This window comes from Haemophilus sp. oral taxon 851 str. F0397 (assembly GCF_000242295.1).
Classification (GTDB): Bacteria; Pseudomonadota; Gammaproteobacteria; order Enterobacterales; family Pasteurellaceae; genus Haemophilus.
Window position 1 is genome coordinate 1 of the sequence record NZ_JH591078.1, and the last position, 57671, is coordinate 57671.

The 57671-nt window shown below is 38.7% G+C and carries 54 protein-coding genes, 2 tRNA genes and 1 pseudogene (1 of these 57 running past the window's edge); 43 read left to right on the top strand and 14 right to left on the bottom strand.

Annotation, left to right across the window (positions count from 1 at the left end):
- Positions 1–93: 93 nt before the first annotated feature.
- The 10 genes from def (at position 94) to rseB (ending at position 8318) form a co-directional block, all read left to right on the top strand.
- Positions 94–603: a peptide deformylase gene (def, locus tag HMPREF9096_RS04725; protein WP_005633001.1), complete on the top strand. Its 510-nt coding sequence runs from the start codon at positions 94–96 to the stop codon at positions 601–603.
- Positions 604–678: 75 nt separating this feature from the next.
- The gene (gene fmt, locus HMPREF9096_RS04720) at positions 679–1635 is read left to right on the top strand and encodes a methionyl-tRNA formyltransferase (protein ID WP_009500396.1); all 957 of its coding nucleotides are present in this window, start codon (positions 679–681) and stop codon (positions 1633–1635) included.
- Positions 1635–2987 carry a 16S rRNA (cytosine(967)-C(5))-methyltransferase RsmB gene (gene rsmB, locus HMPREF9096_RS04715; protein ID WP_009500397.1) on the top strand — a complete coding sequence of 451 codons (1353 nt, stop codon included), beginning with the start codon at positions 1635–1637 and terminating at the stop codon, positions 2985–2987. The genes fmt and rsmB overlap by 1 nt, the downstream gene beginning before the upstream one ends.
- 8 nt (positions 2988–2995) lie before the next feature.
- A complete protein-coding gene (locus HMPREF9096_RS04710; protein WP_032803406.1) occupies positions 2996–3799 on the top strand; it encodes a glycosyltransferase family A protein in 804 nt (267 codons plus the stop codon).
- A gap of 3 nt (positions 3800–3802) precedes the next feature.
- Positions 3803–5179, top strand: a complete 1377-nt coding sequence (trkA, locus tag HMPREF9096_RS04705) for a Trk system potassium transporter TrkA (RefSeq protein ID WP_009500399.1) — start codon at positions 3803–3805, stop codon at positions 5177–5179.
- Positions 5180–5252: 73 nt separating this feature from the next.
- Positions 5253–5639, top strand: coding sequence for a large-conductance mechanosensitive channel protein MscL (gene mscL / locus HMPREF9096_RS04700; RefSeq protein WP_005630888.1), 387 nt, complete (start codon positions 5253–5255; stop codon positions 5637–5639).
- A 94-nt stretch (positions 5640–5733) separates the two neighbouring features.
- The gene (locus HMPREF9096_RS0108730; protein ID WP_032803407.1) at positions 5734–5991 is read left to right on the top strand and encodes a succinate dehydrogenase assembly factor 2; all 258 of its coding nucleotides are present in this window, start codon (positions 5734–5736) and stop codon (positions 5989–5991) included.
- A gap of 108 nt (positions 5992–6099) precedes the next feature.
- Positions 6100–6678 (top strand): RNA polymerase sigma factor RpoE, encoded by a 579-nt coding sequence (rpoE, locus tag HMPREF9096_RS04695; RefSeq protein WP_005627595.1) that lies wholly within the window; start codon positions 6100–6102, stop codon positions 6676–6678.
- 17 nt (positions 6679–6695) lie between these two features.
- Entirely contained in the window at positions 6696–7283 is a 588-nt protein-coding gene (locus HMPREF9096_RS04690; RefSeq protein ID WP_009500401.1) for a sigma-E factor negative regulatory protein, read from the top strand.
- A gap of 87 nt (positions 7284–7370) precedes the next feature.
- On the top strand, positions 7371–8318 hold the full coding sequence (gene rseB / locus HMPREF9096_RS04685) for a sigma-E factor regulatory protein RseB (protein ID WP_032803392.1): 948 nt from the start codon (positions 7371–7373) through the stop codon (positions 8316–8318).
- A gap of 40 nt (positions 8319–8358) precedes the next feature.
- Here the strand turns inward: rseB and HMPREF9096_RS04680 are convergent, their stop codons facing one another.
- From HMPREF9096_RS04680 to apaH, 3 genes are all read right to left on the bottom strand, one after another.
- Positions 8359–9693 (bottom strand): NAD(P)/FAD-dependent oxidoreductase, encoded by a 1335-nt coding sequence (locus HMPREF9096_RS04680; RefSeq protein WP_009500403.1) that lies wholly within the window; start codon positions 9691–9693, stop codon positions 8359–8361.
- Positions 9694–9794: 101 nt separating this feature from the next.
- On the bottom strand, positions 9795–10418 hold the full coding sequence (locus tag HMPREF9096_RS04675; RefSeq protein ID WP_009500404.1) for a glucose-6-phosphate 1-dehydrogenase family protein: 624 nt from the start codon (positions 10416–10418) through the stop codon (positions 9795–9797).
- Positions 10419–10427: 9 nt separating this feature from the next.
- Positions 10428–11255 carry a bis(5'-nucleosyl)-tetraphosphatase (symmetrical) ApaH gene (apaH, locus tag HMPREF9096_RS04670; RefSeq protein ID WP_009500405.1) on the bottom strand — a complete coding sequence of 276 codons (828 nt, stop codon included), beginning with the start codon at positions 11253–11255 and terminating at the stop codon, positions 10428–10430.
- A gap of 113 nt (positions 11256–11368) precedes the next feature.
- On the opposite strand from apaH, the pseudogene HMPREF9096_RS08920 reads away from it, so the two are divergent.
- A pseudogene (locus HMPREF9096_RS08920) lies at positions 11369–12216 on the top strand (glycosyltransferase family 25 protein).
- Positions 12217–12370: 154 nt separating this feature from the next.
- Here HMPREF9096_RS08920 and HMPREF9096_RS09400 read toward each other — a convergent pair.
- From HMPREF9096_RS09400 to rsmA, 3 genes are read right to left on the bottom strand one after another with little or no spacing between them, the layout of a single operon-like run.
- Positions 12371–12712 (bottom strand): glycosyltransferase, encoded by a 342-nt coding sequence (locus HMPREF9096_RS09400; protein ID WP_367379033.1) that lies wholly within the window; start codon positions 12710–12712, stop codon positions 12371–12373.
- The gene (locus HMPREF9096_RS09405) at positions 12709–13260 is read right to left on the bottom strand and encodes a glycosyltransferase family 8 protein (RefSeq protein WP_253269209.1); all 552 of its coding nucleotides are present in this window, start codon (positions 13258–13260) and stop codon (positions 12709–12711) included. The genes HMPREF9096_RS09400 and HMPREF9096_RS09405 overlap by 4 nt, the downstream gene beginning before the upstream one ends.
- 1 nt (position 13261) lies before the next feature.
- Entirely contained in the window at positions 13262–14128 is an 867-nt protein-coding gene (gene rsmA, locus HMPREF9096_RS04665; protein WP_009500409.1) for a 16S rRNA (adenine(1518)-N(6)/adenine(1519)-N(6))-dimethyltransferase RsmA, read from the bottom strand.
- 205 nt (positions 14129–14333) lie between these two features.
- Here rsmA and infA point away from each other — a divergent pair, with 205 nt between their 5' ends.
- The 5 genes from infA (at position 14334) to rplI (ending at position 16147) form a co-directional block, all read left to right on the top strand.
- Positions 14334–14552, top strand: coding sequence for a translation initiation factor IF-1 (gene infA / locus HMPREF9096_RS04660; protein ID WP_005627617.1), 219 nt, complete (start codon positions 14334–14336; stop codon positions 14550–14552).
- Between the two features lie 198 nt (positions 14553–14750).
- Positions 14751–15128 (top strand): 30S ribosomal protein S6, encoded by a 378-nt coding sequence (gene rpsF, locus HMPREF9096_RS04655; protein ID WP_005627620.1) that lies wholly within the window; start codon positions 14751–14753, stop codon positions 15126–15128.
- On the top strand, positions 15115–15441 hold the full coding sequence (gene priB, locus HMPREF9096_RS04650; protein WP_005639404.1) for a primosomal replication protein N: 327 nt from the start codon (positions 15115–15117) through the stop codon (positions 15439–15441). Before rpsF ends, priB begins: the two co-directional genes overlap by 14 nt.
- 12 nt (positions 15442–15453) lie before the next feature.
- On the top strand, positions 15454–15681 hold the full coding sequence (gene rpsR, locus HMPREF9096_RS04645) for a 30S ribosomal protein S18 (RefSeq protein ID WP_005598105.1): 228 nt from the start codon (positions 15454–15456) through the stop codon (positions 15679–15681).
- Positions 15682–15697: 16 nt separating this feature from the next.
- The gene (rplI, locus tag HMPREF9096_RS04640) at positions 15698–16147 is read left to right on the top strand and encodes a 50S ribosomal protein L9 (RefSeq protein WP_005627626.1); all 450 of its coding nucleotides are present in this window, start codon (positions 15698–15700) and stop codon (positions 16145–16147) included.
- Positions 16148–16248: 101 nt separating this feature from the next.
- Here the strand turns inward: rplI and rpoD are convergent, their stop codons facing one another.
- The 3 genes from rpoD to rpsU all read right to left on the bottom strand — a co-directional run bounded on the left by rpoD (position 16249) and on the right by rpsU (position 20334).
- Positions 16249–18132, bottom strand: a complete 1884-nt coding sequence (gene rpoD, locus HMPREF9096_RS04635) for an RNA polymerase sigma factor RpoD (RefSeq protein ID WP_009500417.1) — start codon at positions 18130–18132, stop codon at positions 16249–16251.
- A 71-nt stretch (positions 18133–18203) separates the two neighbouring features.
- Entirely contained in the window at positions 18204–19985 is a 1782-nt protein-coding gene (gene dnaG / locus HMPREF9096_RS04630; RefSeq protein ID WP_009500418.1) for a DNA primase, read from the bottom strand.
- A gap of 133 nt (positions 19986–20118) precedes the next feature.
- Positions 20119–20334: a 30S ribosomal protein S21 gene (gene rpsU / locus HMPREF9096_RS04625; RefSeq protein ID WP_005627632.1), complete on the bottom strand. Its 216-nt coding sequence runs from the start codon at positions 20332–20334 to the stop codon at positions 20119–20121.
- A 231-nt stretch (positions 20335–20565) separates the two neighbouring features.
- On the opposite strand from rpsU, the gene tsaD reads away from it, so the two are divergent.
- The 3 genes from tsaD to HMPREF9096_RS04610 are packed head-to-tail and all read left to right on the top strand — an operon-like array spanning position 20566 to position 23441.
- Complete coding sequence (gene tsaD, locus HMPREF9096_RS04620) at positions 20566–21594, top strand: tRNA (adenosine(37)-N6)-threonylcarbamoyltransferase complex transferase subunit TsaD (protein WP_009500422.1); 1029 nt, start codon at positions 20566–20568, stop codon at positions 21592–21594.
- An 8-nt stretch (positions 21595–21602) separates the two neighbouring features.
- Positions 21603–22184 (top strand): thymidine kinase, encoded by a 582-nt coding sequence (locus HMPREF9096_RS04615; RefSeq protein ID WP_032803395.1) that lies wholly within the window; start codon positions 21603–21605, stop codon positions 22182–22184.
- Positions 22185–22220: 36 nt separating this feature from the next.
- Positions 22221–23441 (top strand): aromatic amino acid transport family protein, encoded by a 1221-nt coding sequence (locus HMPREF9096_RS04610; RefSeq protein ID WP_009500424.1) that lies wholly within the window; start codon positions 22221–22223, stop codon positions 23439–23441.
- Between the two features lie 142 nt (positions 23442–23583).
- Here HMPREF9096_RS04610 and HMPREF9096_RS04605 read toward each other — a convergent pair whose 3' ends face one another.
- On the bottom strand, positions 23584–23844 hold the full coding sequence (locus tag HMPREF9096_RS04605; protein ID WP_005627640.1) for a YfhL family 4Fe-4S dicluster ferredoxin: 261 nt from the start codon (positions 23842–23844) through the stop codon (positions 23584–23586).
- A 77-nt stretch (positions 23845–23921) separates the two neighbouring features.
- Here HMPREF9096_RS04605 and HMPREF9096_RS04600 point away from each other — a divergent pair, with 77 nt between their 5' ends.
- The 13 genes from HMPREF9096_RS04600 to tehA all read left to right on the top strand — a co-directional run bounded on the left by HMPREF9096_RS04600 (position 23922) and on the right by tehA (position 44172).
- Positions 23922–24704: a ribonuclease HI gene (locus tag HMPREF9096_RS04600; protein ID WP_009500426.1), complete on the top strand. Its 783-nt coding sequence runs from the start codon at positions 23922–23924 to the stop codon at positions 24702–24704.
- Positions 24705–24799: 95 nt separating this feature from the next.
- Positions 24800–25960, top strand: coding sequence for a phosphoglycerate kinase (gene pgk, locus HMPREF9096_RS04595; RefSeq protein ID WP_009500427.1), 1161 nt, complete (start codon positions 24800–24802; stop codon positions 25958–25960).
- 111 nt (positions 25961–26071) lie between these two features.
- On the top strand, positions 26072–27151 hold the full coding sequence (gene fbaA, locus HMPREF9096_RS04590; RefSeq protein ID WP_005627643.1) for a class II fructose-bisphosphate aldolase: 1080 nt from the start codon (positions 26072–26074) through the stop codon (positions 27149–27151).
- A gap of 67 nt (positions 27152–27218) precedes the next feature.
- On the top strand, positions 27219–28259 hold the full coding sequence (locus HMPREF9096_RS04585; RefSeq protein ID WP_009500428.1) for a glycosyltransferase family 9 protein: 1041 nt from the start codon (positions 27219–27221) through the stop codon (positions 28257–28259).
- 212 nt (positions 28260–28471) lie between these two features.
- Positions 28472–30016 carry a YjjI family glycine radical enzyme gene (locus tag HMPREF9096_RS04580; protein WP_009500429.1) on the top strand — a complete coding sequence of 515 codons (1545 nt, stop codon included), beginning with the start codon at positions 28472–28474 and terminating at the stop codon, positions 30014–30016.
- A gap of 8 nt (positions 30017–30024) precedes the next feature.
- The gene (locus HMPREF9096_RS04575) at positions 30025–30813 is read left to right on the top strand and encodes a 4Fe-4S cluster-binding domain-containing protein (RefSeq protein ID WP_009500430.1); all 789 of its coding nucleotides are present in this window, start codon (positions 30025–30027) and stop codon (positions 30811–30813) included.
- 101 nt (positions 30814–30914) lie between these two features.
- Positions 30915–32168 carry a NupC/NupG family nucleoside CNT transporter gene (locus tag HMPREF9096_RS04570; protein WP_005633049.1) on the top strand — a complete coding sequence of 418 codons (1254 nt, stop codon included), beginning with the start codon at positions 30915–30917 and terminating at the stop codon, positions 32166–32168.
- Positions 32169–32237: 69 nt separating this feature from the next.
- Entirely contained in the window at positions 32238–32954 is a 717-nt protein-coding gene (gene deoD, locus HMPREF9096_RS04565) for a purine-nucleoside phosphorylase (protein ID WP_009500431.1), read from the top strand.
- A 172-nt stretch (positions 32955–33126) separates the two neighbouring features.
- Positions 33127–33555 carry a 50S ribosomal protein L11 gene (rplK, locus tag HMPREF9096_RS04560; RefSeq protein WP_005633053.1) on the top strand — a complete coding sequence of 143 codons (429 nt, stop codon included), beginning with the start codon at positions 33127–33129 and terminating at the stop codon, positions 33553–33555.
- Between the two features lie 4 nt (positions 33556–33559).
- A complete protein-coding gene (gene rplA, locus HMPREF9096_RS04555) occupies positions 33560–34249 on the top strand; it encodes a 50S ribosomal protein L1 (protein WP_009500432.1) in 690 nt (229 codons plus the stop codon).
- Between the two features lie 382 nt (positions 34250–34631).
- The gene (gene rpoB, locus HMPREF9096_RS04545; protein WP_009500434.1) at positions 34632–38660 is read left to right on the top strand and encodes a DNA-directed RNA polymerase subunit beta; all 4029 of its coding nucleotides are present in this window, start codon (positions 34632–34634) and stop codon (positions 38658–38660) included.
- A 125-nt stretch (positions 38661–38785) separates the two neighbouring features.
- Positions 38786–43036 carry a DNA-directed RNA polymerase subunit beta' gene (rpoC, locus tag HMPREF9096_RS04540; protein WP_009500435.1) on the top strand — a complete coding sequence of 1417 codons (4251 nt, stop codon included), beginning with the start codon at positions 38786–38788 and terminating at the stop codon, positions 43034–43036.
- A gap of 191 nt (positions 43037–43227) precedes the next feature.
- The gene (tehA, locus tag HMPREF9096_RS04535) at positions 43228–44172 is read left to right on the top strand and encodes a dicarboxylate transporter/tellurite-resistance protein TehA (protein WP_032803396.1); all 945 of its coding nucleotides are present in this window, start codon (positions 43228–43230) and stop codon (positions 44170–44172) included.
- A gap of 52 nt (positions 44173–44224) precedes the next feature.
- Here tehA and tsaA read toward each other — a convergent pair whose 3' ends face one another.
- The gene (gene tsaA, locus HMPREF9096_RS04530; protein WP_009500438.1) at positions 44225–44944 is read right to left on the bottom strand and encodes a tRNA (N6-threonylcarbamoyladenosine(37)-N6)-methyltransferase TrmO; all 720 of its coding nucleotides are present in this window, start codon (positions 44942–44944) and stop codon (positions 44225–44227) included.
- 61 nt (positions 44945–45005) lie between these two features.
- Between tsaA and menA the strand changes: the two genes are divergently transcribed.
- The 3 genes from menA (at position 45006) to HMPREF9096_RS04515 (ending at position 48006) form a co-directional block, all read left to right on the top strand.
- Positions 45006–45917, top strand: coding sequence for a 1,4-dihydroxy-2-naphthoate octaprenyltransferase (gene menA / locus HMPREF9096_RS04525; RefSeq protein WP_005636626.1), 912 nt, complete (start codon positions 45006–45008; stop codon positions 45915–45917).
- Between the two features lie 51 nt (positions 45918–45968).
- The gene (rraA, locus tag HMPREF9096_RS04520) at positions 45969–46466 is read left to right on the top strand and encodes a ribonuclease E activity regulator RraA (RefSeq protein ID WP_009500440.1); all 498 of its coding nucleotides are present in this window, start codon (positions 45969–45971) and stop codon (positions 46464–46466) included.
- Between the two features lie 154 nt (positions 46467–46620).
- Positions 46621–48006, top strand: coding sequence for a DASS family sodium-coupled anion symporter (locus HMPREF9096_RS04515; RefSeq protein ID WP_005643970.1), 1386 nt, complete (start codon positions 46621–46623; stop codon positions 48004–48006).
- A 106-nt stretch (positions 48007–48112) separates the two neighbouring features.
- Here the strand turns inward: HMPREF9096_RS04515 and folD are convergent, their stop codons facing one another.
- Positions 48113–48961: a bifunctional methylenetetrahydrofolate dehydrogenase/methenyltetrahydrofolate cyclohydrolase FolD gene (gene folD / locus HMPREF9096_RS04510; protein WP_032803398.1), complete on the bottom strand. Its 849-nt coding sequence runs from the start codon at positions 48959–48961 to the stop codon at positions 48113–48115.
- Positions 48962–49139: 178 nt separating this feature from the next.
- On the opposite strand from folD, the gene HMPREF9096_RS04505 reads away from it, so the two are divergent.
- The 8 genes from HMPREF9096_RS04505 (at position 49140) to HMPREF9096_RS04470 (ending at position 55599) form a co-directional block, all read left to right on the top strand.
- Positions 49140–49216 (top strand) — tRNA-Pro (locus tag HMPREF9096_RS04505).
- Positions 49217–49264: 48 nt separating this feature from the next.
- A tRNA-Arg gene (locus tag HMPREF9096_RS04500) sits at positions 49265–49341 on the top strand.
- Between the two features lie 110 nt (positions 49342–49451).
- Positions 49452–52223, top strand: a complete 2772-nt coding sequence (gene rapA / locus HMPREF9096_RS04495; RefSeq protein ID WP_009500443.1) for an RNA polymerase-associated protein RapA — start codon at positions 49452–49454, stop codon at positions 52221–52223.
- 2 nt (positions 52224–52225) lie between these two features.
- A complete protein-coding gene (gene rluA / locus HMPREF9096_RS04490) occupies positions 52226–52885 on the top strand; it encodes a bifunctional tRNA pseudouridine(32) synthase/23S rRNA pseudouridine(746) synthase RluA (protein ID WP_009500445.1) in 660 nt (219 codons plus the stop codon).
- A 26-nt stretch (positions 52886–52911) separates the two neighbouring features.
- On the top strand, positions 52912–53490 hold the full coding sequence (locus HMPREF9096_RS04485; protein WP_009500446.1) for a rhomboid family intramembrane serine protease: 579 nt from the start codon (positions 52912–52914) through the stop codon (positions 53488–53490).
- Positions 53491–53519: 29 nt separating this feature from the next.
- Complete coding sequence (locus tag HMPREF9096_RS04480) at positions 53520–54272, top strand: DeoR/GlpR family transcriptional regulator (RefSeq protein ID WP_009500447.1); 753 nt, start codon at positions 53520–53522, stop codon at positions 54270–54272.
- A 127-nt stretch (positions 54273–54399) separates the two neighbouring features.
- Positions 54400–55152: a VacJ family lipoprotein gene (locus HMPREF9096_RS04475; RefSeq protein ID WP_009500450.1), complete on the top strand. Its 753-nt coding sequence runs from the start codon at positions 54400–54402 to the stop codon at positions 55150–55152.
- A gap of 57 nt (positions 55153–55209) precedes the next feature.
- On the top strand, positions 55210–55599 hold the full coding sequence (locus HMPREF9096_RS04470; protein WP_032803400.1) for a RidA family protein: 390 nt from the start codon (positions 55210–55212) through the stop codon (positions 55597–55599).
- 68 nt (positions 55600–55667) lie between these two features.
- Here HMPREF9096_RS04470 and HMPREF9096_RS04465 read toward each other — a convergent pair whose 3' ends face one another.
- Complete coding sequence (locus HMPREF9096_RS04465) at positions 55668–56834, bottom strand: DUF262 domain-containing protein (RefSeq protein WP_009500453.1); 1167 nt, start codon at positions 56832–56834, stop codon at positions 55668–55670.
- A 44-nt stretch (positions 56835–56878) separates the two neighbouring features.
- A protein-coding gene (locus HMPREF9096_RS04460) for an adenine-specific methyltransferase EcoRI family protein (protein WP_009500455.1) crosses the window boundary here: on the bottom strand, positions 56879–57671 show its 3' portion. Its footprint extends 404 nt past the window's final position; 793 of the gene's 1197 nt are visible here — the last part of the coding sequence; the start codon falls outside the window, past its right edge — the gene reads right to left on this strand; it ends in the stop codon at positions 56879–56881.

Genomic DNA, 57671 nt, shown 5'->3' on the forward strand with positions numbered 1-57671 from the left:
ATTTTTCAACTCATATGAACTCACTTCCTATAAATGTTTTATAAGCTGTGCTACAATCCCGCTAGAATTCTATCCTTAAAAACAAGAGAAATTATGACCGCACTTAATGTATTAATTTATCCTGATGATCACTTAAAGGTTGTCTGTGAGCCTGTTACTGAAGTTAATGATGCAATTCGTAAAATTGTTGATGATATGTTTGATACGATGTATCAAGAGGAAGGTATTGGTTTAGCTGCACCTCAAGTAGATATTTTGCAACGTATTATTACTATTGATGTTGAAGGTGATAAACAAAATCAGCTTGTCTTGATTAATCCTGAAATTTTGGCTTCTGAAGGCGAAACAGGAATTGAAGAGGGGTGCTTATCGATTCCAGGGTTCCGTGCGTTGGTTCCTCGTAAAGAAAAAGTGAAAGTGAGAGCGTTAGATCGTGACGGTAAAGAATTTACTTTAGATGCGGATGGTTTGCTTGCGATCTGTATTCAACACGAGATCGATCACCTTAACGGAATTTTATTTGTTGATTATCTTTCTCCACTTAAACGCCAACGTATTAAAGAAAAATTGGTGAAATATAAAAAACAAATTGCGAAACAATAAGCTTCTGATTCTTAATTAAAGTGCGGTTGATTTTAACCGCACTTTTTCCTATCAATTACCATAACGTAGAACATTATGAAATCACTTAATATTATTTTTGCTGGTACGCCAGATTTTGCTGCACAGCATTTACAAGCCATTCTAAATTCTCAACATAACGTGATCGCTGTTTATACTCAACCTGATAAACCAGCTGGTCGCGGTAAAAAACTGCAAGCAAGCCTAGTAAAGCAACTTGCTGAGCAAAATAACATTTCCGTTTATCAACCTAAATCCTTACGCAAAGAAGAGGCGCAGTCTGAATTAAAAGCGTTAAATGCAGATGTAATGGTTGTTGTGGCTTATGGATTAATTTTACCTAAAGCTGTATTAGATGCTCCTCGTTTAGGTTGTTTGAATGTGCATGGTTCTATTCTTCCTCGTTGGCGAGGCGCTGCACCCATTCAGCGCTCAATTTGGGCTGGTGATGCACAAACGGGTGTAACCATTATGCAAATGGATGAAGGTTTAGATACAGGTGATATGTTACATAAAGTCTATTGTGATATTTTACCGACTGAAACTTCAACAAGTCTTTATAACAAACTGGCGGAGCTTGCTCCATCAGCATTAATTGATGTTTTAGACAATCTTGAAAACGGTAAATTTATAGCGGAAAAACAAGATGACAGCCAAAGCAATTATGCAGAAAAACTTTCTAAAGAAGAGGCTCAATTGGATTGGTCGCTTCCGGCAATGCAACTTGAGCGTAATATCCGTGCCTTTAATCCTTGGCCGATTGCTTATTTTTCAACAGAAGATAAGGATGGCAATGCACAAACTTTGAAAGTATATCAAGCGGAAGTGTTGCCTCATCAAGATAAACCAGCGGGAACTATTTTAAGAGCGGATAAAAATGGCATTCAAATTGCGACTGTCGATGGTGTATTAAACTTATTGCAATTGCAACCTGCAGGTAAAAAGCCTATGTCTGCACAAGATTTATTAAATGGCCGTGCAGAATGGTTTACTATTGGTAAGGTGCTTGGATAATGAAAAAATTTTCTTCTAAAACTATCAAAGTAAAAAATTCAGTAAAAATGACAGCACTTTCGACCAGGGCTATTGCAGCAAACTTAATTTTGCAAGTATTGGATGAGGGCAAATCCTTGTCGGCGTTAATCCCTGAAGTGCAACCTTCTGTAAAAGCCCAAGATTTGCCCTTGTTACAAGAAATTTGTTTTGGCGTGTGTCGCGTATTGCCTCGCTTAGAGCAAATTATCAAACGTCTTGTGGATAAGCCGCTTAAAGGTAAAACTCGCATTGTTCATTGCCTGTTACTTGTGGGATTATACCAATTGCTTTATATGCGAGTGCCTGCTCATGCGGCAGTTGATGAAGTTGTGAACGCAACAAAATCATTAAAATCTGATAGTTTTAGAGGATTAGTGAATGCGGTTTTGCGTAGATTTTTACGTGAGCAAGATGAAATTTTGGCAATTATCGATAAAAATTGGCAAACGCTTCATCCTGAATGGTTCGTGAATAAGTTAAAAAAAGCCTATCCTAATTGGCGTGAGATCATTGAGGCGAACAATCAGAAACCACCAATGTGGCTACGTGTGAATTCACAAAAAAATGCCCTCAAAACTTACCGCACTTTACTTGAAGAACAAGGTGTTTCTTCGAAAACAAGCCATCATCCTAATGCGCTATGTTTAGATATACCGATTGCTGTGCAAAAATTACCGCACTTTGAAGATGGTGCTGTAACGGTGCAAGATTTTAGTGCTCAATGGGCAGCAACTTTGCTTGAGCCAAAAAATGAGGAATGGATCCTCGATGCTTGCGCGGCACCAGGCGGTAAGACAACTCATATTTTGGAACTGGCACCTCAGGCTAATGTGATTGCATTAGATATAGAATCTCATCGCTTAAAACGAGTAGAAGAAAATCTTGCACGTTTAAATCAGCAAGCGATAGTGGTGTGTGGTGATGCGAGTCAACCTGACGAATGGTTAGCTGAAATCGGTAAAAGTGCGGTGAAATTTGATCGAATTTTACTTGATGCACCTTGTTCTGCTACAGGGGTGATTCGACGCCATCCCGATATAAAATGGTTACGCAAAGAAACCGATATCGCTCAGCTTGTTGAATTACAGAAGAAAATTTTGAGTGCGCTTTGGGAAAAACTGAAGCCAAACGGTGTTTTGCTTTATGCGACTTGTTCTGTATTGCCAGAAGAAAATTGCGAACAAATCCAAGCATTTTTAAATGCTCACACAGATGCTGAGTTATTGCCATTACCCTTTAGTGATGATAAAAGTGCGGTGGGTTTTCAATTCATTCCGCAACCAAATAGTGGTGATGGGTTCTATTATGCGAAGTTACATAAATGCGCTTAGAGGCTAAAATGTTTGCCAATATTGATATCATTATTCCTTGCTATAATGCAGAACAAACGCTATCTCGCGCAGTGCAGTCCGTATTGTCTCAAACTTATTTGGGAAAAATTTGGTTGATTGATGATGGCTCTAAAGATAACACGTTAGCTTTAGCGCAAGAATGGGCAACACAATATCCGGAAAAGATAGTTGTTGAGTCTATGCCGAAAAATAGTGGCGTGGCTAAAGCGCGCAATTGGGGCGCTTTGCAATCAAGTAATGAATTTATTGCTTTTTTAGACGCTGATGATGCTTATGAACAGGGCGCATTAGAAGTTGCAGCAGCGACTTTTCATTTTCAACCCGATATCTCAGTGGTACGTTTAGCATTAAAACCGATTGATTTGCCCGCGCGTTACGCTGAACATCCTAATTTTGAGTTTGCATGGCAACATATGCGAATGACCTGTGGTGGGAGCGTGGTTTTTCGTCGAGCTTTTTTCTTGGCGTGTGGCGGTTTTCCACAAGATGAATTATTTCGTCAATTAGGTGGTGAAGATGGTGCACTTGGTATTGCGACAACTAAGATAGCTAAAGTTGCAACGCTATTTAATGATGTTGGTGTACTTCATTACTGCAGAGATGGAATGCATGCAGAACGGCTATTGGATGCGATTTTATTCCAAAAAGCGCCAGAGGAGATTACTGAAGAACAAATGGCTCGGGCTAATGACGTGACAGATGAAATTTGTCGCCAAATTAACACATTAAAGTGCGGTCTAAATTCATCAGAAATAGGCATTCGTCCTCTTGTATTAGAACGAACGGAGTAAGCGATGAAAATTATTATTTTGGGCGCAGGTCAGGTAGGAACAACGCTTGCCGAAAATTTGGTTAGTGAAGATAACGATATCACACTCGTTGATAACGAGTCCCCACAGTTACAAGCCTTACAAGAAAAGCATGATTTGCGTGTGGTGCAAGGCTCGCCATCATCACCAAAAGTGCTTCGTGATGCAGGTGCAGCCGATGCAGATTTAATGGTTGCCGTAACAGCTTCTGATGAAATCAATATGGTAGCCTGCCAAATGGGCTATACATTATTTAATACACCAACGCGTATTGCCCGTATTCGTAATTCAGAATATTTACGTGAAAAAGATAAGTTATTCAATGATGAAAATGTACCTATTGATCATTTGATTTCGCCTGAAAATCTTGTGACAGATGAAATTACACGCTTAATTGCTTATCCAGGGGCATTGCAAGTCGCCCATTTTGCGAATAATCGTATTAGCATGGTTGTGGTAAGAGCTTATTATGGTGGTCCTTTGGTTGGATATGCGCTTTCCGCATTTCGTGAACATATGCCACATATTGATTGTCGTATTATGTCTATTTTGCGTAACGGCAAACCGATTCGTCCGCAGGGTTCTACTATTGTTGAAGCAGGTGATGAAATTACTTTTATTTGTTCAACTGAGCATATAAAAGCGGTAATGAGTGAACTTCAACGCTTAGAAAAACCTTATAAACGCGTAATGATTGTTGGGGGCGGAAATGTTGCTGCTGGCGTAGCGAAATGTTTGGAAAATATTTGTACCGTAAAATTAATTGAGCGTGATGAAGAAAGGGCTAATTTGTTAGCTGAAAAACTTTCAAAAACCTTGGTTTTTTATGGCGACGCGTCTGATCAAAATTTATTGTTTGAAGAGCATATTGAAAATGTCGATGTGTTCCTTTCATTGAGTAGTGATGATGAAGCGAATATTATGTCCGCTTTATTGGCAAAACGTTTGGGTGCCAAGAAGGCAATGGTACTGATTCAACGAATTGCTTATATAAACCTGATTCAAGGTGGAAGTATTGATATTGTAGTTTCACCACAGCAAGCGACAATTTCTGCTCTGCTTGGACATGTTCGTAAAGGGGATGTAAAAAATGTGGCTACATTACGACATGGTATTGCTGAGGCTATTGAAATTGTCGCGCATGGTGATGAAAGCGCCTCCAATGTGGTCGGGCGCAAAATTGGTGAGTTGCGTTTGCCTATGGGGACCATTATTGGTGCTTTATTGCGTGGTAATGATGTAATTGTTGCACGACGCCAAGTTGTGATTGAAGAAGGCGATCATGTGGTGATTTATTTGAGTGATAAGAAGAATGTGCCTGAAATTGAAAAATTGTTCCAGCCAAGTGCATTCTTCATTTAACGATTTATTTACTTTTAAGAGCGACTCATTATAATAGGCGCTCTTTTATTCAATCTCTAAAGGAAAAATTATTATGAGTTTTATTAAAGAATTTCGCGAATTTGCAATGCGCGGTAATGTTGTAGATATGGCTGTCGGTGTGATTATCGGCGGTGCGTTTGGTAAGATCGTAAGTTCACTTGTTAGTGATATTTTTATGCCTGTGCTTGGTATTTTAACGGGTGGCATTGATTTCAAAGATATGAAATTTGTATTAGCTCAAGCACAAGGTGATGTTCCGGCTGTTACTTTAAACTACGGTGTGTTTATTCAGAATGTGATTGATTTTATTATTATTGCTTTTGCAATCTTTATGATGATTAAGGCACTTAATAAAGTGAGAAAACCAGAAGAGAAAAAAGCAGGTCCTACATCAGAAGATTTGCTCACAGAAATTCGTGATTTATTAAAGAATAAATAATGAAATTGAAAAATAAAGGTTGGTAAATATGCCAACCTTTTTTTATTGTTATTTTTTAGGCTATAATCGCCCTCTAAAATTTAAGGAATTAAAAATGGAAAAATATAATAAACTCCGTATTGAATGGGATTGTCGCCGAGGAATGTTGGAGTTGGATAAAATCATTATGCCTTTTTATTTGGGGCATTTTGATGAATTAACGGATGACAAGAAAGATATATTTATTCGTTTATTAGCAAGTACAGATCTGCAGCTGTTTTCTTGGTTTTTTAATCGTGGTCAATCATCAGATTCAGAAATTCAATCTATGGTGGAATATATCCAAAACGTACAAAAAATTACAACTAATTAAAATTATTAAGATACGTATGAACTTTTTTCACACACTTGTGTCTGAGATTGCAACAAGAGCTTGCTGTCTTGAATATTAAGGCGTGTTAGATATTGGCATAGGAGAAATATGGCTGAACAGCTAACAGATCAGGCTTTGGTAGAAAGAGTGCAGCAAGGGGATAAGAAAGCCTTCAATTTGTTGGTTTCTCGTTATCAGAATAAAGTGGCGGGGCTTTTGACTCGCTATGTATCACGTAACGATATTCCTGATGTGGTGCAAGAATCCTTTATAAAGGCTTATCGCTCAATTGAATCTTTTCGTGGCGAAAGTGCTTTCTATACATGGCTTTATCGAATTGCCGTCAATACGGCAAAAAATTATTTAACGGCTCAAGGGCGTCGTCCACCTAATGAAGATATTTTAGCTGAGGATGCTGAAAATTATGATGTGGGTACGCACTTGCGGGATGTAGATACCCCTGAAAATGAAATGTTATCTAGTGAACTTGAACGAATCGTGTTTAGTACGATTCACAGTTTGCCAGAAGATTTAAAAACAGCAATCACCTTGCGAGAGCTAGAAGGTTTGAGCTATGAAGAGATTGCAGAAATTATGGATTGCCCTGTTGGTACTGTTCGTTCTCGTATTTTCCGCGCAAGGGAAATTATTGAGAATAAAATTCAACCACTGATGCAACGCGAATAAAAAAGTCGGAGTTTACTATGCAAAAAGAGCAACTTTCAGCCTATATGGATGGCGAACAAGTCGAAGCTGGCTTGACAGATGCTTTATTGAAAGACGAAGAATTACAAGAATCTTGGCAGGCATTCCATGCTGTACGTGCAGTGATGCGTAAAGAAAGCGTTTTGTTTCTAGGGGCTGATTTTACCGCTAAAATGGCAGGTTTAATTGAATCTGAAGAAGTGAAGAAAGTCGATGTCATTGCCGTGTCTCAACCTGAACCAGAAGATGCACATAATTCTGCATTTATGCAAAAATTAAAAGCGTTCTTTGCGCCAATGACGCAAGTTGCGGTTGCTGCTGGTGTATGTTTAGTGGCGGTACTTGGTGTTCAATCTTTCAATAATAAAAACGAAGCGTCTAATTTACCTGAGACTCCAGTATTGCAAACCTTGCCATTTAATAATGCGGTTCAAGAGGTTAGCTACAATGCGCCGAGCAAAGATACATTGACATCAGAGCAGCTTGAACAAAAAAGTCGCCGTATTGGTGCGATGTTACAGAACTATGAATTACAACGTCGTATGAATGCAGATGCATTAAATGTAAGTAGTAATAGTCAAAAATAATATGGATTAGCCCTGTGCATTTATGTTAATTCACCACCTAATATACTATTTAGTGTGGTGAATTTTTATCCTTTAAATTTAATGTTTATGAAAAAAATCGCGTTAAAACTCACCGCACTTTCTCTTTCTTTTCTATTTAGTAACATTACTTCAGCTGAAGAGCTTTCTGCGAAGCAGTCTTTAGATAAAATGACACAAGCATTGGATAATCTCAATTATGAGCTTGCCTTTGTTCAAACAACCCCATCAAATATGGATTCCTTTCGCTATCGTCATATTAAGAAAGATAATAAAACTTATGCGCAATTAGTGACGCTTGATGGGCGTCAACAAGAAATTATTCAACGTGATAATTTAGTCAGTTATTTTCAGCCAAATACTCAAGCATTTACGCTTAATAGTGGCAATATTGTCGATGCAATGCCGGCTGTTGTTCGCGCTGATTTTGATAAACTTTCTTCAGTTTATGATTTTATAAAAATAGGAAAAGATCGAGTGGCTGGGCGTTTTGCTGACACGATTCGTATCGTCCCTAAAGATGATTTCCGATATCAATATTTAGTGTTTGTCGATGAAGAAAATGGTTTATTATTACGCGGTGATATGCTTGATAGTGAGGGTAAATTACTTGATCAGTTTAGAGTTGTAACGCTTTATATCGACGATAGACTAAGAGGGTTGACGGAGTATATTAATAAAGTCTCAATGCCCCCTTTGTTGAAAGAAAGTAAAAATGAACAAAGTTCAGATATAACTTGGTCTGCAGGTTGGTTGCCACAAGGTTTTTCTTTAATTCGATATACTCAAGAAACATTAGAAAATGAAGTGATAGATAGTGCGCTATATAGCGATGGTTTGTTTACTTTTACACTATTTGTTTCTAACGCAGGTTCTAATGTTTTGCCAGAAAATACTTGGAAGCAAGGGGCATATACGATTTATAGTGAAGTGAATGGTGGAAAAGAAATTACTTTTATCGGGCAATTGCCCATAGCTGCAGCTAAGCGTATTGTACAAGAAGTTAAATTTCGATAATAAGTGCGGTGATTTTTCACCGCACTTTTGTTTTTAAAGATTAGTGTAATTTTAATCTTGGTTTTAAATAACGATTAAGTTTATCAACCAGAATAATCAATCCAATTTTAATGCAACCATGTAAAGCATGTTGATGCATTCTATATAAGGATACATAGGCAAATTGTGCAAATTTACCTTGAACGGTAAGTGGATTTTTTCCAAATTTATTCGAAATGCTTCCTAATGCAGTAAAGCTAGAAAGAGAAACCAAGGTGCCTTTATCGTTATATTTAAATGCTTTTAATGGTTTTTTCTCAAAAAGTGCAAAGATATTTTTTGCACAAGCTTTTGCCATTTGATGTGCGGCTTGAGCTCTTGGCGGGACTAATTTACCGTTTGGCTGCGTTAATGCTGCACAGTCGCCAATGGCAAAAATACTATCATCAACAGTTGTTTGAAGCGTGTCTTTTACCACTAATTGATTGATTCGATTGAGTTCTAATCCATCAAATTGTTGTGTCACTGTTGAAGTGCGAACGCCTGCGGCCCAAACAATGAGATCTGCCTTAATTTCTTCTCCATCTTTGGTGATAAGGGTATTTGGTTGGGCTTCCGTGATCATTGTATTTAATTTCACGTTCGCGCCCATTTCTTGCAATTCGTCTAATACCGCAGCAGATAAATCTTCGGGTAATGCTGGCAGTAAGCGAGGTCCCGCTTCAATTAGTGTGACTTGTAAACATGAGTTATCAATCTTGCCATAGCCGTAAGAAGATAAATCTTCCGTAGCATGATAAAGCTCAGCTGTTAATTCCACACCAGTTGCTCCGCCACCAACAATGGCGATATTCACTTTATTTTCATCCACTAATTTTTGTTTAAATTCTTCTTCACCAATATCATCTAAAGCACGGTTTTCAGAGAATTTAAGGAATAATTCCAACATTTTTTGCTGAAACCGCAACGCTTGATCTGAACTGTCTAAGAAAATACAGTTATCAGCCACACCTTTTGTATTGAAATCGTTCGATTTACTACCGATAGCAATCACTAAGTAATCATAAGGAATACGACGTGCGACCACGAGCATATCGCCTTCTTGCCCATAAACAGGGGCAAGTTCAACATATTTCTGTTCACGATTGATGCGCGTGATCGAACCTTGTTCAAAGCTGAAGTGATGGTTTTTCCCGTGTGCACGATAGCTCAGAGAATCCGTGCCATCATCCATCACACCCGTAGCTATTTCATGTAATAATGGTTTCCACAAATGGGTCGTATTGCGATCCACAAGCGTCACTTTAGCCTGTTCTTTTAGACCTAATTTGTCGCCTAAAAATGTCGCTAATTCAATGCCGCCAGCGCCACCACCAACGATCACGACGTTTTTCATAAAGTTTTCCTAAAAGAGAAATTGTTAAAAATGTTAAACTAATGTAATGATAGCATAACAAATAAACAAGACGAAAAAATTTAATGGAAATTGACCGCACTTTATTGATGACAGCGATCGTAAAGCGGTTGTAATTGTTGGATGGTTTGCGTGATAAATAAAACATGATCAATTTGGCTTAGTTGATCTTTTTCAATACTTTTCCCAATACACCAAAAATCGTCCTCTGAACGCAAGAGAAGATCTTTTTCAGAAATGGCTTTCACTTGGCGAAAATCATCATATTCGCTTTCATCTTCTCGCCAAATATCAAAATCGGCAAATTGTTTGAAATCAAATTGATCAAGCCATTGATTATATTGTTGCAGATTAATTTGTGAGCGATCTGCACGATAGCAATGCCAATCTAAACACACTCTTAACCGACGACGATTTAATAGCACCGAAAAAATGGCTGCAGAATTCTGATTAAACTCATATTTAAAATAAGCGAAGAAATGTGCGCGGACTTGCCAGCCATTGGTCCAACTTTCAATATGCGGTTTCGCAAACGGTGTGCCAAGTTGCTTTGCGACTTCTTGAATAATCGCTTTCCAATTATCCCAATGTAATTTGTAATCCGCTTTAATTGCCGGAATATCTTCTGGACAGAATTTTTTCATTTGGGCAAATTGATAGAAAGGAATATTGAACAGTTCACAAGATTCAGTAGTAAGCGAGAGCATAGTGTTTCCTTAAAAATCACTGTAATTTTTGACCGCACTTTGCGTGAAGAACTGTTTGTCTTCCCAACGCAACATAGTCATTCGATTATTCCACACACAACCAGTATCCAAAGCATAAATACCTTGTGGCGTAGGTTCATCCACTAAACTTGCCCAATGCCCAAAGACAATGGGAATTTGTTTATAAAGTGGATTATCTAAATTAAACCAAGGCGTGAGCTCCGCTGGTGCATCTTTTAAAGGAGATTTACAAGCAAAATCAAAACGATGATCGAAATAGCAAAAACGCATTCGAGTAAAAGCATTAATGATGTAACGATGACGCGCTAAGCCCTGCAAATCTGGCGACCAGCGATCAGGCTGTTCAGAATACATATTTTCAATAAGATAATGAAAATCACCGTGTTGTAAAATCTGTTCAACTTCAGCTGCACAAGATTTCGCAGTTTCCAAATCCCAATCAGGCGAAATGCCTGTGTGTGCCATCAGGAAATTTAACTCTTTACTATGGACAAGTAATGGCTGATGACGTAGCCAATGAATCAGTTCACCAAAATCTGGAGCATTAAAAATGGCATCAACACGATCACGTGGTTTTACTTTTTTAATACCCAGTGCGGTCGCAATTAAGTGTAAATCGTGATTCCCTAGTACGGTTTGCGCTGCATTACCAAGAGATTTTACAAAACGAAGACATTCAAGTGATTTATCCCCACGCGCTACAAGATCCCCCACAAGATAAAGTTTATCTTGCGTAGGATTGAAATCTACACGTTCTAATAAAAGCTGTAATTCATCATAACAGCCTTGCAAATCACCAACGAAATAGGTTGCCATTTTTGCTCTTCTATAAATAAATTTTGAGAATTTTAACACAGACTTTTATTGTTGATTTATTCTTTTTGTATAGTAGAATGAAAAAACTTAGTTATTTCCATTTTTATTTATATATGAGTGCTATTGAAAATATTGTCATTAGTATGGAAAATGCAACTGAACGTCGCAAACATATTACTGAGCAATTTGAATCAAAAAAACTTTCATTTAGTTTCTTTAATGCGTACACTTATCAATCAATCAATCAATCAATCAATCAATCAAACCCATATTACATGATATAGAGGAATCCAAAATACTTACTAAAGGAGAAAAAGGCTGTTTAATTAGCCATTTCTTATTATGGAATAAGTGTGTGGATGAAAATTTGGAATATCTTACAATTTTTGAAGATGATGTAATTCTTGGTGAGAATGCGGAAGTATTTTTGAACCAAAATGAATGGTTAAAAACACGTTTTGATTTTAATGATATTTTTATTATTCGTTTAGAAACTTTTTTACAGCCAGTTAAACTTGAGAAACAAACTAAAATTTCACCTTTTTATTCTAGGAATTTTGATATTTTAAAATCAACTCATTGGGGGACTGCTGGTTATATTATTTCTCAAAGTGCGGCTAAATATGTAATTGAATACTTAAAGAATATTCCTTCTGATGAAATTGTTGCAGTTGATGAACTTATTTTTAATAAATTAGTTGATGCTGATAATTATATTGTCTATCAACTGAATCCAGCAATTTGTATTCAAGAACTCCAAGCTAATCAAAGTAAAAGTGTATTAACAAGTGGATTGGAAAAAGAACGGGGAAAACGTCCAAAAATCCGTAAGAAAAAAACATTGAAACAGCGTTTAACTCGGATAAAAGAAAATATTATACGAGCTTTAAATAGAAAAAAATGGAAAGAACAACAATGCATTAAAGAAATGCAAGGTAAAGAAATTGTTCATTTTATGTAGATAGACTTATGAAGTGATTTGTATAGGCTTAATTGTTTAAGCTTATTCATAGATGACCACTAGACATGATAATTCTCTAAAGTTTGAAATTTACCAGAGAAATTGGCGGTTATAAACTATAAATATAAAATCATCATACAATAAATGAGTAAGATTAAAATATGCGATAGAAAAATTTATATTTTATTTCTTTAATTATTCTTTTAACTTTCTTTCTAAAAGCAACAACATCAAACTCAGCTTTAAAACTCGGATAACTATTGCAGATTTCTTTAAATAGTGAATACCCTAAATTGGCTTTTAAGTGAGAACTTCGACTAGACCAAAACTTATCAGGTCCTGGATAATGGTAAATAACTGCAGGAAATTGAATTTCTCGTTCTTTTCGATATTTTATATAGCCAGATTCAGATGGCGTGAAGTTAAATCTTGTATTTATAAATTTAACATCGTCTTTGAAAATACCATTTAAGATATCCTGATCTTGATACTTTATAACACCTTATATTTATTTAACCAGGTCAGACTCACCTCTAGAACATTCAATTCTCGCCATCTTCGCATATTGATAAGAAGTACACCAGCATTAAAATAATGATGATTTTCTAAGCCAATTTTAGTCTTGTAATCTGCTTGCTCAATTTCAATAAAGAAATCCTTACATGCGGCAAGTGAATACTGTTCGATATCAGTATTCCATAAATCATCTAATGAGCCATTTGTTAGCGTATCAACATCAATATAAAGTAACTTATCTACATCAGGGATATATTGAGTTATATTTAATCTGGCATAGGTTGCTAAAGAAATATAATTTATTGTAATAGGAAAGTTAGCAAATTCATCTTTATCCACGCTTATAAATTTGATACTTTTTCTATGATTGCAAACGATACTTTCTATAATTTCTTTATTGTTATTATCAATCCCAAAATCCAAAACATAGAAACTAATTTCAGATTTCGAATTATTTTTTAATACACTTAATATGCTAATGGCTAAATATGGTGCATAGTTATTATCAGATGAAAACGCGATATTCATATTAGTCTTCACTTAACTCTAAAAATTTATCTCCATCTAAATCAGCTGGTGGATTGTCTGCCAACCAGTTTGCTAAACGCGCATAATCTGCGATAGCCAAATTTTCTGCGCGTGCATTTAAATCAATACCAAGTGCGGTCAGATTTTCAGGTGAAAATAGTGTTGAAAGTGCATTGCGTAATGTTTTTCGACGTTGATTAAACGCTTGGGAGCAAACACGGTTCAGCCAATATAAATCTTTTACAGGGTGTGGCAATTCTTTATGCGGAATTAAACGCACAACGGCAGAATCCACTTTCGGTGCTGGTTTGAATGCAGAAGGCGGCACTTCAAGCACAGGCATTACCTGGCAGAAGTATTGCGCCATAATGGTTAAGCGGCCGTAGGCTTTACTATTTGGTCCTGCACATAAGCGTTTCACCACTTCTTTTTGTAGCATGAAGTGCATGTCTTGAATCACATCATGGTACTTAAACAAGTGGAACATCAATGGGGTAGAAATGTTGTAAGGTAAGTTACCAAACACACGTAATTTTTGCCCTTTTTCTGCCAAATTTTCTTTTGTATAAAGTTCACCAAAATCAAATTGCATTGCATCTGTTTCAATAACTGTGAGCTTTTGATGTAAAAATGGATGGTGACGTAAACGTTCTGCAAGGTCTCGGTCAAGCTCTACCACAGTAAGATGATCGACAAGCTCTCCAACTGGCTCTGTTAATGCGCCAAGTCCAGGACCAATTTCCACTAAGAATTGATTGGATTGAGGGTAAATCGCCGCCACGATACCTTGAATCACAGAAGTATCATGTAAAAAGTTTTGGCCAAAGCGTTTACGCGCCGTATGGCCTAAATGTTTTTTTGAATTCATATACTATCTTCTTTTATAAAAGTGCGGTTATTATAGGGCTTGTTTTGGCTTTGTAAATCATTGTTAACTTATGCTAATTTGAGTTTTTTATGAACAATATTATTTTTTCTTTCGTAGAAAGCCAAAAACGGCTATAATCCGCCCGTTTTTCTTAACTTTTCCGCCTAAAGTGCGGATAAAAAATCGATTATTTTTAGAGGATACAATGGCGAAAGAAGATTGCATTGAGATGCAAGGCACAATTTTAGAGACTTTACCGAATACTATGTTCCGCGTGGAGTTAGAAAACGGTCACGTGGTTACTGCGCATATTTCTGGAAAAATGCGTAAAAACTATATCCGTATTTTGACTGGGGATAAAGTGACTGTAGAAATGACTCCTTATGATTTAAGTAAAGGTCGTATTATTTTCCGCAGTCGTTAATCATAGAAGATCTGAGATAGGCCGATATTGTTACAATATTGGCCTTCTTTTTTGTTCAAAAAGAACTCAAACTGGTTGCGGAACGTAAAAAAATCGGTATAATCCGCAATTCTTAGCCACATTGAATTTTTCGTTCCTTGCCTTTGCAGATTGGTGGCTGATCTACGTCAAAGGCTGATTAACCCGTAAGGAGCAGTAATGCGTCACTACGAAATCGTGTTTATGGTTCATCCGGACCAAAGCGAGCAAGTACCAGGTATGATCGAACGTTACACCGGTTCTGTAAAAGAAGCTGGTGGTCAAGTTCATCGCCTAGAAGATTGGGGTCGTCGCCAATTAGCGTACCCAATCAATAAATTACACAAAGCACACTATGTGCTTATGAATGTAGAAGCGCCTCAACAAGTCATCGACGAGCTAGAAACGACTTTCCGTTATAACGATGCTGTATTACGCAGTCTTGTTATCCATACTAAGCACGCCGTAACAGAAGCGTCCCCAATGAAAGCGGCTAAAGAAGAACGTAAACCTTTAGCTGAAGTTGAAAACAACGATTTTGAGGATGCTGAAGAGTAATTTGAAAATTGATAATCGTTTTTCGGTTATGGGAGTCGTTTCTCAGTTACCAAAGCGATTAAAGAGCCCTAGTGGAATTGAGCATTGCAAGTTTTTGTTAGAACATCGTTCTGATCAAATTGAAAGTGGTTTCACTCGTCAAGCTTGGTTAAAGATGCCAGTTCAAATTAGTGGTAATCAATTGATAGAAAAAACTCAAAGCATTACGGTCGGTAGTAAAATTTTGGTGGTGGGATTTATTACATCACATAAAACCCAAAGTGGGTTATGCCAATTAGTTTTACATGCCGAGCAAATCGAATTTATAGATTAGGAGACTAGCCAAATGGCACGTTATTTCCGTCGTCGTAAGTTCTGCCGTTTTACAGCGGAAAATGTTGTTGAAATCGATTACAAAGATATCGCTACATTAAAGAACTATATTTCAGAAAGCGGCAAAATTGTACCTAGCCGTATTACCGGTACTCGTGCGAAGTACCAACGTCAATTAGCTCGTGCAATCAAGCGCGCTCGCTATTTAGCGTTACTTCCATACACTGACAATCATCAGTAATTAAGGAGACACGGTAATGCAAGTAATTCTTTTAGATAAAATTGTTCACTTAGGTCAAGTGGGCGATCAAGTAAATGTTAAATCAGGTTTTGCACGTAACTTCTTAATCCCACAAGGTAAAGCAGTTATGGCAACTAAAGCTAACATTGAACACTTTGAAGCACGTCGTGCAGAATTAGAAGCAGCAGCGGCAGCAAATCTTGCAGCAGCTCAAGCTCGTGCAGCAGAAGTTACTGCATTAGGTTCTGTGACTATCGCATCTAAAGCAGGTGATGAAGGTCGTTTATTCGGCGCAATCACTACTCGTGATGTGGCAGAAGCAGTAACTGCAGCAGGCGTTAAAATTGCGAAAAGTGAAGTTCGTTTACCAAACGGTCCAATCCGTACTCTTGGTGACCACGATGTTCGTTTCCAACTTCACGGTGAAGTATTTGCAACATTAGATGTAATCGTTGTTGCAGAATAATTTGTCAGATAGGCAAAATAAAACCCGGTCTTAGATCGGGTTTTTTATTATTAGTTTAACGTAATAAAAAAGGAGATATAGCTCCTTTTTATTTGTAATTTTTAGTCGTCAAGGAAACTTCTTAATGTTTCTGAGCGGCTAGGATGACGTAATTTACGTAACGCTTTTGCTTCAATTTGACGAATACGTTCACGTGTAACATCGAATTGTTTACCCACTTCTTCAAGCGTATGGTCGGTATTCATATCGATACCAAAACGCATACGTAATACTTTTGCTTCTCGTGGCGTTAGACCTTCAAGAACTTCGTGAGTCGCAACTCTTAAGCTTTGTGCTGTTGCAGAATCTAAAGGAAGTTCTAAGGTTGAATCTTCAATAAAATCACCTAAATGTGAGTCATCGTCATCACCGATAGGCGTTTCCATAGAAATTGGCTCTTTTGCAATTTTCAATACTTTACGGATTTTATCTTCAGGCATTCCCATACGTTCAGCTAATTCTTCTGGCGTTGCTTCACGTCCCATTTCTTGTAATAACTGGCGAGAAATGCGGTTAAGTTTATTGATTGTTTCAATCATATGTACCGGAATACGGATTGTACGAGCTTGATCCGCAATAGAGCGTGTGATGGCTTGGCGAATCCACCAAGTGGCATATGTAGAGAATTTATAACCACGGCGATACTCAAATTTATCTACCGCTTTCATTAAACCAATATTCCCTTCTTGAATTAAATCTAGGAATTGTAAACCGCGATTTGTGTATTTTTTCGCGATAGAAATTACTAAACGCAAGTTAGCTTCCACCATCTCTTTTTTAGCGCGACGAGCTTTTTGTTCACCTCGAGCGACTGCATCACAAATATCGCGCATTTGGGTAATGGTAAGTTTCGTATTTTCTTCAATGCTAGCTAAGTTACTTAATGCTTCTAGGATACGTTCTTCATATTTTGGTAAGCGTTTTGCCCATGGTTTACTGGATTTTAAGGCTTTTTGTACCCATTCAGTATTGCTGCCATTAGTAATAATGAGTTTTTCAAAATCATCTTTTGGCATTCCTGCAATATCAACTAATATTTTTTGTAATTGGCGTTCTTCATGGCGCACACGTTTCATCATTTCTTTCATTGATAAAACGAGTAAATCAAATTGTTTTGGCACTAAGCGGAATTGTTTAAAAATTTCACCAAGTAGTGCAATTTGATCTTGAGCGCGTTTTCCTGAACGACCATGTTTTTCAATAACAGCAAGCGTTTTGGTGTGCTGGTCTTTTAACTGTTGGAATTTTTCTCTCGCGACTTCTGGATCGATGCTATTATCAGATTCGCTGGAATCTGATGTAGATTCTGCTTCGCTTTCATCTTCATCTTCATTGTCTTCAACATCCGTACTTTCTGATTCTTCTCCGTCTTCAGAAAAGCTTTCATCAATGACATTATGTTCTTCTATTTCGGCATTTGGATCGACAAAACCTGTAATTAAGTCAGCTAAACGGAAGTTTCCTTTTTCCACATCATCATAATTTTTTAGCAACTCATTTAAAGCTTCAGGATAGGCTGCAATGGATGTTTGAACTTCATCAATTCCTTCTTCAATACGTTTTGCAATGCTGATTTCATCTTCACGAGTGAGAAGATCAACCGTTCCCATTTCACGCATATACATACGGACAGGATCGGTTGTTCGACCGATTTCAGATTCTACATTTGAAAGAATTTGGGTTGCCTCTTCTACCGCATCTTCATCCGGAATGGTGTCATTCAACATCATCTCATCGCTTTCAGGGGCTTCGTCCAAAACCGGAATCCCTGCATCATTTTGCAGCGTTTGTAGCAATTTATCGTAATATTCAGGGTCGATGACATCTTCTGGTAATAAATCATTAATTTCTGCATAGGTTAAATAACCTTGAGTGCGACCTAATTCCATCAGTTGTTCAATTTGTTCTGAATATTGTTCAGCCGTAGATTGTTGATTTTTTTCCATTTTTATATCCGTTTTGCTTGATGTGATAGTAGCAATATAATTTTTGTTACGAACCTAGAATTTTATCATTGTTATTGAGGATTAACTAACTGTTTTTTCTGCTGTTCTTTCCCCGCTAAAAGGTGAACGAGCACTGTTTTTTCCTCGTCAGTAAGTCCTTCAGCTCGTTCTTTAGCAATAAGCATTTCAATGTCTCGCTCAATGGCTTGAATATTTAAGCGACGATAGTTTTGTGAAAATGCATTGATCATTTCTGCTTCGTCTAATAAATGATCCCAAGTTGCCAGTATTTCAAGGGGATTGCTGTAAGGCGTATCACGGAAGTGCTCTAAAATCTGCCCTGTAGTAATCCCTTCTCGTTGGCGACAAAGTGCGGTCAATTTTTCCAAAATTTCAAAACCAGCTTCTGCACGTAATGCTTGCACACCGCTTTCAGACATACGTTTTACTAATTCAGGATTTTGCAGAAGCAATGAAATGACCATTCGCATTGGTGTCTTCTTGAGCTTATTATTAGCGACTTTTTGTTGTGTATTGGCTTGTTCTAATTGTTTTGGAATAAGATTTTCCAACTGTGTTTGATCAAAAATTCCTAGCTTCTGAGCAAGCATATTGCGTAGTGATAAGCGTAGCATTTCTCCTGGAATTTGGCGAATTAATGGTGCAGCCAAAGCAACTAATTTTCCGCGCCCTTCTTTGCTAGAAAAATCAACTTGTGGACTTAAGTGAGCAAACATAAACTCACTTAAAGATTGTGCACTTTCGATATATTCTTCAAATTTTTCTTTGCCATATTGGCGAATGTAAGTATCAGGATCTTCTCCCTCTGGCAAGAAAATAAATTTGAGTTGTCTGCCATCTTCTAAATAAGGCAATGCATTTTCTAACGCTCGCCAAGCCGCATCACGCCCTGCACGGTCACCATCGTAACAACAAACAACTTGTTCGGTCGAACGAAAAATAAGTTGAATTTGTTCTGATGTCGTGGATGTACCTAAAGAAGCGACAGCATAATCCACGCCAAATTGTGCTAATGCCACTACATCCATATAACCTTCAACAACAAGTAATTGTTTGGGTTCATCGTTGGTTTGTAAGGCTTCATACAAACCATAAAGCTCGTTACCTTTATGATAAGTAATGGTTTCTGGCGAATTCAGATATTTCGGTTTTTCATCTGTTAATACCCGCCCTCCAAAAGCCACTGTGCGACCACGTTTATCGCGTATTGGAAACATGATGCGATTTCGGAATTTATCATAAATATTGCCACGATCATTTCGAGAAAGCATGCCTAACTCAATGAGTTTTTGTTGTTCTTCACGATTAACACCAAATTTACGCAGTACAGTATCCATCGCATTCGGTACAAACCCAATTTGGAAACGCTCAATAATTTCAGCCGAAAGCCCACGTTGTTGTAAATATTCTTGCGCTTGCGTATTTAATGGCAATTGGCTTTGATAAAACTTGGCAATCTCTTGCATTAATTCATAGAGATTTCGTTTGGTTTGATAATTAGCTTGAGGTTTCCCGCTGTTATTAGTGCGTTTTTCGTAAGGTACTTCAAGCCCTGCCATCGCTGCAAGTTCTTCAATCGCCTCTACAAATTCAAGCTTGTCATAATCCATTAAAAAGGAAATCGCATTACCATGTGCGCCACAACCAAAGCAATGATAAAACTGTTTCTTTTGACTAACCGTGAAGGATGGTGTTTTTTCGTGATGGAAAGGGCAGCAGGCTTGATAATCGCGGCCAGCTTTTTTTAGTTTTACGCGCGCGTTAATCACATCGACAATATCGGACTTTGTCAGCAAATCATCAATAAAGGGGCGTGGAATAGAACCTTTCATTGTCGAGCCTCCGTGATCGTGGTGTGAAAGTGCGGTCGTTTTTGGCGTAGATTTTTGTTGTGCTTAAAGTAACAAAACCGTGAGTCCAAAGGATTCACGGTTTGTCTTAACTCGAGTCAGAAAATACTATAAATTAGTATAAACGGGTATTGCGCGCGTTTTCGCGAGCGTTGCGTTTTGCGTGACGTTTTGCAAGTGTTGCATTTTCACGTTTACGAATTGTAGTTGGTTTTTCGTAAAATTCGCGAGCGCGTACTTCAGCTAAGATTCCCGCTTTTTCGCAAGAGCGTTTGAAACGACGTAAAGCTACGTCAAATGATTCGTTTTCACGTACTTTAATTACAGGCATAAGCCAATCACCTCAATGAGTTTAATTTAATTGCAATTTAAAATTTTATCATCACCACCGCAGGATTCTGCAAATGGCAAATCCAATAAAGGATGCAATTCTAATCTACTTTTAGGGCAAAAGTAAAGGAAAGAATGCCAATTTGCCTTAATATTTGTGGTTTCAACTGGTTAAAACCGCTTAAACAGGGTAAAATCGCGCAATATTTTAGGTAATAAATTAAGAAAATCAATGAAAATCTTAGGCATTGAAACCTCGTGTGATGAAACGGGCGTGGCAATTTATGATGAAGAAAAAGGGTTAATTGCTAATCAACTTTATACTCAAATTGCCCTGCATGCAGATTATGGTGGTGTGGTTCCTGAATTAGCATCGCGCGATCATATTCGTAAAACAGCTCCTCTTATTAAAGCTGCGTTAGAAGAAGCTAACTTAACGGCGAGCGATATTGATGGCGTGGCTTATACGAGTGGCCCAGGGCTTGTCGGCGCATTGCTTGTCGGCGCTACGATTGCGCGTTCTTTAGCTTATGCGTGGAATGTCCCAGCGATTGGCGTTCATCATATGGAAGGGCATTTACTTGCGCCAATGCTTGATGAAAATTCACCGCACTTTCCTTTTGTTGCTTTGTTGGTATCGGGTGGTCACACTCAATTAGTGCGTGTCGATGGTGTAGGAAAATATGAAGTGATTGGCGAATCCATTGATGATGCTGCTGGCGAAGCCTTTGATAAAACAGCAAAATTACTTGGATTAGATTATCCGGGCGGTGCAGCACTTTCTCGTTTAGCAGAAAAAGGCACACCAAATCGTTTCACATTTCCACGTCCAATGACAGATCGAGCAGGGCTTGATTTTAGTTTTTCTGGTTTAAAAACCTTTGCCGCGAATACAGTTAATCAAGCAATTAAAAACGAGGGCGAACTGATAGAGCAAACTAAAGCAGATATTGCCTATGCTTTCCAAGATGCAGTGGTGGATACACTTGCCATTAAATGTAAGCGCGCATTAAAAGAAACTGGCTATAAACGTTTAGTGATTGCGGGAGGGGTGAGCGCAAATAAAAAACTCCGAGAAACGCTTGCGCACTTAATGAAAAATTTAGGTGGCGAAGTGTTTTATCCTCAACCTCAATTTTGTACAGATAATGGCGCGATGATTGCTTACACAGGTTTTTTACGTTTAAAACAAGGTCAACATAGCGATCTGGCTATTGATGTTAAGCCTCGCTGGGCAATGACGGAATTACCGGCAATTTAGGAGACAAAATGGCAAAACTCTACTTCTATTACTCCACAATGAACGCTGGAAAATCAACGACGTTGCTACAATCTTCCTATAACTATCGTGAGCGTGATATGAACACATTAGTTTATACGGCTGCCATTGATGATCGTTTTGGCGTGGGGAAAGTCACATCGCGTATTGGCATTTCGCAAGATGCCTTTTTATTTCGCTCGGAAACCAATTTGTTTGATGAAATCAATGAGCACTTAAAAAAAGAAAAAGTGCATTGCGTGCTGGTGGATGAAGCACAATTTCTTAGCAAACAACAAGTTTACCAGTTGAGTGATGTTGTTGATAAACTCAAGATCCCCGTGCTTTGTTATGGCTTGCGTACGGATTTCCAAGCGGAACTTTTTGAAGGAAGTAAATATTTACTGGCTTGGGCGGATCAACTCGAGGAATTAAAAACAATTTGTTATTGTGGCTGCAAGGCTAACTTTGTTTTGCGCTTAAATGATCAAGGTGAAGTCATTAAAGAAGGTGCGCAAATTCAAATTGGAGGCAATGACTCTTATCTTTCTGTTTGCCGTTTACACTATAAAGAAAAGTGCGGTCAACTTTAAATTAGTTTTCAAACACAACACGATAAGGATAATTTTATGTTACAGAATAAAACATTTGGGAGTGCACTGATTATTGCAGGCACAACCATTGGAGCAGGTATGCTTGCTATGCCGCTTACATCAGCGGGCATGGGCTTTGGTTATACCGTGTTATTGCTCGTTGGCTTGTGGGCTTTGTTGGTTTACAGTGGATTGTTGTTTGTAGAAGTGTATCAAACAGCGGATCAGTTGGATGATGGTGTCGCCACGCTCGCTGAAAAATATTTTGGGGTTCCTGGACGAATTTTAGCAACGTTGAGTTTATTAATTTTACTTTATGCACTTTCAGCCGCTTATATTACTGGTGGGGGATCTTTACTTTCAGGCTTGCCAACTGCTTTTGGAATGGAAGCGATGTCGCTTAAAACTGCGATTGTTATCTTTACTGTTGTATTAGGTTCTTTTGTCGTTGTAGGAACAAAAGGCGTGGATGGTTTAACTCGCGTGTTATTTATTGGTAAGTTAGTCGTCTTTGCTTTTGTGCTGTTTATGATGCTTCCCAAAGTGGCAACAGATAATTTAATGGCATTGCCTTTGGATTATGCTTTTGTAGTTTCTGCTGCACCGATATTTTTCACCTCTTTCGGTTTCCACGTCATTATGGCGAGTGTAAATAGCTACTTAGGTGGAAGTGTAGAAAAATTCCGTCGTGCTATTTTGATAGGTACCGCGATTCCATTAGCTGCTTATCTTGTATGGCAGTTAGCAACTCATGGTGTATTAAGTCAAAGTGAATTTGTGCGTATTTTACAAGCTGACCCAACGCTAAATGGCTTAGTGAATGCAACACGTGAAATCACAGGTTCTCATTTTATGGGGGAAGTGGTGCGCGTGTTCTCATCACTCGCTTTAATTACTTCATTTTTGGGCGTAATGCTAGGTGTGTTTGAAGGCTTAGGTGATTTATTCAAACGCTATCATTTGCCAAATAATCGCGTTGTATTAACCATTGCCGCATTTTTACCACCACTTGTGTTTGCATTGTTTTATCCCGAAGGATTTATTACTGCATTAAGTTACGCAGGGTTGTTGTGTGCGTTCTATTGCTTAATTTTACCAATTGGCTTGGCATGGCGTACACGTATTGAAAATCCAACATTGCCATATCGTGTTGCTGGCGGTAATTTTGCTTTGGTGTTTGCGTTATTGATTGGCGTGGTGATTATGGTCATTCCATTTTTAATTCAATGGGGATATTTACCAGCCGTAGCGGGATAATGTGAAGAAAAGTCACTCAATCTAGTTCTTTTTATAGATAAAAGTGCGGTGAAAAATTTCAGTTTTTTGATAATAAAAATAAGCTCAAAATTAACTGCACTCTTTTAGAAGATAATAAGTCATATTTCAGTTGCTTTAAAAATTACAATTTATCTGAATGATGAATCATCACAAAGCGTTCCCAAAGCTGTTCTTCGGTTTCTTGATGTTCAGGATCGGGCTTAATGCAGTTAGTGATTGGGCAAACTTTTTGGCAGGTTGGCGTGTCGTAATGGCCGACACATTCCGTGCAAAGTACAGGATCGATCACATAAATCTCATCGCCAATGGAAATGGCTTCGTTCGGGCATTCTGGTAAGCACATATCGCAGTTGGTACATTTGCTAGTGATGAGTAATGCCATTGTGATCCTTAATAGAAAGTTGAAAGGCGCGAATTATAGCCGACAAAAACTTGATTGACAAAAACTAAACAAAATTTATGAAAAAATTCACTTCCACCCTTTCTCTTATTGTCCTCGTTGTATTAGCAATTTGGCAGTATTTTACCGATTCAACCAAAACTAAAAATCAATCACCTTCTCCCGTAATTGAGCAGACGAAGCAAACAAAAGTATCTGAGCCTAAATTTGAGCCTCAATTTGAGACAAAGCGGACGGATATTGAAAAAAGTGCGGTGAAAAATCCGAATGTTTTTACCAATTATGATGTGATTATGCCTGATGATCCTATTGGGCAAAATGCAAAGGCGCCTGTCGATTATTATATGTTGGCATTATCTTGGTCGCCTGGATTTTGTGATATTCAGCGTGAAAAATATGGTAATCAGTTGCCTTCCTCCTCTCAATATCAATGTGGAAGTAACCGCACTTTAGGTTGGGTCGTTCATGGATTATGGCCTCAAAATGCAAATGCACTTTCAGTGACGGATCATCCACGTTTTTGTAAGGGCGATTTACCAGCCTTGCCAAAAGATTTATTAGCACGATATTTGGCTATCTCACCAGGTGAACAATTATTGCAAGGTGAATGGGAAAAACATGGTAGCTGTGCATTTGATTCTGCCCAGCAATATTTTGCTAAGGAGCAGGAATTATTTAGCTCATTAAAATTACCGAATCAAAATTTAAGCCGCAATGAACTTTTTCGTTGGATGAAACAACATAATCCACAATTAAAAAATGCTTATTTAGGTGCAAGCCGAAACGAATTATTCATTTGTTATGATAAAAAATGGCAGGTAATGAATTGCCAAAGCAAATAAGAATTTCTTTGATCTAAATCGTTACAACCTAGCGCGAAGTAGGTATAATACGAAAAGTTTTCAATTTTAATTTTAACTTAACAAGAGGATAGATTATGTCAGTAATCAAAATGACCGATTTAGATTTAGCCGGTAAACGTGTATTTATCCGTGCGGATCTTAATGTGCCAGTAAAAGATGGCAAAGTGACCTCAGATGCGCGTATTCGTGCGACCATTCCTACTTTAAAATTAGCCTTAGAAAAAGGCGCAAAAGTGATGGTGACTTCTCACTTAGGTCGTCCAACTGAAGGTGAATTCAAACCAGAAGATTCTTTACAACCGGTTGTTGATTACTTAAAAGACGCAGGCTTTAATGTTCGTTTAGAACAAGACTATTTAAACGGCGTAGATGTTAAAGAAGGCGAAATTGTTGTTTTAGAAAACGTACGCGTGAACAAAGGTGAGAAGAAAAACGATCCTGAATTAGGTAAAAAATATGCCGCACTTTGTGATGTATTCGTGATGGATGCATTCGGTACAGCTCACCGTGCGCAAGCATCAACTTACGGCGTTGCAGAATTTGCACCAATCGCTTGTGCAGGTCCATTATTAGCCGCTGAGTTAGATGCATTAGGTAAAGCATTAAAAGAACCAGCTCGTCCAATGGTGGCCATTGTTGGTGGTTCTAAAGTTTCAACTAAATTAGAAGTGTTAAATTCTCTTTCAAAAATCGCTGACCAAATTATTGTGGGCGGTGGTATTGCAAATACTTTCATTGCGGCAGCAGGCCACAATGTAGGTAAATCTTTACATGAAGCTGATTTAATCCCAGTTGCGAAAGAATTAGCTGCAAATACAGATATTCCTGTGCCAGTTGATGTACGTGTTGGTTTGGAGTTCACTGAAACTGCAGCAGCAACAGAGAAATCAGTCACTGAAGTGAAAGATGATGAATCTATCTTCGATATCGGTGATAAATCTGCAGAACAATTGGCTGAAATCATCAAAAATGCAAAAACCGTTTTATGGAATGGCCCAGTTGGCGTGTTTGAGTTCCCTAACTTCCGTAAAGGGACTGAAATCATTTCTCATGCGATTGCAAACAGCGATGCATTCTCTATCGCTGGTGGCGGAGATACTTTAGCGGCTATTGATTTATTCGGTATTGCTGACAAGATCTCTTACATTTCAACGGGTGGCGGTGCGTTCTTAGAATTTGTAGAAGGCAAAGTATTACCTGCAGTAGAAATTCTTGAAAAACGTGCGAAAAACTAACCGCACTTTTCCTCTATAACATATTGATGGTGGCATCAAAAATGCCATCATCAATACGAATTCTTCAAATTGCGGGCTTGTCTCGCTAAACATAAAAAAGGAAACACAAGTATGGCTAAATTATTAGATATCGTGAAACCTGGCGTTGTAACAGGTGAAGATGTGCAAAAAATCTTTGCTTATGCAAAAGAGCATAACTTTGCTATCCCAGCAGTAAACTGCGTAGGTTCTGACTCAGTTAATGCCGTGTTAGAAACTGCTGCACGCGTAAAAGCCCCAGTTATTATTCAATTTTCTAACGGCGGTGCTGCATTCTATGCGGGTAAAGGTGTTAAACCTGCAAGCGGTGCTCGTCCTGATGTACTTGGTGCGATTGCTGGAGCGAAACACGTTCATACTTTAGCTAAAGAATACGGTGTTCCTGTTATTCTTCACACTGACCACGCAGCGAAAAAATTACTTCCATGGATTGATGGTTTACTTGAAGCGGGTGAAAAACACTTCGCAGAAACTGGCCGTCCACTGTTCTCTTCTCATATGCTTGACCTTTCTGAAGAGCCAATGGAAGAAAACATGGCAATCTGCCGTGAATACCTTGCTCGTATGGATAAAATGGGGATGACCCTTGAAATCGAAATCGGTATTACTGGTGGTGAAGAAGATGGCGTAGATAATTCTGGTGTTGATGAATCTCGTTTATATACTCAACCATCTGACGTGCTTTATGTTTACGACCAATTAAACCCAGTAAGTCCTAACTTTACTGTTGCAGCGGCATTCGGTAATGTACATGGTGTTTACAAACCAGGTAACGTAAAATTAAAACCATCTATTTTAGGTGCATCACAAGAGTTTGTTGCGAAAGAACGTAATCTTCCAGCAAAACCAATTAACTTCGTCTTCCACGGTGGTTCTGGTTCTAGCCGCGAAGAAATCCGTGAAGCAATTAGCTACGGTGCAATTAAAATGAACATTGATACCGATACTCAATGGGCATCTTGGAATGGTATTTTGAACTTCTATAAAGCAAATGAAGCTTATCTTCAAGGTCAATTAGGTAACCCTGAAGGCCCAGATGCGCCAAACAAAAAATACTACGATCCACGAGTATGGTTACGTAAAATGGAAGAATCTATGTCTAAACGTTTAGAGCAATCTTTCGAAGACTTAAATTGTGTTGATGTTTTATAATCCACAAAAATAACATAAAATACGACCGCACTTTCAAGTGCGGTTTTTTTATTTTAGCGGAGAAATTATGGAAAAGATCTTAGTTATTCGTAACGATAAATTAGGCGATTTTATGCAAGCATGGCCTGCTTTTGCTATGCTGAAGTTATCGAATCCTTCTTTAAAATTAACCGCACTTGTTCCGAGTTACACAGCGCCTTTAGCGGAAGTTTGTCCGTTTATTGATAGTGTTATTATTGATAGCAAAAAAAATGATAAAACGGATTTCAATCGTCTTGTGCAGGAAATCAAAGCGCAGCAGTTTGATGGAATGATTAGTTTCTTTTCCAATACTCATAATGGAAAACTCGCTTGGAAAAGTGGGATTAAATATCGCCTTGCACCTGCGACTAAATGGGTTCAAATTCTCTATAATCACCGTCTAACACAACGCCGTTCTCGTTCTGAAAAATCGGAAGCAGAATATAATCAAGATTTAGTCCGCGCTTTTTTGCAAAAGCATAATATGCCAATTGTTGAACCTAAACCGCCTTATTTAACCTTTGAGAAAAGTGCGGTGGAAAATCAACGCATTTTCTTGCAAGAGAGTTTAGGACTTTCCGCAAATAAAAAATGGATCTTTGTGCATAGCGGTTCTGGTGGTTCAGCTACGAATCTTTCTTTAGCGCAATATGCAGATTTAATTAAAGGCTTATTGGCTGAATTTGATTGCAATGTTGTGCTGACAGCAGGGCCTGGCGAAAGTGAAAAAGCCCATGAGTTAGCTAATCTAGTGAATGATTCACGCGTAGTTATTTATGATAAGAATAAAGGTTTAGTGGATTTTGCGCATTCTTTAGCTTGTGCGGATTTATTTATTGCGGGATCTACAGGGCCATTGCATTTGAGCAGTGCGTTTAATATTCCGACAATCGGGTTTTATCCAAATAGTCGTTCTTCTCAGCCAAGACGCTGGAAACCGATTAATGATGTCGATAAGCATCTTGCATTTTGTCCACCCGCGGGAAAAGAGACTCAAATGAATCTAGGGCTAATTTCTATTCAACAAGCATTACAAGAGATAATCCCTTTTGTGAAGAAAATGTGTTATTCAAGCTATAACATTTAAAACTCATCAATTAAATTAAAACTGGCGGATCTTCATTACTCCGCCAGTCAAAGTCCTTTTTTCACTCATCTAAATTTAGATCTTTCTTATTTTACTAGTTAACCGTTTTCTTCAGTTTTTATTTCTGAAAATGTGATCTTGCTCACATTTTCAAAATTGTCTATTTTGTTACCATTGCGTACAATACAAAACCATTTTTAAAGGGGGACATTATGTTAGCTTCACTTCAAGATATTCTCGATACGGTTAAAGCCAATAATCTGACTTATCATCAAAAATTAATGACATTAGGCAATATTGCTGAGCGTTTATTTGATCCTCGCGATCTGCTTGGCTATACCGATGAAGAATGGGGCTTTTTACAGAATCAGATGATTTGTGATTTATGTGAAGGTTACGCGATTTATCGCCCTCGCTATATCCTGCCTGATTATAATGTGTATATCCAAAAAGGCTGCGAATTTTTAGAGTTGCCGCCACCAAAAGATCTTGATGAGGCACTTGATGGATTATTGATTCTTTACTCTCACGTGCCATCCATTACAACTTATCCTGTTTATGTTGGTCGTCTTGATGTATTGCTCGAACCTTTCATTACTGATGAAGAAAAAGACTATATAAAAATTAAACGTTTCTTAAATCATATCGACAAAACTGTGCCTGATTCATTTTGTCATGCCAATATTGGGCCTTATGATACGAAAGCGGGTCGCTTGATTTTACGTGCAGTGATTGAGCTTGAAGCGCCAACACCGAATATGACTATTCGTTATGATAAATCCAAAACGAGCCGTGAGTTTGCTGAACTTGCAGCAAAAGCCTGTTTATTAGTTTCGAAGCCATCTTTTGCAAACGATGCGTACTATATTTCCGATCTAGGTGAAGAATATGGCGTAGCAAGTTGCTATAACGCATTGCCTGAATGTGGCGGTGCTTACACATTAACGCGTTTACGTCTAGGTACGATTGCTCGCGCGTGTAAAAGTGCGGATGAAATGGTAAACGAATTATTACCACGTGTGGCGAAATGTGCTCTTTCAACCATGGATAAACGCCATAAGTTTGTAGTGGAAGAAAGTAATTTCTTTAACAGTTCATTCCTCGAAAAAGAAGGCTTTATCAAACGCACTAATTTTACGGGGATGTTCGCAATTGTGGGCTTGGCAGATGCAGCAAACCACTTATTGCAATGTGAAGGCTTAAATGAAACCTTTGGTAAGAGTGCTCGTGGTGATGAAATTGCGACAGCAATTATGGATAAACTTAAAGAAATCACCGATGCACATGAAGGGGTTTATGCAGAACGTACTGGCAATCGTTATTTATTACATGCGCAAGTTGGCGCAAGTAACCACGAAGAAGACAAACGTAACGCACCGGCTCACCGTATTCGTGTAGGCGAAGAACCAACGTTACTTGCGCATTTAAAACAGTCTGCGCCGTTCCATAAATATTTCCCATCTGGTACAGGGGATTTATTCGCCTTTGATCAAACCTATGTGGATCACTGCGATGCGGTGGTGGATATTATTGATGGTGCATTCTCTTTAGGCTATCGCTACATTACCACCTATTTGAAAAATACGGATTTAATTCGCGTTACAGGTTATTTGGTGAAGAAAAGCGAAGTTGAAAAATACCGTAAAGGCGAAGTCGCGTTACGCGATACAACTTGGTATGGTTCGGGTACGGATGAATGTGCCAACGTGTTTGATCGCCAATTGCGCGATGAAAAAGATGTCACCGCTGAAAAATAATTGGAAAAATGACCGCACTATCTGAGATTTTTGTGCCGTTGCATCGGATTATTCCTTTTTCAAATGTAGAAGGGCAAGGCAATCGTTCGAGTATTTTTCTGCAAGGTTGTAAGTTAAATTGCTTGTATTGCCATAATCCGGAAACTATTCCTCGTTATACGGAAAATGCGAAATTGGTTAGTTTGCAGTATTTGTATGAACAGGTTATGGAGGCAGTTCCATTTATTCGAGGTGTCACAATTTCAGGTGGTGAACCGACTATCCATCATAAAAAACTGGTGCCACTATTTGAGGCTTTACGTTCTCAAGGATTAACCTGTTATTTGGATAGTAGTGGCTTTTTTGAGTTTGATCGTATTCGTTCGTTAATTGATGTCACTGATAAATTTTTATTCGATCTGAAAGGAGAGGGCGCTGGTTTACAAACGCTCTGTTTTGACCGACAAAATCAAACAGGAATTGTACCACAGCAAGTGATACCAGAACGTTTACATATAAAAAACGATAAACTTGAGCGAAATTTGCAAAATCTGGCTGCCTTGTTGCCGTTAAATAAAGTGGAAGAAGTGCGGTTAGTTTTTTTAAAGAATTTTTTTGATGCTGAACATTTGGTGGGCAAAGTTGCGTTACTTTTACGAAATTATCCTGATGTGGCATTAAAAATTATCCGTGTGCATAGTAAAGGTGCGCGCGATGAAACTGGGTTATCAACGCATATTCCAAGTGCGGAAGAAACTAATGCATTGGCTGCTTATGCGCGTCAATGTGGAATTAACAAGGTTTTGACTATTTTGTAGTCGCTTACAAGAAAGTGCGGTGAAAATTCGCCGACTTTTTGTGAGAAAACAAGTAGAATAAACCGATTTTTTTATTAACTTAACCAATCTAGGGGAATCAAATGAGTGTGTTAAGCAGCATTTTGGGAATGGTCGTATTAATCGCTATTGCCGTGTTACTTTCCAATAATCGTAAAGCAATTAGTATCAGAACCGTGCTCGGGGCGTTAGCAATCCAAGTTGGATTTGCCGCCCTTATTTTATATGTGCCAGCAGGTAAACAAGCACTTGGTGCAACCGCTGATGCCGTATCAAATGTTATTGCTTACGGTAACGAAGGTATTAACTTTGTATTCGGTGGTTTAGCTGATCCAAGCAAACCTTCAGGTTTCATTTTTGCAGTGAAAGTATTACCAATTATTGTGTTCTTCTCTGGCTTAATTTCTGTGCTTTACTATCTCGGCATTATGCAAGTGGTAATTAAAGTATTAGGCGGTGCATTACAAAAAGCATTGGGTACTTCAAAAGCAGAATCCATGTCAGCGGCTGCTAATATTTTCGTTGGTCAAACTGAAGCACCATTGGTTGTTCGCCCTTACATTAAAAATATGACCCAATCTGAATTATTTGCCATCATGGTAGGTGGTACAGCATCTATCGCGGGTTCAGTAATGGCAGGTTATGCTGGAATGGGCGTGCCATTGACATACTTAATCGCTGCGTCATTTATGGCGGCGCCAGCAGGTTTATTATTTGCGAAATTAATGTTCCCACAAACAGAACAATTCTCTGATAAACAACCAGAAGACAATGATTCAGAAAAACCAACTAACGTACTTGAAGCAATGGCGGGCGGTGCGAGTGCAGGTATGCAACTTGCGTTAAACGTAGGTGCAATGTTAATCGCATTCGTTGGTTTAATTGCATTAATTAACGGTATTTTAAGTGGCGTTGGTGGCTGGTTCGGCTATGGCGACGTAACTTTACAATCTATCTTTGGTTTAGTTTTCAAACCATTAGCATACTTAATCGGTGTGACTGACGGTACCGAAGCGGGTATCGCAGGACAAATGATCGGGATGAAATTAGCGGTTAATGAATTCGTAGGATACCTTGAATTTGCAAAATACTTGCAACCAGATTCTGCGATTGTATTAACTGAAAAAACCAAAGCAATTATTACTTTCGCACTTTGTGGTTTTGCTAACTTCAGCTCAATTGCAATCTTAATCGGTGGTTTAGGTGGAATGGCACCAAATCGTCGTAGTGATGTTGCACGTTTAGGCTTAAAAGCAGTAATCGCGGGTACTTTAGCAAACTTAATGAGTGCAACGATTGCAGGCTTGTTCATCGGACTCGGTGCAGCAGCGCTTTAATTCTCGGATAAGTGCGGTGAAAAATGACCGCACTTTTTATTTTTACATTTGAAAAAAGGAAGGAAAATTATGACTCCACATATTAACGCGCCTGAAGGTGCATTTGCTGATGTTGTTTTAATGCCAGGTGATCCACTTCGTGCAAAATACATTGCAGAAACGTTTTTGCAAGATGCAGTAGAAGTAACAAATGTTCGTAATATGCTTGGTTATACCGGTACTTACAAAGGTCGTAAGATTTCTATTATGGGCCACGGTATGGGAATTCCATCTTGCTCTATTTACGCGAAAGAATTAATCACTGAATACGGTGTGAAAAAAATTATCCGTGTAGGGTCTTGTGGCGCTGTTCGTATGGATGTGAAAGTGCGCGATGTAATTATCGGTTTAGGTGCATGTACTGATTCAAAAGTAAACCGTATTCGTTTCAAAGATAACGACTTTGCAGCTATTGCTGATTTCGATATGGCACAAGCCTCTGTTCAAGCTGCAAAAGCAAAAGGCAAAGCCGTTCGTGTAGGTAACTTATTCTCTGCGGATTTATTCTATACACCCGATGTAGAAATGTTCGATGTAATGGAAAAATACGGCATTTTAGGTGTGGAAATGGAAGCGGCTGGAATTTATGGTGTGGCTGCAGAATATGGTGCAAAAGCATTAACAATTTGTACTGTGTCTGACCATATTCGTACTCACGAACAAACCACGGCAGAAGAGCGCCAATTAACATTCAATGATATGATTGAAATTGCATTAGATTCAGTGTTAATTGGTGATGCGCAATAATTTCTTATAGTGGATTTAATAAGTGCTTGAAAAACAACCGCACTTTTTATATAATCCGCGCCCATTATGAGCCGTTCGCGGCTCATATTTTTGTGTGGTGCAATGAATGTTGCACTGAAAATTATCGGGGAGCTATTTAATAGCGTTATTACCCAATTAGAGGAAAACTAAAATGGCAAAAAAAGTCCAAGCCTATGTTAAGTTGCAAGTTGCAGCTGGTATGGCAAACCCATCACCACCAGTTGGTCCTGCATTAGGTCAACAAGGTGTGAACATCATGGAATTCTGTAAAGCATTCAACGCTCGTACTGAGAGTTTAGAAAAAGGTTTACCTATTCCAGTTGTTATCACTGTATATGCAGACCGTTCATTTACTTTCGTAACTAAAACTCCACCAGCAGCAGTATTATTGAAAAAAGCTGCAGGTATCAAATCTGGTTCTGGTAAACCGAACAAAGAGAAAGTGGGTAAAGTAACTTTAGATCAAGTTCGTCAAATCGCTGAAACTAAAGCAGCAGATATGACTGGCGCGTCTATCGAAACCAAAATGAAATCAATTGCTGGTACTGCTCGCTCTATGGGCTTAGTGGTGGAGGAATAATACGATGGCTAAATTGACTAAAAAAATGAAAGCAATCAAAGCTGGCGTAGATTCTACTAAAGCATACGAAATCAACGAAGCGATCGCGGTATTAAAACAATTCGCAACAGCTAAATTCGTTGAAAGTGTTGACGTTGCAGTAAACTTAGGTATCGATCCTCGTAAATCTGACCAAAACGTTCGTGGTGCAACTGTATTACCACACGGTACTGGTCGTGAAGTACGCGTAGCTGTGTTCACTCAAGGTGCTAACGCAGATGCAGCTAAAGCAGCAGGTGCTGATTTAGTCGGTATGGAAGATTTAGCAGAGCAAATCAAAAAAGGCGAAATGAACTTTGATGTTGTTATCGCTTCTCCTGATGCAATGCGTGTTGTTGGTCAATTAGGTCAAGTATTAGGCCCGCGTGGTTTAATGCCAAACCCTAAAGTTGGTACTGTGACACCAAACGTTGCTGAAGCAGTTAAAAATGCTAAATCTGGTCAGATCCGTTATCGTAATGATAAAAACGGTATCATCCACACCACTATCGGTAAAGCAAACTTCTCTGAAGTTCAATTAAAAGAAAACCTTCAAGCATTATTGGCTGCTTTAAACAAAGCAAAACCAACTACTGCTAAAGGTATCTTCATCAAGAAAGTAAGCATCTCTACCACTATGGGTGCAGGTGTTGCTGTTGATCAAGCTTCTTTATAATTTAAAGAATTGATAGATTTTAAACCGCACTTTTGAAAGTGCGGTTTTTTTATTTCATAAAATTTCTCCATAAGTTTTAAACTTGACGAGAAAGCTGCATTCATTTAAAATTTACCGCCTTAAAATTAGCAAAGATTTAGATTGATTTTTAATCAATTTCGACCTTTTATTGTTTAATTTAACCGTGTTTTTGATAGAAAGCACATCCATGCAATGGCAAATTCACCGTTATTTGTCGTTGTTTTGCTCAATTTGTCGTCCTATGTAATTTGAGTTGTCACCCCACTACAGAAGTAAGGTTCAGAGTGCGGTCATTTTAACGGTCATTCACGTCACAGTTAGTTTGTGGCTAGGTCACTGAACAGTTAGCAGAGGAAAACCAATGGGTTACTCCTATTCTGAAAAAAAACGAATTCGTAAAGATTTCGGTAAACGTCCGCAAGTTTTAAATGTTCCTTATTTATTAACCATTCAGTTGGATTCTTTTGATAAATTTATTCAAAAAGATCCTGAAGGTCAGCAAGGTTTAGAAGCGGCATTCCGTTCTGTATTCCCTATTGTAAGCAATAATGGCTATACAGAATTACAATATGTAGATTATCGTTTAGAAGAACCTGAATTTGATGTACGTGAGTGCCAAATTCGTGGCTCAACTTATGCAGCAGGCTTACGTGTAAAATTACGTTTAGTGAGCTACGATAAAGAATCTTCTTCACGCGCAGTCAAAGATATTAAAGAAAATGAAGTTTATATGGGTGAAATCCCATTAATGACTGATAACGGTACTTTCGTAATTAATGGTACCGAGCGTGTTATCGTTTCACAATTACACCGTAGTCCAGGCGTATTCTTTGATTCTGACAAAGGTAAAACCCATTCTTCAGGTAAAGTGCTTTATAACGCACGCATTATTCCTTACCGTGGTTCTTGGTTAGATTTTGAATTCGATCCAAAAGATAACTTATTTGCACGTATTGACCGTCGTCGTAAATTACCGGCAACAATCATTCTTCGTGCATTAGGCTACACCACTGAAGAAATCTTAAACTTATTCTTTGATAAAATTACCTTTGAAGTCGCTGGCGATAAATTGTTAATGACTTTAGTGCCAGAACGTTTACGTGGTGAAACGGCTTCTTTTGATATTGAAGCAAATGGCAAAGTGTATGTTGAACGTGGTCGTCGTATTACTGCACGCCATATCAAGGCATTAGAAAAAGATAAAATTTCACAAGTCGTTGTGCCTTCTGAATATATTTTAGGTAAAGTTGCGTCGAAAGATTACGTTGATTTAGAGTCTGGCGAAATTATTTGCCCTGCAAATGGTGAGATTTCTTTAGAGACTCTTGCAAAATTAGCACAAGCAGGTTACACCACGATCGAAACTTTATTTACTAATGATTTAGATTACGGTCCATATATTTCTGAAACGCTACGTGTCGATCCAACTTATGACAAAACCAGTGCGCTTTACGAAATTTATCGTATGATGCGTCCTGGTGAACCACCAACACCAGAATCTTCAGAAGCGTTATTCAATAATTTATTCTTCTCTGCAGAGCGTTATGATTTATCTGCTGTCGGTCGTATGAAATTCAATCGTTCTTTAGCGATCGCAGAAGGTGAAGGCGCTGGCACTTTAAGCAATGAAGATATTATTGCGGTAATGCGTAAATTGATCGATATCCGTAATGGTCGCGGCGAAGTGGATGATATTGACCACTTGGGTAACCGTCGTATTCGTAGCGTAGGTGAGATGGCGGAAAACCAATTCCGTATCGGTTTAGTGCGTGTAGAAAGAGCGGTGAAAGAACGCTTATCTTTAGGTGATTTAGATGCAATCACACCGCAAGACTTAATTAATCCAAAACCAATTTCTGCAGCGGTGAAAGAATTCTTTGGTTCTTCACAACTTTCGCAATTTATGGACCAAAACAACCCATTATCAGAAGTCACACACAAACGTCGTATTTCTGCATTAGGTCCAGGCGGTTTAACTCGTGAGCGCGCAGGCTTTGAAGTGCGTGACGTACATAATACCCACTATGGTCGTTTATGTCCGATTGAAACCCCTGAAGGTCCAAACATCGGTTTGATCAACTCACTTTCTGCGTTTGCACGTACTAATGATTATGGTTTCTTAGAAACTCCATATCGTAAAGTGGTTGATGGCCAAGTTACTGAAGAAATCGAATACTTATCTGCAATTGATGAAGCAAACTATATCATTGCACAGGCAAACTCAAATTTAGACGAAAATAACCGTTTTACCGATGCCTTTGTTACTGCGCGTGGTGAACGTGGTGAATCAGGTTTATATAAACCTGAAGATATTCACTATATGGACGTTTCGACACAACAAGTGGTATCTGTCGCGGCTGCATTAATTCCATTCCTTGAGCATGACGATGCGAACCGTGCGTTGATGGGTGCGAACATGCAACGTCAAGCAGTTCCAACATTACGTGCTGATAAACCATTAGTTGGTACAGGTATGGAAAAACCGATCGCACTTGACTCAGGTGTTGCGGTTGTTGCAAAACGCGGTGGTACAGTTCAGTACGTCGATGCTTCTCGTATCGTTATTAAAGTAAATGAAGATGAAACCATTGCAGGTGAAGCTGGTATTGATATTTATAACTTAATCAAATATACCCGTTCTAACCAAAATACTTGTATTAACCAAATTCCTTGTGTGAATTTAGGCGATCCAATCAATCGTGGTGAAGTATTAGCAGATGGTCCTTCTACTGATTTAGGTGAGCTTGCATTAGGTCAAAATATTCGAGTGGCGTTCATGCCTTGGAACGGTTATAACTTCGAAGACTCAATGTTAGTTTCTGAACGTGTTGTTCAACAAGACCGTTTCACTACCATCCATATTCAAGAATTATCTTGTGTTGCGCGTGATACCAAGTTAGGTGCAGAAGAAATTACCGCGGATATTCCAAACGTAGGTGAGTCAGCGTTAAGCAAACTTGATGAATCTGGTATTGTTTATGTTGGTGCAGAGGTTAAAGGTGGTGACATCTTAGTCGGTAAAGTAACGCCTAAAGGTGAAACTCAATTAACCCCAGAAGAAAAACTTTTACGTGCAATCTTTGGTGAAAAAGCTTCTGATGTTAAAGATTCTTCATTACGTGTGCCAAACGGTACATCAGGTACGGTTATTGATGTTCAAGTCTTCACTCGTGATGGAGTAGAAAAAGATAAACGTGCATTAGAAATCGAAGAAATGCAACTTCGTGAAGCGAAAAAAGATTTAACTGAAGAGTTAGAGATTTTAGAAGCTGGCTTATTTGCTCGTGTTCGTAATCTTCTTATTTCTAGTGGTGCTGATGCAGCGCAATTAGATAAATTAGATCGCACTAAATGGTTAGAACAAACCATTGCAGATGAAGAAAAACAAAATCAATTAGAACAGCTTGCAGAGCAATACGAAGAACTTCGTAAAGAGTTTGAACATAAACTTGAAGTGAAACGTAAGAAAATCATCAAAGGTGATGATCTTGCACCTGGCGTGTTAAAAGTGGTTAAAGTTTACCTCGCGGTGAAACGTCAAATCCAACCAGGTGATAAAATGGCGGGTCGTCATGGTAACAAAGGTGTTATCTCGAAAATTAACCCAGTTGAAGATATGCCATACGATGAGAATGGCCAACCGGTTGAGATCGTATTGAACCCACTGGGCGTACCATCTCGTATGAACATCGGTCAAATCCTTGAAACCCACTTAGGTTTAGCTGCGAAAGGTATTGGTGATCAAATCAATGCAATGCTTAAACAAAAACAAGAAGTGGAAAAATTACGTGGTTATATTCAAAAAGCGTATGACTTAGGTAATGGCTCACAAAAAGTGGATTTAAGTACCTTCACTGATGAAGAAGTATTACGTTTAGCTGAAAATCTACGTAAAGGTTTACCGGTTGCGACACCAGTATTTGATGGTGCAGCTGAAGCTGAAATCAAAGAGCTATTAAAACTTGGTGGATTACCAACTTCAGGTCAAATCACTTTATATGATGGCCGTACAGGTGAGAAATTCGAGCGTCCAGTAACAGTCGGTTATATGTATATGCTCAAATTGAACCACTTAGTTGATGACAAAATGCATGCTCGTTCAACTGGTTCTTATAGCCTTGTTACACAACAACCATTGGGTGGTAAAGCTCAATTCGGTGGTCAACGTTTCGGTGAGATGGAGGTATGGGCACTTGAAGCATACGGTGCAGCTTACACCTTACAAGAAATGTTAACGGTGAAATCTGATGATGTGAATGGCCGTACGAAGATGTATAAAAACATCGTAAGTGGTAACCAACACATGGACCCAGGCACACCGGAATCTTTCAATGTAATTATGAAAGAAATCCGCTCACTTGGTTTAAATATCGAGTTAGACGAAGAGTAATCAGTAGGGGAGTGAAGAATTTATGATTCACTCACCTTACGAAATAAAAATCGCCGAAGTGCGGTGGAAAAACATCGAAATTTTCAACCGCACTTTAAACCTTTAACTCCGACAGGAGAACATTTGTGAAAGACTTAGTTAAGTTTTTAAAAGCACAATCAAAAACCAGTGAAGATTTTGATGTGATTAAAATTGGGTTAGCTTCCCCAGATATGATCCGTTCTTGGTCATTTGGTGAAGTGAAGAAACCTGAAACCATTAACTACCGTACGTTCAAACCTGAACGTGATGGTCTTTTCTGTGCGCGTATCTTCGGGCCTGTAAAAGATTACGAATGTTTATGTGGTAAATATAAACGTTTAAAACACCGTGGTGTGATTTGTGAAAAATGTGGTGTTGAAGTTACTCAAACTAAAGTTCGTCGTGAACGTATGGGCCACATTGAACTTGCATCGCCAGTTGCACATATTTGGTTCTTAAAATCATTGCCATCTCGTATTGGTTTACTTTTAGATATGCCATTGCGCGATATCGAACGTGTACTTTATTTTGAAATGTACATCGTGACCGAACCGGGTATGACTGATTTAGAGCGCGGTCAACTATTAACTGAAGAACAATACCTTGACGCTGAAGATCGTTGGCAAGATGAATTCGAAGCGAAAATGGGTGCTGAAGCGATTCAAGATCTCTTAAAAGGTATGGATCTTGAAGTTGAATGTGAAAAATTACGTGAAGAATTACAAGAAACTAACTCTGAAACTAAACGTAAAAAAATCACTAAACGCTTAAAATTATTAGAAGCATTTGTTCAATCTGGTAATAAACCAGAGTGGATGGTGATGACTGTATTACCAGTTCTTCCACCAGATTTACGTCCATTAGTACCGCTTGATGGTGGTCGTTTTGCGACTTCAGATCTGAACGATTTATATCGTCGTGTGATCAACCGTAACAACCGTTTAAAACGTTTATTAGATTTAATTGCGCCAGATATTATTGTGCGCAACGAAAAACGTATGTTACAAGAATCTGTTGATGCGTTATTAGATAATGGTCGCCGCGGTCGTGCGATTACGGGTTCTAACCGTCGTCCATTAAAATCATTAGCGGACATGATTAAAGGTAAACAAGGTCGTTTCCGTCAAAACTTATTAGGTAAACGTGTAGACTATTCAGGTCGTTCTGTAATCACTGTTGGTCCATACTTGCACTTACACCAATGTGGTTTACCTAAGAAAATGGCCTTGGAATTATTCCGTCCGTTTATCTACGCTAAATTAGAAAGCCGTGGTTATGCTACGACAATCAAAGCGGCTAAGAAAATGGTTGAGCGTGAAGATGCGATCGTTTGGGATATTCTTGCAGAAGTTATTCGTGAACACCCAATTCTATTGAACCGTGCGCCAACACTTCACCGTTTGGGTATCCAAGCGTTTGAACCGATCTTAATCGAAGGTAAAGCGATTCAATTACACCCACTCGTTTGTGCGGCGTTCAACGCGGACTTCGATGGTGACCAAATGGCGGTACACGTTCCATTAACGCTTGAAGCTCAATTAGAAGCTCGTGCATTGATGATGTCAACCAACAACGTGCTTTCACCAGCAAACGGTGATCCGATTATCGTTCCATCACAAGACGTGGTATTAGGTCTTTACTATATGACCCGTGAAAAAGTGAACGGTAAAGGCGAAGGCATGTTATTGCAAGATCCTCGCGAAGCTGAAAAAGCATATCGTACTGGTGAAGCAGAATTACATTCTCGCGTGAAAGTACGTATTACTGAATATGTGAAAAATGAAGCGGGCGAATTTGATGCGAAAACCACGCTTACTGATACAACTATCGGTCGTGCGATTTTATGGATGATTGCACCACAAGGTATGCCTTATTCATTGTTCAACCAAACATTAGGTAAAAAAGCAATTTCTAAACTGATTAACGAAGCTTATCGTCGTTTAGGTTTAAAAGAAGCGGTAATGTTTGCTGACCAAATTATGTATACCGGCTTTGCTTATGCAGCACGTTCTGGTTCATCAGTTGGTATTGATGATATGGAAATTCCAGCGAAGAAATACGAAATTATTTCTGCAGCGGAAGAAGAAGTGGCAGAGATCCAAGAACAATTCCAATCAGGTCTTGTGACTGCAGGCGAACGCTATAATAAAGTAATCGATATTTGGGCTGCTGCGAATGAGCGCGTAGCGAAAGCGATGATGGAAAACTTATCTCAAGAAGAAGTCATCAATCGCGAAGGTAATCTTGAAAAACAAGCATCTTTTAACAGTATCTTTATGATGGCTGATTCTGGTGCACGTGGTTCTGCAGCACAGATTCGTCAGTTAGCAGGTATGCGTGGTTTGATGGCTCGTCCAGATGGTTCGATCATTGAAACCCCAATTACAGCAAACTTCCGTGAAGGTTTGAACGTATTACAATACTTTATTTCAACCCACGGTGCACGTAAAGGTTTGGCGGATACAGCATTAAAAACTGCGAACTCAGGTTACTTAACTCGTCGTTTAGTTGATGTAGCACAAGACTTAGTGATAGTAGAAGATGACTGTGGTACGCACGAAGGCTTAGTCATGACCCCGTTAATTGAAGGTGGTGATGAAAAAGTTCCACTTCGTGAATTAGTGTTAGGTCGTGTAGCAGCAGAAGATATTTTAAAACCAGGTACAGAAGAAGTATTAATTCCTCGTAACACGTTATTAGATGAAAAACTCTGTGATGTGTTGGATGCAAACTCTGTAGACAGCGTAAAAGTACGTTCTGTTGTAACTTGTGATACTGATTTTGGTGTATGTGCGAAATGTTATGGTCGTGACTTAGCTCGTGGTCACCTCATCAACCAAGGTGAAGCAGTAGGCGTTATTGCTGCTCAATCTATCGGTGAGCCGGGTACACAGTTAACCATGCGTACGTTCCATATCGGTGGTGCGGCATCTGCGGCAGCGAAAGAATCTAGTGTACAAGTTAAAAACACTGGTACATTACACTTAATGAATGCAAAATTCGTTACTAACGATGAAGGTAAATTAGTATTAACGTCTCGTAATACTGAATTAACTATTACCGATGCATTTGGTCGTACTAAAGAACACTATAAAGTGCCTTACGGTGCAGTGTTAAGCAAAGGTGACGGTCAAGATGTAACGGCTGGCGAAACTATCGCAAATTGGGATCCACATACAATGCCAGTTGTCTCTGAGGTATCTGGTTTTGTGAAATTCGTTGATATTATTGATGGTTTAACTGTAACGCGTCAAACTGATGAATTAACAGGTTTATCATCAATCGTGGTTCAAGATGTGGGTGAACGTGCTACTGCTGGTAAAGATTTACGTCCAACCATTAAATTAGTTGATGCAAATGGTAACGATATTTTCTTACCTGAAACTGATGTTCTTGCGCAGTATTTCTTACCTGGTAAAGCAATCGTAAGTTTAGACGATGGCGCAGCAGTAAAAGTGGGTGAACCATTAGCACGTATTCCGCAAGAATCTGTGGGTACGAAAGATATTACCGGTGGTCTACCACGCGTTGCGGATTTATTTGAAGCACGTAAACCAAAAGAGCCTGCTATCTTGGCTGAAATTTCTGGTATCGTGTCTTTCGGTAAAGAAACCAAAGGTAAACGCCGTTTATTAATTACTCCTGCGGAAGGCGAAACTTACGAAGAAATGATTCCAAAATGGCGTCAGCTCAACGTATTTGAAGGTGAAATGGTGCAACGTGGTGACGTAATTTCTGATGGTGCTGAAACACCACATGATATTTTACGTTTACGTGGCGTGCGTGCAGTAACTGAATACATCGTGAACGAAGTACAAGATGTTTACCGCTTACAAGGGGTAAAAATCAACGATAAACATATCGAAGTTATCGTTCGTCAAATGTTACGTAAAGCGGTAATTACTAAAGCTTACGACTCAGAATTCCTTGAAGGGGAACAAGTCGAAGTTGCTCGTGTGAAAATCGTTAACCGTCAACGTGAAGCAGAAGGCAAACCACCAGTTGAGTTTGAACGCGAATTATTGGGTATCACCAAAGCGTCTCTTGCGACTGAATCCTTCATTTCTGCCGCATCGTTCCAAGAAACTACTCGTGTTCTTACCGAAGCGGCTGTGGCAGGTAAACGTGATGAATTACGTGGCTTGAAAGAGAACGTAATCGTTGGTCGATTAATCCCTGCGGGTACAGGTTTTGCGTATCATCAAAATCGTCATAAACATCGTTTAGTTGATGATGTCGTAGCGAAATTATCTGAAGAAGATGAAGCTGCTATCGCTGATGAGTTTGTTATGACAGCAGATGATGCAAGTGCAAACTTAGCTGAAATGCTTAATATGGCAGATGATGCGGAATAATTAATTCCCTATATAAGAAAACCCGAATGAAAGTTCGGGTTTTTTATTTGTATGAAAATTGGTAGTGTTAGATAGTTCAAATAAGGATGTTTCTGTATAGAAATTTCACAAGAATTTGAGATTTTTAGAAAAGTCTGTTGTTGGTGGCTGTGCTACACTTCGCTCAAATTTTTCAAAATAAGGATAATATTATGAATACAACAAAACCTTTTCCTCTTCCAACGGGATATTTTGGTATTCCTCTTGGTTTAGCAGCCTTATCTTTGGCTTGGTTTCATCTAGAAAACTTATTTCCTGCTGCGCGAATCGTAAGCAATGTTCTTGGCATCGTAGCAAGTGCGGTCTGGATTTTATTTATTTTAATGTATGCGTATAAACTTCGTTATTACTTTGAGGATGTTCGAGCAGAGTATCATTGCCCCGTTCGTTTTTCCTTTATTGCGTTGATTCCTATTACAACCATGTTGGTGGGCGATATTATTTATCGTTGGAATCCTTTAATAGCTGAAGTGATGATTTGGATTGGTACAGTAGGACAGTTACTTTTCTCATCATTGCGTATCAGTGAACTATGGCAAGGTGGTGTATTTGAACAAAAATCCACTCGTCCTCCGTTTTATTTGCCTGCGGTTGCTGCAAATTTCACAAGTGCAAGTTCATTGGCATTACTCGGTTACCATGATTTAGGTTATTTGTTTTTCGGCGCAGGAATGGTTGCATGGATTATTTTCGAGCCCGTATTATTACAACATTTGCGAATTTCATCTCTTGAGCCGCCATTTAGAGCCACAATGGGCATTATTCTAGCGCCTGCATTTGTGGGCGCATCCGCTTATTTGTCACTTAATCATGGCGAAGTGGATACTTTAGTTAAAATCCTTTGGGGATATGGATTCTTGCAATTATTTTTCTTATTGCGATTATTCCCTTGGATTGTGGAAAAAGGACTTAACATTGGCTTATGGGGATTCTCATTCGGATTAGCATCTATGGCAAACAGTGCTATCGCTTTCTATCATGGCAATGTTTTACAAGGCGTGTCTATTTTTGCCTTTGTTTTCTCGAATTTAATGATTGGCTTATTAGTTCTAATGACAATTATTAAATTAGCTAAAGGGCAGTTTTTCCTAAAATAAGGTATTTAAATCGACTAAGGCAGGGATTCTCTGCCTTATTTACATATTCCATCTATTTGTCTTTTTCTATTTCAATCACTTCTACACAATTCACCGTACCTGCTTTAATTCGCCATTTCACATTAAATTCATACAAACTCATACCATAAATACGATCACTCGGTTTACCTTGTTGATAGGCTGGGCGAGGATCTTGCTCTAGTACTTGGCGAATGAAACGACTTAAGTGCGGTCGTTTTTCTTCTCGTTTTTTTACCGCACTTTTGGCTTGCTCGGTAAATTCAACTGTTAATTTTGCAGGTGGTTTTTCTTGAGCAAAGCTCGATTGCGCATTTGGCTCACTATCCGCATAGGCAATATAGGGTTTGATATCGAAAATCGGTGTGCCATCTACTAAATCCACAGCACCTAAATGGAGAAAAACGTTACCGTTGATGCATTCTACTTGACGTAATTCGACTTTGGATAAACCGAGAGGATTTGGGCGGTGCGTTGCGCGTGAAGCAAACACGCCAACTCGTTGATTACCGCCTAACCGTGGAGGGCGTACGGTGGGTTGCCATTTTCCTTGTTGGATTTGGTCGAACTGAAAAATTAACCAAAGGTGACTGAATTGTTCCAATCCTCGTACGGCTTCAGGCGAATTATACGGCGGTAAGAGTTCTACAATGCCTACTCCGTCTTCAACTAAATTAGGTTGGCGTGGTACGGAGAATTTTTCTTTATAAGGCGTGTGGATAATGGCGATAGGCGATAAGGTTAAATCATTCATAAATTGGGTGTCTTAGTGTAGAATACGCGTCCTATTGTAATCAAAAGTGCGGTCAAAAAAAATGACAAATGAAAAATTGAAAATGTGGTGGGAAACGGCTCGACCAAAAACTTTGCCCTTAGCGTTGGCATCGATTTTTACAGGTTCGGCATTAGGTTATTGGGCGAATCCACAAGGTTTTAATGGTCTTGTAATGGCGCTTTGTTTACTTACGACAATTTTATTACAGGTGCTTTCTAATTTTGCTAATGATTATGGGGATCATCAAAAAGGTTCGGATACTGAAGAACGTATTGGGCCATTACGTGGCATTCAAAAAGGCGCCATTTCAGCAAAAGAACTGAAATGGGGATTAATTCTAATGGTGGTGGCCAGTTTTCTTTCAGGAAGTTTCTTGATTGGAATCGCTTATGAAAACCTCTCGGATTTATTAGCTTTCGCTGGGCTTGGCATTTTAGCTATTGTTGCAGCCATTACTTATACGGTTGGGGCAAAACCTTATGGCTACATGGGTTTGGGCGATATTTCTGTATTAGTATTTTTTGGTTTGCTTGGCGTTGGCGGCACTTATTATTTGCAAACTCACAGTATTGATAGCCACATTATTTTGCCTGCTATTGGTTCTGGCTTATTGGCAAGTGCGGTATTAAATATCAATAATTTACGCGATATTGAACAGGATGCGAAAGCGGGCAAAAATACCTTAGCTGTTCGTTTAGGTGCATATAAAGGGCGTGTTTATCATTGTATTTTATTAAGTGTGGCGGCCTTATGTTATTTAGCATTTGCTTTGGCAACGGCCATTTCTTGGTCAAATTATTTATTTGTATTGGCGATGCCGTTGTTAGCTAAACATGCGATCTTTGTTTATCGCAGTCAGCAGCCAAGTGAATTGCGTCCAATGTTGGCTCAAATGTCTATGATTTCGTTATTAATCAATATCTTGTTTAGTTTAGGCTTGCTTATCGGCTAAATCGGCATATACTAAAGCAAACAAAATTTCAACAATCGATAGGGGAAAGTTATGTTTATTGATACTTCAGAACTTTGCGATCTTTATGCAGAACAAGTGGATGTAGTGGAGCCAATTTTTTCAAGCTTTGGTGGTGTAAGTAATTTTTACGGTAAAGTCACTACGGTAAAATGCTTTGAAAGTAATGGATTAATTGCTGAAGTATTAGAAGAAAACGGCGAAGGTCGAGTGCTTGTCATTGATGGTGGTGGTGCGGTACGCCGTGGTTTGATTGATGCAGAATTGGCTCAGCTTGCCGTTGATAATGGTTGGGAAGGCATTGTTGTATATGGTGCAGTACGCCAAATTCAGCAATTAGAAAACCTCGATATTGGTATTCATGCCCTTGCGCCAATTCCAGTCAGTGCAGATGAAAGCAGTGCTGGTGAGAGCGATATTCCAGTGAACTTTGGTGGCGTAACCTTTTTCCCAGAAGATTATATTTACGCAGATCTGACAGGAATTATACTTTCGCAAGAGCCCTTAGATTTAGATGATTCGGACGAATAATACGAAAGAGCAAAAGTGCGGTGAAAAATAACCGCACTTTTTTTATCGAAATTTATTGCACTAGATCACATTTCTGAAAATTGAGCATTGCAACTTATTAACATTCATTTAACATTGTGGTCCGTTCGAGTTAGAACACTAACGGAGGAACTTTATGACTGAGATGAAATCTTTCAAAAATCACAAAAATGGCATTATTTTTATTTTAGATATAGTGCTGTTTTTTGTGTTATTAAAAGTGCTACCTTATGAGCCAAAGGCTAGTGCTGGTTTAGCGTTATTGGCTTTTGTCGCAGTGCTTTGGTTAACTGAGGCATTACATGTTACGGTTACCGCATTATTGGTGCCATTATTGGCGATTGCGCTAGATTTAGTGAGTACTAAGCAAGCTTTAGTAGCTTTTGCTGATCCTACAATCTTTTTATTCTTTGGTGGCTTTTCTTTGGCTACAGCCTTGCACATTCAAAAACTCGATAAAATGATTGCTAATAAGATTATGGCGTTAGCGCGCGGTAATTTATTTATTGCCATTATTTATCTCTTTTTGATTACAGCCTTCCTTTCTATGTGGATGAGTAACACAGCAACTGCAGCTATGATGTTACCCCTTGCAATGGGGATTTTAAGCCAACTTGATCGTGAGAAAGAGCATAATACTTATGTGTTTGTGTTGTTAGGAATTGCTTATAGTGCATCAATTGGTGGTATGGGAACCCTTGTGGGTAGTCCACCGAATGCGATTGTAGCAAGTAACTTGCATTTAACTTTTGCAGATTGGTTATGGTACGGTTTACCGATAATGATTATTTTGCTACCACTGATGATTGGTACGCTTTACATTATTTTTAAGCCAAAACTTCATATTAATTTTGAGCAATCTTTTGAAAGCATTGAAATGAATTCAGTGCGTGTATTAACTCTTGTTATTTTTGTTGTGATTGCTTTAACTTGGGTATTTAGTGGGCAAATTAATCCGCTGATTTCAGGCTTACTTGGCTTGCAGAAAAATATTGCAAGCTTCGATAGTGTCGTCGCTTTATTAGCCGCTATTGTGATTTGTTCTACGGGTATTGCAAGCTGGAAACAAATTCAAGAAAGTACCGATTGGGGAGTATTAATGCTTTTCGGTGGTGGATTAACGCTAAGTGCGGTATTGAAGGATTCCGGAGCAAGCAAGATTTTAGCAGATAGCATTGTCTTTATGATTGAAGGACAACATTTCTATCTTATTGGCTTGTTAGTTGCAGCATTCATTATTTTCTTAACTGAATTTACCTCTAACACAGCAAGTGCGGCGTTGCTCGTCCCAATCTTTATTTCTATCGCCCAATCATTGGGTATGCCAGAAATTGGTTTAGCATTAATTATTGGTCTTGGCGCATCTTGTGCCTTCATGCTACCAGTTGCAACGCCACCAAATGCTATTGTATTTGGTTCTGGTCAAGTGAAACAAAGTGAAATGGTAAAAGCTGGTTTCGTATTGAATTTAGTGTGTATCGTTGTGATTGCGACTGTCGGTTATATGTTCTGGTTGAACTAATTTAGATTTGATTATTTACTGAATTTTTTAGTGATTAAAATAAATGGGTTAAAGCTAATCAGGCTTTAACCCATTTTTTCTTGTTATAAGATTCTTTTATACAGAGCTATTTGTTGTGTTCATAAGCGTAAAGCGTATTGCTCATTAACATTGCAACAGTCATTGGCCCAACTCCACCTGGAACGGGGGTAATATAAGCCGCTTTTTCGGCTGCTCTGTCAAACTCTACATCGCCTACTAATTTTCCATCTACACGATTAATTCCGACATCAATGACTACCGCACTTTCTTTGATCCAATCGCCAGGAATTAAATTCGGCTTACCCACCGCAACGACAAGTATATCTGCTTGGCGAACATGACTTTCCAAATCTTTGGTGAATCGATGAGTCACAGTGACGGTTGCACCTGCTAATAATAATTCTAAAGACATTGGGCGGCCGACAATATTGGATGCACCTACAATTACCGCGTGTTTGCCATGTAGGTCAATCCCCGTTGTTTCTAATAGTTTCATTACACCATAAGGTGTGCAGGCTCGTAATGTTGGAATTCGTTGACACAATCTTCCTACATTATAAGGATGGAAGCCATCCACGTCTTTTTTCGGATCAATATGTTCAATAATAGCTTCTGCATTGATTTGTGGAGGCAAGGGGAGTTGTACTAAGATACCATCAATTGTTTTGTCGTTATTGAGTTTATCAATGAGGGCTAATAATTCGACTTGTGTAGTTGTTTCTGGTAAATCATAGGATTGGGAAAGTATGCCGATTTCTTCACAGCTTTTACGTTTATTACCGACATAGATTTGCGAAGCAGGATCTGCACCAACGAGAATGACAGCAAGCCCAGGTGCGCGTTTTCCTTGCTTAACGTAATGGGTGATTTTATCTGCTACATCGGCTTTAATTTTTTTTGAAAGTGCGGTACCAGAGATGATTTGCGCAGTCATTGGGCTATCCTTTTGAGTGATGGGAAAGAAATCGTTTGCTATTTTAGCGGACAATGATTTTTTTACAACGAAAAAGGGGACGTTTTTCCTAAACTGGAATAATTTTGAACAATTAAATTAAAAAATCAAAAAATTAATTGACTGAGATAAAAACAAACCTATAATTGACCGCACTCGTCGGCGAGTAGCGCAGCTTGGTAGCGCAACTGGTTTGGGACCAGTGGGTCGTAGGTTCAAATCCTATCTCGCCGACCACTTCTTTTATATTGTCTTGAAATTCCGTACAAAAGAAATCCTTTGAATGCGCCCTTAGCTCAGCTGGATAGAGCAACGCCCTTCTAAGGCGTGGGTCAAAGGTTCGAATCCTTTAGGGCGTGCCATTTATTTCTTCAATCCATTTTTTATTCTCTTTTATTAATTTCTTTTGCTATTTAAGCAAGCTACAATACGCCCCCAAATTTTATCAATACAAATCAGAAAGAGAATTATTATGCCCTTTGCTATTGGTCAGCGCTGGTTGAGTGAAAGTGAAAACGCTTTAGGATTAGGTATCATTACCGCATTAGATCAACGAACCGTCACGATTTATTTCCCTGCTGCGGATGAAACGCGTATATATGCTGCTGCACAAGCGCCTTTAAGCCGAATTGTATTTAGTAAAGGTGAAACGTTATCCCATCAAGCAGGCTGGCAAGGTGAGATTTTAGACGTTCAAAATATGAACGGTTTGCTCTTTTATTTAGTTAAAAATCCACAAGGTGAAGATGTCATTGTACAAGAACGTGATATTTCATCGATTATTTCTTTTAGCCAAGCGAAAGAGCGTCTGTTTTCAGCGCAAATTGATCGCAGCAGTCATTTTGCATTGCGTTATCGCACGCTTTGTCATCAGCAAGCACAATTTAAATCACCATTGCGTGGTTTACGCGGAACACGTGCGGGTTTAATTCCTCATCAGCTTCATATTGCAGCTGAAGTCGGTAATCGAGTTAATCCTCGCGTGTTATTGGCGGATGAGGTTGGTTTAGGGAAAACCATTGAAGCAGGAATGATTTTGCAGAATCAACTTTTTGCTGAGAAAGTGCAACGTGTTCTTATTATCGTGCCAGAAACGTTGCAACATCAATGGCTGGTGGAAATGCTTCGTCGTTTTAATTTGCATTTTTCACTTTTTGATGAAGAACGTTGCAATGATTTTGATCTTGATGCGGTTAATCCATTTACAACTGAAAGCTTAATTATCTGTTCGCTGAATTGGTTAGAAACTCATCCAAATCGAGTAGAGCAGGCGCTCAATGCTCAATTTGACTGTTTAATTGTGGATGAAGCACATCACCTCGTATGGTCAGAATCTTCACCAAGTGCAGCTTATTTATTAGTTGAACAGCTTGCTCGTATCATTCCCTCTGTATTGTTACTCACAGCAACCCCAGAACAACTTGGGCAAGAAAGTCATTTTGCTCGTTTGCGCTTACTGGATCCAGAACGTTTCTTTGATTATCAAACCTTTGTGAAAGAGCAGGAACGCTATCAACCAGTGGTTAATGCTGTTGAATCTTTGTTGGCAAATAGGGCGCTAAGTGCGGTAGAAAAAAATCATATTTCTGATTTGTTGCTTGAACAAGATGTTGAGCCACTTTTTAAAGCGATTGCATCAAATAATGATGAAGAACAGCATCGTGCCCGTCAGGAATTGATTCAAGCCTTGATTGATCGTCACGGCACGGGGCGAATGTTATTCCGCAATACACGTCAAGGCGTGAAAGGTTTTCCGCACCGTGTTTACCACCAAATTACACTCTCTGAAGAGAATGAGAAAATTGATTGGCTAATTGACTTCCTCAAACTACATCGCGATGAAAAAATTTTTGTGATTTGTCAGACTGCGGTAACGGCGATTCAGTTAGAACAAATTTTGCGTGAACGTGAGGCGATTCGTGCCGCAGTGTTCCACGAAAAAATGTCGATTATTGAACGAGATAGAGCCGCGGCTTATTTTGCGGATTTAGAAAACGGCGCACAGGTTTTACTCAGTTCGAGTATTGGTTCGGAAGGGCGTAACTTCCAATTCGCAGCAAATTTAGTGTTATTTGATTTACCGACAAATCCTGATTTATTAGAACAATGTATTGGCCGATTAGATCGTATTGGACAAAAACGTGATGTACAAATTTATGTGCCTTGTGCGAAAGATTCACCTCAAAGTCGTTTTGCACGTTGGTACAATGAGGGGCTGAATGCTTTTGAACAAACTTGTCCAATGGGAATGGCATTATTTGCCCAGTTTTCTGATGAGTTAGAAAAAATGCGGTCAAATTCTACCGCATTTTCAGAGAATGAATTTTCTGAATTATTAAAACAAACTAAAACTGCGAGAGAAAAACTCAAGCTTGAGTTAGAAAAAGGTCGGGATCGTTTATTAGAGATAAATTCTCATGGCGGTGAGCAAGCACAAGCGTTAGCGGATCAAATTGCTGATGAAGATAATTCGCCTGAGCTTGTGAATTTTACTTTAAAATTATTTGATATTATTGGCGTAGAGCAAGAAGATCTTGGCGCAAATAGTATTGTTATTAGCCCAACTGGGACAATGCTTGTACCTGATTTTCCGGGTTTAAAAGAAGAAGGTGTGACGGTTACCTTTGATCGAGAACTTGCCCTTGCTCGCGAAGAAATGGAGTTTCTGACTTGGGATCATCCTATGATTCGTCAAGGTATTGATCTTGTTGCTTCGGGGGATATTGGCAAAGCCGCAATGGCATTGCTTGTAAATAAACAACTGCCAGCTGGAACCTTATTAATTGAATTGATTTACGTGGTGGAAAGCCAATCGCCAAAAGGATTACAGCTTAATCGTTTCTTGCCGCCAACGCCTATTCGTCTGCTGCTTGATAACAAAGGAAATAACATTGGTGAGCAAGTTGTTTTTGAAACATTGTATAGCAAATTGAAACCACTTGGTAAAAATATTGCTAATCAAATGGTGAAAATGGCACGGGCCAATATTGAAGCCTTGATTACACGAGGCGATCAGCTTGTAAAATCCTTGGCAGAACCGATTATTGCTGAAGCTAAAAATCAAGCAGATCAACAATTAAGCGCAGAAATTAACCGTTTGCAGGCTTTGCGAGCAGTGAATAAAAATATTCGCCAAAGCGAAATTGATATTTTGGAACAACAACGAAGACAATCACTTGACGAGCTTTCTAAAGCAAATTGGCGTTTGGATTGCTTGCGTGTCATTGTGACGAACAAGGAATAAAAATGGCATTGATTGAATACAATCCGCCTCTTGAACCTTATTTAGATATTATTTATCAAGATAATCATTTGTGCGTGGTGAACAAACCTAGCGGTTTGCTTTCTGTGCCGGGTAATCAACCACAATATTACGATAGCGCAATGAGTCGAGTGAAAGAAAAATTTGGCTTTTGTGAGCCAGCTCATCGTTTGGATATGGCAACGAGTGGTATTATTGTGTTTGCTTTAAGTAAGGCGGCGGATCGTGAATTAAAACGTCAATTTCGCGAACGTGAACCGAAAAAACATTATCAAGCGATTGTTTGGGGGCATTTGGAGAAAGATTATGGCGAGGTAAATTTGCCGATGATTTGTGATTGGGAAAATCGACCTCGCCAACGTTTGGATTTTGTTTTAGGAAAAAGAGCGGTCACAAAATTCGAAGTTTTAGCTCGTTTGCCCAATAACAGTACTCGCGTGAAACTGACGCCTGTGACAGGCCGATCTCATCAATTACGCTTGCACATGTTAGCATTGGGGCATCCAATTCTAGGCGATAAATTTTACTCTCATCCTCAGGCTAAAGCGATGACGCCAAGATTATGTTTGCACGCAGAAGAATTGACGATTACCCACCCCATTACAGGGGAAACAATGACTTTTAATGCGAAGTTAGATTTTTAAATTTGCGCAGAAGTATGAGATCACGAATGAAAAACTTTTTAGCTCAACAGGGAAAAATCACGCTAATTCTCACCGCACTTTGTGCGCTTATTTATATTGCTCAACAGCTGGGTTTTGAAGACGATATTATGTATTTGATGCATTACCCCGCTTACGAAGAGCAAGATAGCGAAGCGTGGCGTTATATCTCACATACATTGGTACATTTATCTAATTTGCATATTTTGTTTAATTTGTCTTGGTTTTTTATTTTTGGCGGAATGATTGAGCGCACTTTTGGCTCGGTCAAATTATTGATGTTATACGTTGTAGCTTCCGCCATAACAGGATATATGCAAAATTATGTGTCTGGTCCCGCTTTCTTTGGACTTTCTGGTGTTGTATATGCTGTGTTGGGTTATGTATTTATATGTGATAAATTGAATCATCATTTATTTGATCTGCCAGAAGGTTTTTTCACAATGTTATTGGTGGGGATCGCATTAGGTTTTATTAGCCCCTTATTTGGTGTTGAAATGGGAAATGCAGCGCATATTTCAGGCTTGATTGTCGGCTTGATTTGGGGATTTATCGATAGCCAATTACGTAAAAATTCGCTACAGTAGGTGTGTTCAATTTGGATAAAGGGTTTTCTATGAAGCAGTCATTACGGCATCAACAAATTATTAAACTGGTGGAACAATCCGGTTATTTAAGCACGGAAGAATTGGTTGCTGCCTTAGATGTTAGCCCTCAAACGATTCGCCGTGATTTGAATATTTTGGCGGAGTTAGATTTAATTCGTCGCCATCACGGTGGTGCGGCATCGCCATCTTCTGCAGAAAATTCTGATTACGTGGATCGTAAACAATTCTTTTCATTACAAAAAAATAATATTGCACAGGAAGTTGCGAAGTTGATTCCTAACGGTGCATCTTTGTTTATTGATATTGGTACGACGCCTGAGGCTGTCGCTAATGCATTGCTTGGCCATGAAAAACTCCGAATTGTGACAAACAATCTAAATGCCGCTCATCTTTTACGCCAAAATGAAAGTTTTGATATTGTCATGGCGGGCGGATCGTTACGAATGGATGGTGGAATTATCGGCGAAGCTACGGTGAATTTTATTTCTCAATTTCGCCTAGATTTCGGGATTTTAGGGATTAGTGCGATCGATGCTGATGGTTCATTATTGGATTATGATTATCACGAAGTACAAGTAAAACGAGCGATTATTGAAAGTTCACGTCAGACGTTATTGGTGACCGATCACTCTAAATTTACGCGCCAAGCGATTGTTCGATTGGGTGAATTAAGTGATGTGGAGTATTTGTTTACGGATGATGCTCCCGAAGGAATTGTTAATTATCTGAAAGGTCAGAAAACGAAATTAGTTTTATGTTAGGGATGAGAAAGTGCGGTAAAAATAATGGTTTTTTACCGCACTTTTTATATGTTTTATGGGCAAGATTTATTTTGTTGTTACTTGGCAAATTAGGTAGAATAAGCCCACATTTATATAAGGATTCAAAATGAAAATAAAGACGATTTTGACCGCACTTTTCGGCGTAATTGTGCTGACAGGTTGTGCAAATAAGAATGACACGAAACAAGCGAGTGAGCGTAATGATACCCTTGAAGGGTTCAATCGAACCATGTGGAAATTTAACTATAACGTCATGGATCGTTATGTGTTAGAACCCGCGGCAAAAGGTTGGAATAACTATCTGCCTAAGCCTATTTCTTCAGGTCTTGCTGGCATTGCCAATAATCTTGATGAGCCGGTAAGTTTTGTAAACCGCTTAATTGAAGGTGAACCGAAAAAAGCATTTGTTCACTTTAATCGCTTTTGGATTAACACTGTATTTGGTCTAGGCGGTTTTATTGATTTTGCGAGCGCAAGTAAAGAGCTACGCGTAGATAATCAACGTGGATTTGGGGAAACTTTAGGTAGCTACGGCGTAGATGCGGGCACTTATATTGTGTTGCCAATTTATAATGCAACAACGCCACGTCAATTAACGGGCGCAGTGGTTGATGCGGCTTATATGTATCCATTCTGGGAATGGGTTGGCGGTCCGTGGTCGTTAGTGAAGTATGGTGTGCAAGCAGTGGATGCTCGTGCGAAAAATATCGATAACGCGGAGTTATTACGCCAAGCACAAGATCCATATGTAACCTTTAGAGAAGCGTATTACCAAAATTTACAATTTAAAGTGAGTGATGGCAAATCAACAGAAAATAAAGAATCGCTTTCAGATGACGTGCTAAAAGAAATTGATTAATCAACAAAAAAGTGCGGTAAAAAAGAACCGCACTTTTTATCAACTAAGGAGAAAATGATGACTCAAATTATTCATACTGAAAAAGCGCCAGCAGCTATTGGCCCTTATGTTCAAGCGGTTGATCTTGGCAATTTAGTTTTAACCTCAGGGCAAATTCCAGTGAATCCTGCAACAGGTGAAGTGCCTACGGATATCGTTGCACAAGCACGCCAATCTTTAGAAAACGTGAAAGCGATTATTGAGAAAGCGGGTTTAACCGTCGCAGATATTGTAAAAACAACGGTTTTTGTGAAAGATCTTAATGATTTTGCAGTAGTTAATGCAGAATATGAACGTTTCTTTAAAGAAAATAATCATCCTAACTTCCCTGCTCGTTCTTGCGTAGAAGTTGCGCGTTTACCAAAAGATGTAGGATTAGAAATTGAAGCTATTGCTGTGAGAAAATAGTTTATTGTAAAGATTAAATTATTGCCCTTAACGCGAAAAATTACGTTTAGGGCATTGTATTGTATAGGTTATTTATTCCCTTTCGCTCGATTGTGCATTGTGCAAAGCATCTCGCAATTCTCAGCCGAAGTTGTCCCCCCTTTGCTCCACGCGGAAACGTGATCAGCTTCCATTTCTTTCATTGTCCAAATTTTGGTTTTATTGACATTGTCATGAATGGCACAAAGTGGGCAGTTGGATTTTCCTTCTTTTTCGGCTTGCTCGGTTTGCTTTTTATAAGTTGCTTTTTTGGTAGCTTCGTCAAATACTCTAACATCTAGCAATCGTTTATCTTGCTCTCCACCTAAAATATATTCAAAAATCCCTTTACGGTTTTTTACATAAGGATCGGAATATAAGGCTTTTACCCGCCCTGCAACTTGTTTGGGATTGTAGGCAGTTTTGCCGTAGGTGTCGTACAATCGTCCCCATTCTAAGCCCTTCATTTCTTTCTCTGGGCTTTCTTCAAATACCATTGAAATCCAATCAATAACCGTGGTGAAATGATTTTCTAATTCGGTAATGTTGTCGCTGTGGCGATGAGTTTGCATATAGTCGCTCACTTTGCCTTTGCTTACCCAATTTAAGGCTTCAGCTAAGAAATCTTGTCGAGCAGCAGAGCCTTTAATATAAGCACCCCATTTTTGCGTATGTGGATTTTGGCTATTACTAAATTTTTCTTTCGCTTTGGTGACAAATTTGCCCGAATAAATTGCATTCAGTAATTCTTGCTCATTGAGCGGTACACCTGCAATGTTGATAGTTTTAAACCACTCTTTAATATCGCTTTCATCGCCTTTGCAAATATAAACCAGCAATTTGTTTTTTTTAATCAATTCCTGTTTATCTTCTGGTAACGCATTAAAGTTAAATGGCTCTCCATCAATGATGATTGAGAGTTTATTGGTCATAAATCTCCCAATACTGGTAATGCGTTGCTGTCCGTCTAGTACTTCGTATTGGTTGTCAGCAGTTTGGTTAAAATAAATCAGTCCAAGCGGGTAGCCTTTTAAAATGGATTGAATTACTGCAACATCTCGCTTACCGTCTGCATAAATATAGTTGCGTTGATATTCAGGCTGAATGGTGAGTTTTCCACCCCAGCCAAATAACCCTTTACCTTCCAATTCGTTATATTGGAATCCTTCGCACAGGGCTTCTAAAGTGATTTCATTATTTAAGGTTGTTTGCATCATTGTTGATTTTTCCGTTATAAGAGCAGTTGATTTTTGAAGGATTTTTACCGTTTATGCTTAATAAAAATTCTCTGATAAGCAGATTGCACTGAGTGCCCATCTTGATTTATGAAATAATTTTTCTTTCCATCATTCATTGCAAGATTTGCGTTCTCATTTGTTTTTCCACCTTTTGAGCCTGTTTTCTCACCATTTTGTTTCATTTCCCAATAGTCATCATATTTTTTGGTATCTGGAACAAGATCATGACAACCTCGTTGTGTTGCTCCTAAAATTTCAAACTGATCTGGATTGTATTTATCTAAGAAAGAAATCGGTACGCCCATTACGCCATCAAAATCACTTGGAATGGCATTGGTAAAAGGGACTTCAATGGCGTTGTAGTTATCATATTGTTGGTAAGCGATTGTTCCTATAATCTTTTTATTAAATTTAAGATTATCAGCCATTGTCATTAACGGTAATGGTTCGTGGCGACGACCATGTTCAATGTTGGTAAACCAGCAAACACCAGGAACTCGATTAACTTTCTGCCCACCTTGTTCTCGTTCAAATTTATAAGTATCAGCATAAACAAAATTATCAGGTACTCTGAAATACATTCCTTGATTAAAATTAGTTGCTCCTAGCCAAAATTTGTTATCTTTAATTAATAAGAAACTTTCTTTATAAGTAATCGCATTCATATTGCCAATGATCGTAAATTGCTTATTTGCTTCCACTATCCACGCCAAAAACTCCCGAAACAGAGAAAAAGGAGGGTTAGTTATAATAATATCGGCTTGATCGCGTAATTTTTTTACTTCATCACTACGGAAATCGCCATCGCCTTTTAAG

What these genes read in the sequence shown, in the direction of transcription:
- HMPREF9096_RS04580 (WP_009500429.1), top strand. Translation starts at nt 28,472, where the DNA reads ATGTTAGCTTCACTTCAAGATATTCTCGATACGGTTAAAGCCAATAAT.
- rraA (WP_009500440.1), top strand. Translation starts at nt 45,969, where the DNA reads ATGTTTATTGATACTTCAGAACTTTGCGATCTTTATGCAGAACAAGTG.
- rluA (WP_009500445.1), top strand. Translation starts at nt 52,226, where the DNA reads ATGGCATTGATTGAATACAATCCGCCTCTTGAACCTTATTTAGATATT.
- HMPREF9096_RS04465 (WP_009500453.1), bottom strand. Translation starts at nt 56,834, where the DNA reads ATGATGCAAACAACCTTAAATAATGAAATCACTTTAGAAGCCCTGTGC.
- HMPREF9096_RS0108730 (WP_032803407.1), top strand. Translation starts at nt 5,734, where the DNA reads ATGGAAAAATATAATAAACTCCGTATTGAATGGGATTGTCGCCGAGGA.
- rplI (WP_005627626.1), top strand. Translation starts at nt 15,698, where the DNA reads ATGCAAGTAATTCTTTTAGATAAAATTGTTCACTTAGGTCAAGTGGGC.
- rpoD (WP_009500417.1), bottom strand. Translation starts at nt 18,132, where the DNA reads ATGGAAAAAAATCAACAATCTACGGCTGAACAATATTCAGAACAAATT.
- rsmB (WP_009500397.1), top strand. Translation starts at nt 1,635, where the DNA reads ATGAAAAAATTTTCTTCTAAAACTATCAAAGTAAAAAATTCAGTAAAA.
- infA (WP_005627617.1), top strand. Translation starts at nt 14,334, where the DNA reads ATGGCGAAAGAAGATTGCATTGAGATGCAAGGCACAATTTTAGAGACT.
- HMPREF9096_RS04475 (WP_009500450.1), top strand. Translation starts at nt 54,400, where the DNA reads ATGAAAATAAAGACGATTTTGACCGCACTTTTCGGCGTAATTGTGCTG.
- rplK (WP_005633053.1), top strand. Translation starts at nt 33,127, where the DNA reads ATGGCAAAAAAAGTCCAAGCCTATGTTAAGTTGCAAGTTGCAGCTGGT.
- HMPREF9096_RS04600 (WP_009500426.1), top strand. Translation starts at nt 23,922, where the DNA reads ATGAAAAAATTCACTTCCACCCTTTCTCTTATTGTCCTCGTTGTATTA.
- rapA (WP_009500443.1), top strand. Translation starts at nt 49,452, where the DNA reads ATGCCCTTTGCTATTGGTCAGCGCTGGTTGAGTGAAAGTGAAAACGCT.
- HMPREF9096_RS04575 (WP_009500430.1), top strand. Translation starts at nt 30,025, where the DNA reads ATGACCGCACTATCTGAGATTTTTGTGCCGTTGCATCGGATTATTCCT.
- HMPREF9096_RS04515 (WP_005643970.1), top strand. Translation starts at nt 46,621, where the DNA reads ATGACTGAGATGAAATCTTTCAAAAATCACAAAAATGGCATTATTTTT.
- rseB (WP_032803392.1), top strand. Translation starts at nt 7,371, where the DNA reads ATGAAAAAAATCGCGTTAAAACTCACCGCACTTTCTCTTTCTTTTCTA.
- mscL (WP_005630888.1), top strand. Translation starts at nt 5,253, where the DNA reads ATGAGTTTTATTAAAGAATTTCGCGAATTTGCAATGCGCGGTAATGTT.
- deoD (WP_009500431.1), top strand. Translation starts at nt 32,238, where the DNA reads ATGACTCCACATATTAACGCGCCTGAAGGTGCATTTGCTGATGTTGTT.
- rpoE (WP_005627595.1), top strand. Translation starts at nt 6,100, where the DNA reads ATGGCTGAACAGCTAACAGATCAGGCTTTGGTAGAAAGAGTGCAGCAA.
- def (WP_005633001.1), top strand. Translation starts at nt 94, where the DNA reads ATGACCGCACTTAATGTATTAATTTATCCTGATGATCACTTAAAGGTT.
- rpoB (WP_009500434.1), top strand. Translation starts at nt 34,632, where the DNA reads ATGGGTTACTCCTATTCTGAAAAAAAACGAATTCGTAAAGATTTCGGT.
- tsaA (WP_009500438.1), bottom strand. Translation starts at nt 44,944, where the DNA reads ATGAATGATTTAACCTTATCGCCTATCGCCATTATCCACACGCCTTAT.
- HMPREF9096_RS04470 (WP_032803400.1), top strand. Translation starts at nt 55,210, where the DNA reads ATGACTCAAATTATTCATACTGAAAAAGCGCCAGCAGCTATTGGCCCT.
- tehA (WP_032803396.1), top strand. Translation starts at nt 43,228, where the DNA reads ATGAATACAACAAAACCTTTTCCTCTTCCAACGGGATATTTTGGTATT.
- trkA (WP_009500399.1), top strand. Translation starts at nt 3,803, where the DNA reads ATGAAAATTATTATTTTGGGCGCAGGTCAGGTAGGAACAACGCTTGCC.
- fbaA (WP_005627643.1), top strand. Translation starts at nt 26,072, where the DNA reads ATGGCTAAATTATTAGATATCGTGAAACCTGGCGTTGTAACAGGTGAA.
- HMPREF9096_RS04610 (WP_009500424.1), top strand. Translation starts at nt 22,221, where the DNA reads ATGTTACAGAATAAAACATTTGGGAGTGCACTGATTATTGCAGGCACA.
- HMPREF9096_RS04710 (WP_032803406.1), top strand. Translation starts at nt 2,996, where the DNA reads ATGTTTGCCAATATTGATATCATTATTCCTTGCTATAATGCAGAACAA.
- pgk (WP_009500427.1), top strand. Translation starts at nt 24,800, where the DNA reads ATGTCAGTAATCAAAATGACCGATTTAGATTTAGCCGGTAAACGTGTA.
- rsmA (WP_009500409.1), bottom strand. Translation starts at nt 14,128, where the DNA reads ATGAATTCAAAAAAACATTTAGGCCATACGGCGCGTAAACGCTTTGGC.
- menA (WP_005636626.1), top strand. Translation starts at nt 45,006, where the DNA reads ATGACAAATGAAAAATTGAAAATGTGGTGGGAAACGGCTCGACCAAAA.
- HMPREF9096_RS04690 (WP_009500401.1), top strand. Translation starts at nt 6,696, where the DNA reads ATGCAAAAAGAGCAACTTTCAGCCTATATGGATGGCGAACAAGTCGAA.
- HMPREF9096_RS04585 (WP_009500428.1), top strand. Translation starts at nt 27,219, where the DNA reads ATGGAAAAGATCTTAGTTATTCGTAACGATAAATTAGGCGATTTTATG.
- rpsR (WP_005598105.1), top strand. Translation starts at nt 15,454, where the DNA reads ATGGCACGTTATTTCCGTCGTCGTAAGTTCTGCCGTTTTACAGCGGAA.
- HMPREF9096_RS04485 (WP_009500446.1), top strand. Translation starts at nt 52,912, where the DNA reads ATGAAAAACTTTTTAGCTCAACAGGGAAAAATCACGCTAATTCTCACC.
- dnaG (WP_009500418.1), bottom strand. Translation starts at nt 19,985, where the DNA reads ATGAAAGGTTCTATTCCACGCCCCTTTATTGATGATTTGCTGACAAAG.
- HMPREF9096_RS04680 (WP_009500403.1), bottom strand. Translation starts at nt 9,693, where the DNA reads ATGAAAAACGTCGTGATCGTTGGTGGTGGCGCTGGCGGCATTGAATTA.
- folD (WP_032803398.1), bottom strand. Translation starts at nt 48,961, where the DNA reads ATGACTGCGCAAATCATCTCTGGTACCGCACTTTCAAAAAAAATTAAA.
- apaH (WP_009500405.1), bottom strand. Translation starts at nt 11,255, where the DNA reads ATGGCAACCTATTTCGTTGGTGATTTGCAAGGCTGTTATGATGAATTA.
- rplA (WP_009500432.1), top strand. Translation starts at nt 33,560, where the DNA reads ATGGCTAAATTGACTAAAAAAATGAAAGCAATCAAAGCTGGCGTAGAT.
- fmt (WP_009500396.1), top strand. Translation starts at nt 679, where the DNA reads ATGAAATCACTTAATATTATTTTTGCTGGTACGCCAGATTTTGCTGCA.
- HMPREF9096_RS04605 (WP_005627640.1), bottom strand. Translation starts at nt 23,844, where the DNA reads ATGGCATTACTCATCACTAGCAAATGTACCAACTGCGATATGTGCTTA.
- HMPREF9096_RS04570 (WP_005633049.1), top strand. Translation starts at nt 30,915, where the DNA reads ATGAGTGTGTTAAGCAGCATTTTGGGAATGGTCGTATTAATCGCTATT.
- priB (WP_005639404.1), top strand. Translation starts at nt 15,115, where the DNA reads ATGCTGAAGAGTAATTTGAAAATTGATAATCGTTTTTCGGTTATGGGA.
- HMPREF9096_RS04615 (WP_032803395.1), top strand. Translation starts at nt 21,603, where the DNA reads ATGGCAAAACTCTACTTCTATTACTCCACAATGAACGCTGGAAAATCA.
- rpsF (WP_005627620.1), top strand. Translation starts at nt 14,751, where the DNA reads ATGCGTCACTACGAAATCGTGTTTATGGTTCATCCGGACCAAAGCGAG.
- tsaD (WP_009500422.1), top strand. Translation starts at nt 20,566, where the DNA reads ATGAAAATCTTAGGCATTGAAACCTCGTGTGATGAAACGGGCGTGGCA.
- rpsU (WP_005627632.1), bottom strand. Translation starts at nt 20,334, where the DNA reads ATGCCTGTAATTAAAGTACGTGAAAACGAATCATTTGACGTAGCTTTA.
- HMPREF9096_RS04480 (WP_009500447.1), top strand. Translation starts at nt 53,520, where the DNA reads ATGAAGCAGTCATTACGGCATCAACAAATTATTAAACTGGTGGAACAA.
- HMPREF9096_RS04675 (WP_009500404.1), bottom strand. Translation starts at nt 10,418, where the DNA reads ATGCTCTCGCTTACTACTGAATCTTGTGAACTGTTCAATATTCCTTTC.
- HMPREF9096_RS09405 (WP_253269209.1), bottom strand. Translation starts at nt 13,260, where the DNA reads ATGAATATCGCGTTTTCATCTGATAATAACTATGCACCATATTTAGCC.